A 57,671-nucleotide genomic window follows, 5' to 3' on the forward strand; every position below is an offset into this window, starting at 1 on the left:
AAAAAAGAATTGGGAGAATTAGTGAAAGGTGCTAGGAAGATAAAGTCTGAAAAGATAGGTAAACTATATACTCAGAAAATGTTAGCAAGTGACTTAAATAAATCACAAAGCTATATTGGGGATATAGAGTCCGGCAGAACATATCCTAGTTTTGTACTTTTAACTCAAATTGCTGATGCATGTGGAGTTTCAATAAGTTTCTTCCAAGATGAAAATTTAAAATATAAATATAGAAAAATTTATTAAATCCAGATTGAATAAGGAAAAGGATGAAGATGTATCCCATATAGTGGACCACATGAAAAGTGATCCTGAGTTAGATATGGATTATATTCATGATTACTTAAAAAATAATTCAGAGGGTAGGAGTAATTTTCAAGGTAATTTATTTAAGACTCCAGAAGAAGTAAGTTTTTTGAATCAACCTGTAATAGCAAGCTTTTTAGGAGTGAATATAACTAAACTTAGTGATAAGGATATGTCTGAGTTTATAGATGATTGTCTAAAACAAATAAAGCTTATTAGCTACAAATATAGAAAATAGTAGTTTTTCTAAAGTTAAAAATCAGTTAATTATAACTGTTTTTATAAAATCATAAAGGAGAGGTTTCTCATGACAGGAGGAGTAAGAAAAAGGGGCAGTGTCTGGTATTATTATTTTGAAGTTGGAGCAATTGGCGGTAAGAGAAAGAGAATAGAAAGGAGGGGAGGAAAAACAAAAAAGGAAGCACAAACAGCTCTAGCAGAAGCTATTGTTAAATTCAATACGGGGTATGTAGAACCTAAGAAAGAAACCGTAGGGGATTACTTAAATAATTGGCTAGAAAATCATATCAAGGAGAATAGAAAAATAAGTACCTACCACCGTTATCGTGAATTTATAAGAAATAATATCAATCCTAATATCGGAAACATAATGTTAAAAGATATAAAGCCTATTCATATTGAAAATATGATTTTAACTGCAAAAAGAAAAAAACTCAGCGGTACTACATTACAGTCCTTATACGGAGTAATTAATTCTGCTTTTAATAAAGCGGTAAAACTGCAGGTAATTAATAATAACCCTTGTAAATACATAGATAGACCTAAAAGAGATAAGTTTGTTGCAAGTGTTTTAACTGTTGAGGAATTTAACACTATAATAGACTCCTTAGACGAAACTATTTACTATGACTATGCATTTAAATTAGGTCTAAATATTGTAATAGAACTTGGCTTAAGACGTGGAGAACTTGGAGGTCTAGAGTGGGAGAACGTAGATTTTAACAATCACTGCATTAACATAAAGAATAATTTAACTTATTCTAATGGAAGAGTAATGATAGGAACCACTAAAACAGATGAAAGTGAAAGAACCTTATATATTTCGGATAATCTAATTAGGATATTAAAAGAACATAAAAAGATTCAAAACAAAAACAAGGTCAAATATGGACCAGACTATATTGATAATGTGTTTAACGGTAAAAAGTTTGATTTTATCATGACATGGGAAAATGGTCACTATGTTCATCCAAATTATTATACTTCAAAATTTAGAAAGATACTAAATAGTATGGAATTTGAAAAGAGTATAAGATTTCATGACTTGAGGCACACAAATGCAAGTCTTTTATTAGAACAGGGAGTAGATTTTAAAGTTATTCAGACACGATTAGGACACTCTGATATAAACACAACTCTTAACATTTACTCCCACATAAATTTAAAAATGCAGCAGAATGCTACTGAGAAATTAGCTGCTGTTTTGAGCGGTGGCAAACCGGTGGCAAAAAATAAAAATAGCCACTGAAAAGTCAGTGGATATCTCATGCGACTAAGTCTATAAGCCGAGTTTTGTATTTGACAATCATCTATCTAGGCCTACTGTTACCAGTAGGCTCAAGCGACACTAACGGGAAGTGGAACGGGCCGCCCCTTGATACTTCCCAATCTTGCTCCAGGTGGGGTTTACATAGCCGCAAAGTCGCCAATGCGCTGGTGAGCTCTTACCTCGCCTTTCCACCCTTACCGAAACTAGCCGGCGGTATATCTCTGTTGCACTTTCCTTCAGGTTACCCTGACTGGGTATTACCCAGCACCCTGCCCTATGGAGCTCGGACTTTCCTCTCCTGTGTTTCCACAGCAGCGATTGTCTGGCTTACTCGCGAATATTATAATACCACGTCTTATATCGAATTACAAACAGTATTTAATTCTAGGCATACATGATTATGGTATTATTTCTATTTCACATTTATCCGATGACTACCCGCTCTAGTACTCCCATCTTCTTCAAAGTGTACGTTGCGAGCGGCTACATCCCTGGATTCGTTCAACTAAGAATCAGGTGGAGTTGGAACTCCATCTGATTCAAGTTTCACTTCATAAAAAGTAATAGGAGGCTGGGTTCTGTGGAGAAAGATTGGTATGGTATTAATAGTAGAGAAACATTATGATATGCTAATATACAAGGAAGGTTAGAGATTTTTGCAATTGACCTATGTGGAGGTTGTAAGACATTTTTATTAAAATATTAATTATTATTAAATTAAGAAGGTGGATTTTATGTTATTGATCGATGGAATTACCGGGTTTTCAAATGATAAAGTGATATCTACAGCAGTAAATAAATATGAATTTAAAAAAATTTGCTTTCAAATCAGCAATATTTCTAAAGTTTAAGATCGAAGATTTGACTTTAAACTAGATGGAAAGAGTTTTTATTTTGCTAAAATTAAATTCAGTAGTGATACTATATTTATTTTGATTAATGCCTACTATCCTATTATTGCTTTTGCTTCACAAATTAATCTATTTAATAACTGGGATTAATTAAAGGCTTTAGGGGTAGTGATTACTACTGAGCCAATGAAAACTAAGTCAGGTGTACCACTATATGAATTATTGAGTATGTAGAAGAATAACAGAGCATTAATAGTATATTCTATTATAAAGAGTGATACTATTAGTTTATCATATACACACACATGATAAGATACTACTTGTCGCTTTGAGAGGCGGTAAAGACGAACAGAGATAGCTGTTCAGTCAGTTGCACTCAGCGATTAAGTACGTTAGTTAAGTTGGTAACAAATTACTGATTGACGAATTGATACAAGAATGATAAGATGTAAATCCGGCCGCAATTACCGATTAGGTACATCAGTTAACTGGTAACAAATTACTAGTTGACGGGCTGAGGTAAGCGTGGTAAGATATAAATCCATCGCAAATCAGCGATAACTTAGTGAGAATAAACTGGTAGTAAATTACTAGTTGACAAACTAATATGAAGATGATAGGATATAAATCCAGTCGTAAATAAGCGACATGATCCTTGAAAATTAAACAGAGGTTAAAAGTCAAAATGACTTTTATTAAATAAACTAAACCAGCAATTCTTTAACTACTATAATATAGTAGTGAGTAAAAACAGTAATGAGCATTCAAACTTTTAAATTGAGAGTTTGATCCTGGCTCAGGACGAACGCTGGCGGCGTGCCTAACACATGCAAGTTGAGCGATGAAGCCCTTCGGGGTGGATTAGCGGCGGACGGGTGAGTAACACGTGGGTAACCTGCCTCAAAGAGGGGGATAGCCTCCCGAAAGGGAGATTAATACCGCATAACATTAGTTTTTCGCATGAAGAACTAATTAAAGGAGTAATCCGCTTTGAGATGGACCCGCGGCGCATTAGCTAGTTGGTGAGGTAAAGGCTCACCAAGGCGACGATGCGTAGCCGACCTGAGAGGGTGATCGGCCACATTGGAACTGAGACACGGTCCAGACTCCTACGGGAGGCAGCAGTGGGGAATATTGCACAATGGGCGAAAGCCTGATGCAGCAACGCCGCGTGAGTGATGAAGGCCTTCGGGTTGTAAAGCTCTGTCTTTTGGGACGATAATGACGGTACCAAAGGAGGAAGCCACGGCTAACTACGTGCCAGCAGCCGCGGTAATACGTAGGTGGCGAGCGTTGTCCGGATTTACTGGGCGTAAAGGATGCGTAGGCGGATATTTAAGTGAGATGTGAAATACCCGAGCTTAACTTGGGTGCTGCATTTCAAACTGGATATCTAGAGTGCGGGAGAGGAGAATGGAATTCCTAGTGTAGCGGTGAAATGCGTAGAGATTAGGAAGAACACCAGTGGCGAAGGCGATTCTCTGGACCGTAACTGACGCTGAGGCATGAAAGCGTGGGTAGCAAACAGGATTAGATACCCTGGTAGTCCACGCCGTAAACGATGAGTACTAGGTGTAGGAGGGTCCAACCTTCTGTGCCGCAGTTAACACAATAAGTACTCCGCCTGGGAAGTACGATCGCAAGATTAAAACTCAAAGGAATTGACGGGGGCCCGCACAAGCAGCGGAGCATGTGGTTTAATTCGAAGCAACGCGAAGAACCTTACCTGGACTTGACATCCCCTGAATAGTGCAGAGATGCATGAAGCCCTTCGGGGCAGGGAGACAGGTGGTGCATGGTTGTCGTCAGCTCGTGTCGTGAGATGTTAGGTTAAGTCCTGCAACGAGCGCAACCCCTATCATTAGTTGCTACCATTAAGTTGAGCACTCTAGTGAGACTGCCCGGGTTAACCGGGAGGAAGGTGGGGATGACGTCAAATCATCATGCCCCTTATGTCCAGGGCTACACACGTGCTACAATGGTAGGTACAGAGAGATGCAAGACCGCGAGGTGGAGCAAAACTCAAAAACCTATCCCAGTTCGGATTGTAGGCTGCAACTCGCCTACATGAAGCCGGAGTTGCTAGTAATCGCGAATCAGAATGTCGCGGTGAATACGTTCCCGGGCCTTGTACACACCGCCCGTCACACCATGAGAGCTGGCAACACCCGAAGTCCGTGAGGTAACCTGTAAAGGGGCCAGCGGCCGAAGGTGGGGTTAGTGATTGGGGTGAAGTCGTAACAAGGTAGCCGTAGGAGAACCTGCGGCTGGATCACCTCCTTTCTAAGGATAATACAGACAGGTAATGCTGTCTGAAAGACTGGTTTAGCCTCTGTTTAATCTTGAGGGATTATTTACTAGTTGATTTTAACTAATCAATGTAGTATGATGTATCTCCAATTGTTCTTTGAAAATTGCACAGTGAAGAAACGTTAAACAACGCAATTGTTTAACAAAATAAAAGTAAAGCTAAAGGTAAATTACTTATACGAAAGTATATTTAACACCTTTGTAGATTTTATTGAACTAAAACCAGAAAATTGATAGAAGCGAGCAGTTCAAGGAAGGACACGAGTGAAGAGCGGAGTTTACTTATGGTAAATGAGTATCTGAACGAGAGGCCTGACGCAGAAATGTGTTGTAAATATTGATTTTAAGGTGAAAGTAGAAAATTGATAGTAACGAGCAATTCGAGGAGAGGCTTGAATGAGGAGCAGAGTTTACTGACTGGTAAATGAGCACCGCAATGAAAGACTTGACGAAGAAGTGCGAAGTTAATAGCAATTTTCGGTATAGGTCAAGCTACAAAGGGCGCATGGTGAATGCCTTGGCACCAGAAGCCGAAGAAGGACGCGATAAGCTGCGATAAGCTTTGGGTAGGCGCAAATAGCCAGTGATCCAGAGATTTCCGAATGGGGCAACCCACATTACTAACGTAATGTACTATAAACTGAATTCATAGGTTTATAGAGGTATACCCGGGGAACTGAAACATCTAAGTACCCGGAGGAAGAGAAAGAAAAATCGATTTTCTAAGTAGCGGCGAGCGAAAGGGAAAGAGCCCAAACCAGGAACTTGTTCCTGGGGTTGCGGATAGACCATAAATACTGCGATTTTTTAACTGAAGAGAGCTGGAAGGCTCCGCCGTAGAAGGTAAAAGCCCTGTAAGTGAAAAGGAAGAGCAGTCAGGTCTAATCCAGAGTACCACGAGACACGTGAAACCTTGTGGGAAGCAGGGAGGACCACCTCCCAAGGCTAAATACTAACTGGTGACCGATAGTGAAGCAGTACCGTGAGGGAAAGGTGAAAAGAACCCCGGAAGGGGAGTGAAATAGAACCTGAAACCGTGTGTCCACAATCAGTCGAAGCACTTTTATGTGCGACGGCGTGCTTTTTGTAGAACGAGCCAGCGAGTTACGATGTGTAGCAAGGTTAAATACTTAAGGTATGGAGCCGAAGGGAAACCGAGTCTGAATAGGGCGAAAAGTTGCATGTCGTAGACCCGAAACCGGGTGACCTATCCATGGACAGGTTGAAGCGGAAGTAAAATTCCGTGGAGGACCGAACCACGTTGGTGTTGAAAAACCATGGGATGAGCTGTGGATAGCGGAGAAATTCCAATCGAACTCGGAGATAGCTGGTTCTCCTCGAAATAGCTTTAGGGCTAGCGTTTTGAATGAGTAATGGAGGTAGAGCACTGAATGGGCTAGGGGCTGACAACAGTTACTGAACCCTATCAAACTCCGAATGCCATATACTTGAATCAAAGCAGTCAGACTACGAATGATAAGATCCGTGGTCAAAAGGGAAACAGCCCAGACCATCAGCTAAGGTCCCAAAGTGTAAGTTAAGTGGAAAAGGATGTGGGATTTCTAAGACAACTAGGATGTTGGCTTAGAAGCAGCCACTCATTTAAAGAGTGCGTAATAGCTCACTAGTCGAGAGATCCTGCGCCGAAGATGTTCGGGGCTAAAACTTACCACCGAAGCTATGGATTGATACGTAAGTATCAGTGGTAGAGGAGCTTCCTGTATGGATTGAAGTCGTACCGAAAGGAGCGGTGGACTGTACAGGAGTGAGTATGCTGGCATAAGTAGCGAGAAATAAGTGAGAATCTTATTGGTCGAAAACCTAAGGTTTCCTGAGGAAGGCTCGTCCGCTCAGGGTTAGTCGGGGCCTAAGCCGAGGCCGAAAGGCGTAGGTGATGGACAATCGGTTGATATTCCGATACCGCCAACTGACGTTATTACAAATGGGATGACGCAGGAGGATAAGATGTGCGCACTATTGGATGTGCGTCTAAGCATCTAGACAGACTAGACAGGCAAATCCGTTTAGTCAATGTTGAGGTGTGATGGGGAGCCCTTATGGGCGAAGTATCTGATTCCACGCTGCCAAGAAAAGTCTCTATGGAGGATGTTGGCGCCCGTACCGCAAACCGACACAGGTAGGTGAGGAGAGAATCCTAAGACCAGCGGAAGAATTGTTGTCAAGGAACTCGGCAAATTGACCCCGTAACTTCGGGAGAAGGGGTGCCTACGCAAGTAGGTCGCAGAGAATAGGCCCAAGCAACTGTTTAGCAAAAACACAGGTCTCTGCTAAAGCGAAAGCTGAAGTATAGGGGCTGACGCCTGCCCGGTGCTGGAAGGTTAAGGGGAATACTTAGCGCAAGCGAAGGTATGAACTTAAGCCCCAGTAAACGGCGGCCGTAACTATAACGGTCCTAAGGTAGCGAAATTCCTTGTCGGGTAAGTTCCGACCCGCACGAATGGCGTAATGATTTGGGCACTGTCTCGACAACAAATCCGGCGAAATTGTATTGCGAGTGAAGATGCTCGCTACCCGCGATTGGACGGAAAGACCCCGTAGAGCTTTACTGTAGCTTAGCATTGAATTTCGGTATTGTCTGTACAGGATAGGTGGGAGACTGAGAAACAAGGGCGTCAGCCTTTGTGGAGTCAACCTTGGGATACCACCCTGACAGTACTGGGATTCTAACCGGCGGCCATGAAACTGGTCACGGGACACAGCTCGGTGGGCAGTTTGACTGGGGCGGTCGCCTCCAAAAAAGTAACGGAGGCGCCCAAAGGTTCCCTCAGAACGGTTGGAAATCGTTCGAAGAGTGCAAAGGCAGAAGGGAGCCTGACTGCGACACAAACAAGTGGAGCAGGGACGAAAGTCGGGCTTAGTGATCCGGTGGTTCCTCGTGGGAGGGCCATCGCTCAACGGATAAAAGCTACCTCGGGGATAACAGGCTGATCTCCCCCAAGAGTCCACATCGACGGGGAGGTTTGGCACCTCGATGTCGGCTCGTCGCATCCTGGGGCTGAAGTAGGTCCCAAGGGTTGGGCTGTTCGCCCATTAAAGCGGCACGCGAGCTGGGTTCAGAACGTCGTGAGACAGTTCGGTCCCTATCCGTCGCGGGCGTAGGAAATTTGAGAGGAGCTGTCCTTAGTACGAGAGGACCGGGATGGACTGACCTCTGGTGCACCAGTTGTTCCGCCAGGAGCACAGCTGGGTAGCTATGTCAGGACGGGATAAACGCTGAAAGCATCTAAGCGTGAAGCCCACCTCAAGATAAGATTTCCCATAGCATAAGCTAGTAAGACCCCTTGAAGAACACAAGGTTGATAGGTTAGAGGTGTAAGCATGGTAACATGTTCAGCTGACTAATACTAATAGGTCGAGGGCTTGACCAAAAAATAGTTAACAGTGTAGAGTTGAGAATTAAGAGTTAATGATGATTTTCACTAGCGTGAAAATCTAAAATTTAAATTAATTAAGCTCCACATAAAAAAGCTATACTTATCACTGTGCAATTTTCAGAGAATAATATTCTCATAAGAGTTAATAATTTATTGTGTATAAAGTTATTAGTTAGTATAATTATCGTTTTTTCGACGATAGGAGAAAAAATAACCATAACTATTAATTCTTAACTCTCAACTAAATAAATCTGGTGATTATGACGTAAAGGTAACACCCGTTCCCATTCCGAACACGAAGGTTAAGCTTTACAGTGCTGATGGTACTGCACGGGAGACTGTGTGGAAGAGTAGGTCGTCGCCAGGTAATTAGCAGAAGAGCACTAGGTATAATATCTAGTGTTTTTTTATTTGTTCAAATAAATAGGTAACATACCCATTCCCAACAGGTCGGTTAAGCTTTACAGTGCTGATGGTACTGCACGGGAGACTGTGTGGAAGAGTAAGTCGTCGACAGGTAATTGAAAATCGCTAAGTTACTTAGCGATTTTTGTTTTTTGTATTTCATTAAAAGGCTTATATTTTACTTATTCCTTTAGGAATAGAACAACGTAACTATTATAAACACAAGAGGATATTTTTTATAGGATTAGGAAAACTAATTTTATAAAAGAATTAGAGGGAGGTGATAGCGTGAAACATATCACAGCTTTACTTATAAAATTTGTTATGACAGCAATTGTTTTAGAGATTGTTCTTTATATGTTAACTGAATTAAGGTTTACCTCTATACTATACATAGCTGCTGCTGTTACGATACTTGCATATATTATAGGTGACCTATTAATACTCCGTGCAACTAATAATACCGTGGCTACTATTGCGGATGTTGGATTGGCACTAGCCACCATATATATGTTCAATTTTCTATGGAATGCTACAACAATATCTTTTACAAATGCGCTAATATGCGCTGTTGTTATAGGTGTAGGAGAATTGTTCTTCCATAAATACGTATCTAATAATGTTTTAGAGAAAAGTAAAGAATAATAGATTAAAAAGGTGATATCAAAGAAAGGCTTATAAGATTTACTTAAAAGCCTCTCTCGCTTTAATATAAGAACATAAAGTTATTAATTTAAACTGGTCCACAAAAAAGGTACTTACTCATAAAAACATCTTATTATAGAGTAAATCAAATAAGTTATGTATATTAGACACTTCTAAGCTGATTCCAAATTACTCTCTTTTTTAGGATTGATGAAAAATACAAATACAATATTATTACTTTAGGTCTGTTTTTTCACTTGAAAAAGTTATAGAAGTAATGTGAACTAAAGTAATCCCTAGTAGGAAATTGAGTCATAATATAACTTGTAGTATGCTTATTAAAGTTAATCTAATTCATTTTAAGTATTGTATTTGTATTAAAAAACATTATACATTTAAATAGGCCATTTAATTTATAATGCTAAATCATTATTAAAAATAAAATTATTTTCCTAAACTCAGTGCCATATCTGTTGCTTTCATATCAACCTTAAACTGCTCTTGCGGATTGTAAGCATGATAATATCCATTATCCATCATATAGTTTGTTATTCTTTCATGCATACTTATAGCATCATTTAATTGTCTTGTTAAAGTATTTCTAACTTCTGGAGAAGCTGTTTCAGAAAGTGCTGCTGCATAATTTTTTATGCCGGATTTTGCTGCAATTAAAAAATCAGTAGCGATAACTTGGTCATTCATTTTATCCATTCCAGTGATTCCTTCTAATATAGCATTCATCATTACGCCTTCCTTCTTAAATTTGATATGTTACATTGTGCTACCTGCCATACTTGATTGCTCCATGAGACTTCTTAATTCTTTAATATGACTTTGAGTTGTAGTAATGTCCTGTTGTAGAATTGACTTCAATCTTTCATCAGAGACTAATGCTGACATTGTAGTTGATTTTGTTAAGCATACATTTTTAAATGTTAATAATTCGTGAAGTTCAAAAGATTCATGTGGGGCAATTCCTTGTTGTGCCAAAATATCACCTCCTTTTAGATACAAATATATTGTTCTCAAAAAGAAATAAAAAATACCATGTTAAAAATATTAGAATTTTAGGATAATACTCTCATAGATAAAGAAGGTATAAAGAAAAGTTAACTTGGCTATAATTATACAAGAGTACACACTCATTCCCCCAAATAAAATATGAAAAGGATACGGAGGTCATTATAAACTTACTATCGTATTCTTTTTTTATTTTGCGAAGATATTCTAGAGTATTTAATATTAAAAATCTACTTGTTGAGTTAGATAAGGAAAAACTTAGGAGGTAGTAATTACTACTGAGACACTGAAAACTAAGTCAGGCGTGTCGTTATGTGAATTGTTGAGTATATATAAGAATAATAGAGTATTAATAGTATATTCCATTATAAGGAGGGACAATGTTGATTTATCACATCCACATACATGATAAGATACTACTTGTCGCTTCGAGAGGCGGCAAAGACGAGTAGAAATAGCTGCTCGATCAGTTGCACTCAGCGATAACTTAGTAGAAACAAACTGGTGATAAGTTACCGGTTGACAAGCTAAGATAAAGATGATAAGATATAAATCCAGTCGCAAATAAGCGACATGATCCTTGAAAATTAAACAGAGGTTAAAAGTCAAATGACTTTTATTAAATAAACTAAACCAGCAATTCTTTAACTACTATATATTAGTAGTGAGTAAAACAGTAATGAGCATTCAAACTTTTAAATTGAGAGTTTGATCCTGGCTCAGGACGAACGCTGGCGGCGTGCCTAACACATGCAAGTCGAGCGATGAAGCCCTTCGGGGTGGATTAGCGGCGGACGGGTGAGTAACACGTGGGTAACCTGCCTCAAAGAGGGGGATAGCCTCCCGAAAGGGAGATTAATACCGCATAACATTAGTTTTTCGCATGAAGAACTAATTAAAGGAGTAATCCGCTTTGAGATGGACCCGCGGCGCATTAGCTAGTTGGTGAGGTAAAGGCTCACCAAGGCGACGATGCGTAGCCGACCTGAGAGGGTGATCGGCCACATTGGAACTGAGACACGGTCCAGACTCCTACGGGAGGCAGCAGTGGGGAATATTGCACAATGGGCGAAAGCCTGATGCAGCAACGCCGCGTGAGTGATGAAGGCCTTCGGGTTGTAAAGCTCTGTCTTTTGGGACGATAATGACGGTACCAAAGGAGGAAGCCACGGCTAACTACGTGCCAGCAGCCGCGGTAATACGTAGGTGGCGAGCGTTGTCCGGATTTACTGGGCGTAAAGGATGCGTAGGCGGATATTTAAGTGAGATGTGAAATACCCGAGCTTAACTTGGGTGCTGCATTTCAAACTGGATATCTAGAGTGCGGGAGAGGAGAATGGAATTCCTAGTGTAGCGGTGAAATGCGTAGAGATTAGGAAGAACACCAGTGGCGAAGGCGATTCTCTGGACCGTAACTGACGCTGAGGCATGAAAGCGTGGGTAGCAAACAGGATTAGATACCCTGGTAGTCCACGCCGTAAACGATGAGTACTAGGTGTAGGAGGGTCCAACCTTCTGTGCCGCAGTTAACACAATAAGTACTCCGCCTGGGAAGTACGATCGCAAGATTAAAACTCAAAGGAATTGACGGGGGCCCGCACAAGCAGCGGAGCATGTGGTTTAATTCGAAGCAACGCGAAGAACCTTACCTGGACTTGACATCCCCTGAATAGTGCAGAGATGCATGAAGCCCTTCGGGGCAGGGAGACAGGTGGTGCATGGTTGTCGTCAGCTCGTGTCGTGAGATGTTAGGTTAAGTCCTGCAACGAGCGCAACCCCTATCATTAGTTGCTACCATTAAGTTGAGCACTCTAGTGAGACTGCCCGGGTTAACCGGGAGGAAGGTGGGGATGACGTCAAATCATCATGCCCCTTATGTCCAGGGCTACACACGTGCTACAATGGTAGGTACAGAGAGATGCAAGACCGCGAGGTGGAGCAAAACTCAAAAACCTATCCCAGTTCGGATTGTAGGCTGCAACTCGCCTACATGAAGCCGGAGTTGCTAGTAATCGCGAATCAGAATGTCGCGGTGAATACGTTCCCGGGCCTTGTACACACCGCCCGTCACACCATGAGAGCTGGCAACACCCGAAGTCCGTGAGGTAACCTGTAAAGGGGCCAGCGGCCGAAGGTGGGGTTAGTGATTGGGGTGAAGTCGTAACAAGGTAGCCGTAGGAGAACCTGCGGCTGGATCACCTCCTTTCTAAGGATAATACAGACAGGTAATGCTGTCTGAAAGACTGGTTTAGCCTCTGTTTAATTTTGAAGGATTAAAACCTTCAAATTGTTCTTTGAAAATTGCACAGTGAATTAGTTAAACAACGCAATTGTTTAACATAAAAAAGTAAAGCTAAAGGTAAAACTACTTATATAATAATAAGTAATAAACTTTTGTAACTTTAATCAAACTCATAGAAATATGAGCAATAAATTGGTCAAGCTACAAAGGGCGCATGGTGAATGCCTTGGCACCAGAAGCCGAAGAAGGACGCGATAAGCTGCGATAAGCTTTGGGTAGGCGCAAATAGCCAGTGATCCAGAGATTTCCGAATGGGGCAACCCACATTACTAACGTAATGTACTATAAACTGAATTCATAGGTTTATAGAGGTATACCCGGGGAACTGAAACATCTAAGTACCCGGAGGAAGAGAAAGAAAAATCGATTTTCTGAGTAGCGGCGAGCGAAAGGGAAAGAGCCCAAACCAGGAACTTGTTCCTGGGGTTGCGGATAGACCATAAATACTGCAATTTTTTAACTGAAGAGAGCTGGAAGGCTCCGCCGTAGAAGGTAAAAGCCCTGTAAGTGAAAAGGAAGAGCAGTCAGGTCTAATCCAGAGTACCACGAGACACGTGAAACCTTGTGGGAAGCAGGGAGGACCACCTCCCAAGGCTAAATACTAACTGGTGACCGATAGTGAAGCAGTACCGTGAGGGAAAGGTGAAAAGAACCCCGGAAGGGGAGTGAAATAGAACCTGAAACCGTGTGTCCACAATCAGTCGAAGCACTTTTATGTGCGACGGCGTGCTTTTTGTAGAACGAGCCAGCGAGTTACGATGTGTAGCAAGGTTAAATACTTAAGGTATGGAGCCGAAGGGAAACCGAGTCTGAATAGGGCGAAAAGTTGCATGTCGTAGACCCGAAACCGGGTGACCTATCCATGGACAGGTTGAAGCGGAAGTAAAATTCCGTGGAGGACCGAACCACGTTGGTGTTGAAAAACCATGGGATGAGCTGTGGATAGCGGAGAAATTCCAATCGAACTCGGAGATAGCTGGTTCTCCTCGAAATAGCTTTAGGGCTAGCGTTTTGAATGAGTAATGGAGGTAGAGCACTGAATGGGCTAGGGGCTGACAACAGTTACTGAACCCTATCAAACTCCGAATGCCATATACTTGAATCAAAGCAGTCAGACTACGAATGATAAGATCCGTGGTCAAAAGGGAAACAGCCCAGACCATCAGCTAAGGTCCCAAAGTGTAAGTTAAGTGGAAAAGGATGTGGGATTTCTAAGACAACTAGGATGTTGGCTTAGAAGCAGCCACTCATTTAAAGAGTGCGTAATAGCTCACTAGTCGAGAGATCCTGCGCCGAAGATGTTCGGGGCTAAAACTTACCACCGAAGCTATGGATTGATACGTAAGTATCAGTGGTAGAGGAGCTTCCTGTATGGATTGAAGTCGTACCGAAAGGAGCGGTGGACTGTACAGGAGTGAGTATGCTGGCATAAGTAGCGAGAAATAAGTGAGAATCTTATTGGTCGAAAACCTAAGGTTTCCTGAGGAAGGCTCGTCCGCTCAGGGTTAGTCGGGGCCTAAGCCGAGGCCGAAAGGCGTAGGTGATGGACAATCGGTTGATATTCCGATACCGCCAACTGACGTTATTACAAATGGGATGACGCAGGAGGATAAGATGTGCGCACTATTGGATGTGCGTCTAAGCATCTAGACAGACTAGACAGGCAAATCCGTTTAGTCAATGTTGAGGTGTGATGGGGAGCCCTTATGGGCGAAGTATCTGATTCCACGCTGCCAAGAAAAGTCTCTATGGAGGATGTTGGCGCCCGTACCGCAAACCGACACAGGTAGGTGAGGAGAGAATCCTAAGACCAGCGGAAGAATTGTTGTCAAGGAACTCGGCAAATTGACCCCGTAACTTCGGGAGAAGGGGTGCCTACGCAAGTAGGTCGCAGAGAATAGGCCCAAGCAACTGTTTAGCAAAAACACAGGTCTCTGCTAAAGCGAAAGCTGAAGTATAGGGGCTGACGCCTGCCCGGTGCTGGAAGGTTAAGGGGAATACTTAGCGCAAGCGAAGGTATGAACTTAAGCCCCAGTAAACGGCGGCCGTAACTATAACGGTCCTAAGGTAGCGAAATTCCTTGTCGGGTAAGTTCCGACCCGCACGAATGGCGTAATGATTTGGGCACTGTCTCGACAACAAATCCGGCGAAATTGTATTGCGAGTGAAGATGCTCGCTACCCGCGATTGGACGGAAAGACCCCGTAGAGCTTTACTGTAGCTTAGCATTGAATTTCGGTATTGTCTGTACAGGATAGGTGGGAGACTGAGAAACAAGGGCGTCAGCCTTTGTGGAGTCAACCTTGGGATACCACCCTGACAGTACTGGGATTCTAACCGGCGGCCATGAAACTGGTCACGGGACATTGTTAGGTGGGCAGTTTGACTGGGGCGGTCGCCTCCAAAAAAGTAACGGAGGCGCCCAAAGGTTCCCTCAGAACGGTTGGAAATCGTTCGAAGAGTGCAAAGGCAGAAGGGAGCCTGACTGCGACACAAACAAGTGGAGCAGGGACGAAAGTCGGGCTTAGTGATCCGGTGGTTCCTCGTGGGAGGGCCATCGCTCAACGGATAAAAGCTACCTCGGGGATAACAGGCTGATCTCCCCCAAGAGTCCACATCGACGGGGAGGTTTGGCACCTCGATGTCGGCTCGTCGCATCCTGGGGCTGAAGTAGGTCCCAAGGGTTGGGCTGTTCGCCCATTAAAGCGGCACGCGAGCTGGGTTCAGAACGTCGTGAGACAGTTCGGTCCCTATCCGTCGCGGGCGTAGGAAATTTGAGAGGAGCTGTCCTTAGTACGAGAGGACCGGGATGGACTGACCTCTGGTGCACCAGTTGTTCCGCCAGGAGCACAGCTGGGTAGCTATGTCAGGACGGGATAAACGCTGAAAGCATCTAAGCGTGAAGCCCACCTCAAGATAAGATTTCCCATAGCATAAGCTAGTAAGACCCCTTGAAGAACACAAGGTTGATAGGTTAGAGGTGTAAGCATGGTAACATGTTCAGCTGACTAATACTAATAGGTCGAGGGCTTGACCAAAAAATAGTTAACAGTGTAGAGTTGAGAATTAAGAGTTAATGATGATTTTCACTAGCGTGAAAATCTAAAATTTAAATTAATTAAGCTCCACATAAAAAAGCTATACTTATCACTGTGCAATTTTCAGAGAATAATATTCTCATAAGAGTTAATAATTTATTGTGTATAAAGTTATTAGTTAGTATAATTATCGTTTTTTCGACGATAGGAGAAAAAATAACCATAACTATTAATTCTTAACTCTCAACTAAATAAATCTGGTGATTATGACGTAAAGGTAACACCCGTTCCCATTCCGAACACGAAGGTTAAGCTTTACAGTGCTGATGGTACTGCACGGGAGACTGTGTGGAAGAGTAGGTCGTCGCCAGGTCTATATGGCCCATTGGTCAAGCGGTCAAGACACCACCCTTTCACGGTGGTAACAGGAGTTCGATTCTCCTATGGGTCACCATAAAAACCTCGTAAGCATTATATGTTTACGAGGTTTTTTTACAATATAAGAATACTACGAACTATTTTATTTTAGTGAGTTTTCCGTCTTTGAATGACTCATGATACTCCAATTAATATAGATGCTTTTAAATACTTTATTTTTCAGATATTAGTTTTCCGCCTACACCAATGTTTTCTTTTTCATTTTCTTTTAATAAAACTACAAAGGCTTGTTCTGGTGCATTCATAATTTTAGCAGCAGCAGCTGTTAACTCTTTTACTAATTGGCTCTTTTGTTCTTTACTTAATTTTGATCCTTCTAATGTTATTACTGGCATAATATTCTCTCCTTTAAATTTATGAATTTTTATACTCTTTTCCAGCGCTCCAGCACTTTCCAGCTACATCACCTGTTCTTAGATAGGTTCTTGTGGGCATTTCAAATAATAATGGTCTTACCTTTTCATAATTTATATTTTCATTTTCATCTAGCTTATCTTCTTCCACATGTGTATGAACAACTTTTAGGATAAAATTTTCATAATCTTTGGTATCATAAATATCTACTAATTCACACTCCATGGAAAGTGGTGATTTATCGATTATTGGAACATTTTTTGTTCTCCCATATGGTATTCAAAGACTTGTGATTTATCAACTGTTTTACCTGATACAATCCCTACATAATCGGCTTCTACCAACATATCTTCATTTACTATATTTACAGAGACTGTTTTATTTTCTTTTATACCAAGATTTGTATAACGTCCTTTTCTTATACTAAGTATTATAGAATCTAATCCTATGATTCCTATATGGGCAACATTACTCCAATTAACTTTATCTCATACAATCGTTCCTATTATCGTTGAAGGCGTTGGATAAAGACCTACAACTGATCCAATATTTTTCTTCATTATTTTAACCCTCCTAATTATAATCATGACTACTCTTGCTTATTGAATTAATTCATGTTATCATTTTATCATTAATTATCATTTAATTAAGAATGTACTTTTTTGTAATATACTACCCAAAAAGAAAGTGAGAGTGAACAATGACCAATTTAAAAACATTTAACTGTCCGGTTGAAGCTACCATAAGCTTAATTGGTGGAAAATACAAAGCAATCATTTTGTTTCATTTGATAGAGAAAATTTTTCGCTTTAATGAATTACAGAAGCTTATTCCTCAAGCTACCCCAAAAATGCTTACGCAACAATTACGGGAATTAGAAGCTGATGGACTGATTATCAGAACTGTTTATCCAGTAGTTCCGCCTAAAACAGAGTACTCCCTCTCAGAGTTTGGAAAAAGTATAATCCATATAATAAATGCAATGTGTGATTGGGGTACTAATTATTTAGATAGCCTTGATACTCAGAATGACTTGCTTTAGCATAATTTAATTCTCTGCGAGATAGGCAAATGAAAAAGACTTGTGGTTAGTTTTCACCACAAGTCTTTATATTATTAACGAATGTATATCTTCACTATCAGTTGGATCTAATAAAATATCTTTTAATATAGATAACCCTTTTTCTAACTCGCTAGAATTAGCAGTTGATGAAAGTGATACACGTAGAAACTGCTTTTCATCGTGGTTTCCCACTAAAAAGCGATTTGAATGATAAATGCGGATGCCATGTGATAAAGCTTTTTTTTCAAATTGGTCTGCATCAAACCTTTGCTTTAATGAAATCAAACGAAAAAAGCTGTCCTGATTTTCATTTGGATTTTCTATTTGAAAATATTTTTTATAGATTTCGTTTCGTTCTTTTGAAATTAATAGTTTTTCTTCAATTATTCTGTCTGCCATTCCAGTATTGATTAGCTCAGCGATAATCTCTGTATTTAATGCAGGGGTTTTTATGTTTATGTTATAAACTCCACGAATTATTTCTGAAGAATATTTTTCGGGATAGACCATAAAGGCTACTCGTAGCCCTGAACATAACGATTTTGAGGTGCTGTTAATATAAATAGACTGTTCAGGTATAAAACTAGTAATAGGCAGATAGTTTTGTGGGGCAAGAAAAGAATAAATAGCATCTTCAATTAAGAGAAGATTATTCTTTTTTATAATTTTTGCAATTTCACGTCTCCGTTCCATGTTCATTAAAATCGCTGTAGGATTATTACAAGAAGGTACCAGATATATACCTTGTATGTTATTCAATTTACATTGAGCATCCAATTCCTCTGGCTTCATTCAAAAAGCATCTCCTTCTATTGGAATCAGTTGAATATTTAACATATTGGCTAATTGAATAAAATTAGGATAAGTGTATTTATCAACTGCAATTTTGTCTCCTGAGTGAAAAAGAGAAATTAGGATTAGCGTGAGAGAATTTTGGGCACCGGATGTAATAGCGATGTTTTCAATGTTTGCATTCATATTATATTTATGCAGCCATTTTCGAGCAGACATTTTATGGTATGGGATACCTAATGGAGAATTATAGTCTAACAGCTTTTCTAAATACCCTTTTGATAAAACACTCTTTGTTGTTTCTGCCACAAGAGAATTGAATTGGTCAACAGGTTTAATAATTGCCATTTCTATATAGTTTTTTTGTATTTCATTATCTGCTATTGAGATCGTTGCTCCTGCATTTGGTGCAACGAAAGTTCCTCTTCCGGTTGTAGCATAAATCAATCCCTTTAATTCACATATTTTAAATGCTCTTGTTATAGTACTAAGGTTAATATCTAGATAATCCGCCAGCTCTCTTTGAGGGGGTAGCTTTGTGTTTGGAGCAAGATAACCATTTACAATATCATATTCCAGCAAGTTTGCAATAGAAAGGTATAGTGGTGATGTAAGATGATCTCTATTAGGTTTCCAAGTCATTGGGTAGTTTTTAAAAGAATTTACGGGAATACAGACCTCCTAGTATTTCTCTAGGCTACATAAAGATTATTAGTCTTCACATATCCTAAAATTGTGTTGCATACAATTATAACATTGAAACCATACAATAGCAATGATACAATCTGTTTATGATATAAATTGTATGAGGGGGATTGTTTTTAAATTGAAAGTAGAAAGAAAAATTAAAGAATTAGTTAAAGGCTTCATTGATACTATTCCAATAGGGATAAGTGTTTCAATATATGGAGTTGTTTACGGGGTTATGGCATGTAAAGCAGGACTCTCAATATTTGAGACTATAGCCATGTCTGCGTTTATTTTTGCGGGGGCTTCGCAAATGACTGCGGTTCAGATGATAGCAATCGGAAGCAGTCCAGTGTCAATAATAATAACTGTTTTGATTATTAATCTAAGACATTTTTTACTGGCAGCGTCTATGTCACCTCATTTAAAACATGAATCGAAGAAAATGAAAATGCTTAGTTCTTTTTTTATGACAGACGAAAGTTATGCTGTAACATACAGCCATTTCCAGAGTAGCAAGCCTACTGGTTTTTATTTTCTTGGAAGTGGTTTGAATATTTATGTGTTATGGGGTGCGTCGGGGATTATCGGATACTTTTTCGGTAATATTATATCCAGCCAGCTGAATTACATTTTTGATTTTGCCTTTGTAGCTGCATTCATAGGTATGATTGTACCTATGGTAAAAGACTTTCCTACTGTTGTTACAGTGATAGCCTCAGGAGTTATTTCAATAGTAGGAAGCAAATTACTTCCTGGGAAATGGTATATAATCATTGCAGGAATATTAGCAAGTCTAGCGGGGTACCTAGTATCAGGGCTCATGGCTAAAGAAGGTATTGAAGAAGACGTGGTTAAGGGGGAAGCGGATTATGAGCATTAAAATGATATTGATAATACTGGGTGCGGGGCTTGCCACATATTGTACTCGTTTCCCGCTTATGATAATTTCAAGTAAAGGGGAATTACCTCCAAGATTGACCAAGTTCATGAGCTTTATTGCTCCTGCAGTATTAACCTCGCTGATAGTTCCTACTATTTTTATGAAACAGGGCAATATTGATATATCTATTAATAATAATTATATAATTGCCTCAGTTATTACAGCCCTGTCAGCATATTTTTCAAAAAACATGCTGGTAACTGTATTAATTGGTATATGTACTGTGGGGATACTTATGTATCTATTTTAGGGAAAAACTATAACAGTATTGACCTTGGATAAAGTCAAGACATTATTAATAAATTTTATTAATAATGTCTTTTTATTTTGGTAAATTGTTCAATTTAGTAATTAGGATTGCTTTTTATAAATAGTACCTTAACATCTTTATCAGTGGTATTTTTAAATTTATGTTTTTTATTAGGAAGTATTCTCGCAGTATCCCCCTACCTCATATAGAAGAAATTCCTCGTCTTCAAATACTATATATGTTTCTTCATCTAAAACAAATGCTATTTCTTCACCTTCATGTTTCTTTTCGTAATATTAAGGAATCAGTGTCAAGTTCCTCTGTAAACAGTGAAAATAAAAGGATTTTCTAAAAATATATGGGTGGATCAGATAGAATTACTAGATAAAAAAGATACCAAGCTTTTATGGAGGTTGGTTCTTTTTTATAGTGACAGTTTAGTGAGACGTATTATTTATATAACGAATAGTAGTTTTTTTTGAATATGATGGGAATTTGGAGTATAATGACAGTTAAAAATAGCTTCTAGAAAAATTATAAAATAAGGAGAAAGATCGTATGAGTGAAAAGTTGATACAGGGAAAAACAATATATGAATGGAAGAAAGAATATTCTTTGATGAACAAAATTATTTCAACAGAAGAAGTGTTATGGACTAACTCCAGATATGGGAAGTTTGAAGACGCTATAAAAAAGATTTCTTTATCAGAAGAAGATGTAAAAGATGCTGAAGAAAGACTAAAGAGATTTGCTCCATATATAGCTAAAGTTTTTCCAGAAACAGAAAAAACAAATGGAATTATTGAATCTCCTATTGTTAAAATTCCTAATATGCAAAGAAAAATAGAGGAAATATATAATAAAGAAATGTTAGGTCAATTATTACTTAAATGTGATAGTCATCTTGCTATTTCAGGATCAATTAAAGCAAGAGGTGGTATTTATGAAGTTTTAAAACATGCAGAAGATTTAGCTATCGAGAATAATATGATAGCCCTAGAAGATGACTATTCAATTATTGATAGTGATAAGTTTAGAGAGTTTTTTTCTAAGTATTCTATTGCAGTAGGATCAACTGGAAACCTAGGGCTTAGCATTGGAATAATGAGTGCTCAACTAGGATTTAAGGTATACGTTCATATGTCAGCCGATGCAAAGCAATGGAAGAAAGACCTTCTTAGAAGCAAAGGTGTTACAGTAATTGAGTATCAATCAGATTATAGCAAAGCAGTAGAAGAAGGTAGAAAACAAGCACAATCAGACCTAAACATGTATTTTATTGATGATGAAAATTCAACTAACTTATTTTTAGGATATGCAGTTGCGGCTTATAGATTAAAAAAGCAATTGGAAGAAATCAATGTAGTTGTAGATCAGGAACATCCATTATTTGTTTATCTTCCATGTGGAGTTGGCGGTGGCCCTGGTGGGGTAACCTTTGGTTTAAAGCTAGTATTCAAGGACAATGTACATTGCTTCTTTGCTGAACCAACACATTCTCCATGCATGGTCATAGGATTAATGACAGGTATGCATGATAAAGTATCAGTTCAAGATTTTGGAATTGATAACATTACAGATGCAGATGGACTCGCTGTTGGTAGACCTTCAGGTTTCGTAGGGAAAACATTAGAAAACTTAATAAGTGGATCTTATACTGTAAAAGATGAACAATTATATGTACTTTTAAGTGTGCTGTCAGATTCAGAAGATATTCAGTTAGAACCTTCTGCATTAGCTGGAATACATGGTTCAATACAACTATTTAAAGATGATGCTGGACAAAGATATATAGAAAATAACAACTTAAAAGATAAAATGAAAAATGCTTCCCATATTGTTTGGGCTACAGGAGGAAGCATGGTTCCGAAGGATGTAATGGAAGTTTACTACAAAAAGGGAAAAGAGTTATCTAGTACTTCCCTATAACAAATCAACTAAAGGCTTAAAAAAGTACATGTAGGATTTTGGTCTTACATGTACTTTTCTATAGCCAACTTGATAGAAACTTAATTTGATATCTCAGCAAACTTTAATATTTTATATGAAAGATAAAGACTTAAAGTAATATCCGGATTACTTAAATTTAAATTCATAATTTCTTCAATTTTACTAATGCGATAGTCCATAGTATTGCGGTGAATGTTTAATGCATTTGCAGCAGCAGCTATGCTATTTCCATTTGAAAGATAAGCATACAAGCTTTCCGAATAGCTTGTATTATTTCTTCGATCATAATCTATGAGAGTAATTAATGAAGGATTATAAAAACTCTTTAAATCTTTATGCTCTGAGGCTATATCTATAAGGTAATATATTGAATAGTCATCATATGCATAAATAGATTTTCTACCATCCACTCGAATTCCTAAATCAATTGACTTAACAGATTGCAGATAATACTCACGTATATCTGCTATGTCATGGAAACACTGACTTAGTCCTCCAACCAGTTGATGTTTTTCTAGAAATCTAGAAATGTTGTTAAAATAGCCTTTATCTAGAATTTTGGTTTTGCAGCTAAAAATAATAACAAAATTATTGCGGTAAATTAGTGACTTGCCGCCACAAACTAGGCTATTTAAGATCTCTAGCATGTAAGGATGAGTTTTATATTCATTATTGTTCTGAGCAGGACTAATTGTAAGGACATATAGGTTTTCTTCGAAATTCAGATCTATATATTTCAATCTCTGTTTTATATCCTCATGGCTTTGTTTTTTCTCTTCCAATAAATCTATAATAAAATATTCATACTTCTTTCCCTTGCTAGAGGAGAATAAAGAATTTCTTCGCAGCACAGAAGAAATTACATCAGATATAAGATTAAAAAGTTTATTATAACTTTGCTCAAACTGCCTTTCATATTCTATTGTAGAAAGATTTCCTAATACATTACCATCTACTACAATTTTATTTACCAGCCATCTGTGTGGAGATGCTTCGGTTTTAACAAGTATTGGACAACTGCTTTTGTATAATTCATCTATTTTTCCTTGCTCAAGTATTACTGTTATCTCAGTATCTGTAAAGTAATCAACGTTTGTGATTTTACGCCAAAATGGATCATCAACGGATACACCTTGCGTATATCCAAATACCTTAAAATTAATATCATGTAAAAACAGAGGATTTCCAAGAATTTTATGACCTATATTCAGAATGTCTTGAATACTTCCACCAGATAGAAGAGTATTCATTAATTTTAATGAACTTTGAATATAATTACGATGCACCTTTAAGAGGCATCTTATTTCGTTTAAAATTTGAATTGTATCAATATTTTTATTGAGTATTATTATATTTGAATCTAGACGATGTATATATTCAGTAGGAAAAGGTTTATCAGTAATGCACAATATATTCATCGGAATGGCTTTAAAAGGAATTTTCAGTAAATCAGAAGACTTTGCTACATATATAGAATCTGGTTGGAACAGCTTCTGATTCTTATTAAACAATTCAACGGCATGAATAGAAGAATTATCTTTGTTAAAAATATGGAATTCAGGGCTGAATTCCGTAATAGAATCCACAATATCACTAAGAGGTATACACATATAAATCACCTATCATTCTACTTAATTGTAAAAAGTTCTGAATATTTAATTGAATTTTCTGAAATTATCACGATGATATAGGGAAAAATTTATGTTAAATTAATTATATAATATGAAAAAACAAAATACAATGGTTTACAATAATGGATTTTTCTTAAATGTGACGATTGCTTTATACTTTATAGTAGGGGAATTTTACAACTGTATTGAAAATATATAAAGTGTGTAGGAATGGATATTTAAGAGTAAGTTGTTGTAAAAATGTTTTAGAATACTTAAAGGGGGAAAAAATAAATGCTAATTATTGGAGAACTAATAAATACAAGTAGAAAAGCAATACGTGAAGCCGTTGAGAAAAAAGATGGACAATATATTCAGCAGATTGCAAAGGCACAGGAAGAAGCTGGAGCTACATACATTGACGTAAACTGTGGTACATTTATGGAGACTGAGGTTGAAACTATGGAGTGGTTAGTTGAAAACGTTCTGCAGGCAACTACTCTACCATTATGTATAGATAGTCCTAATCCACTAGCTTTGGAGGCAGGATTAAAGAAAGCTGTTAACGGTAAATCAATGATTAATTCAATAACTGATGAAACACCTAGATGGAATGCTGTGCTACCTTTAGTAAAGGAATACAATACAAAAATTGTTGCATTATGCATTGATGATGGTGGAATGCCTAAGGTAAATGAGGACAGAATTAGAATTGCTGACTCAATAATTACCAAGTTAACTGCAGAAGGAGTTAACGTAGATGATATATATATAGACCCTCTTATAAAACCAATAAGTGCAGGAGAAAAGAATGGAATAGAGGTACTGCAAGCAATACAACACATAATGGAAAGTCATCCAGGAGTACATACTACTTGCGGATTAAGTAATATATCTTATGCCTTACCTGCAAGAAAGGTATTAAACAGATTATTTATGGTACAAACTATGGCTCGTGGAATGGATTCATATATAATGGACCCTACAAACAAAGAAATGAGGGCTGCTTTACTTGCATCTCAAACATTACTTGGACAAGATAGATTCTCAAGAAAGTTCATTAAAGGATTCCGTCAAGGATTATATGAGTAATAAGAGTAATTCATTATAGCCCATCTCTTTACTAAGGATAAACTATGCTATTAATGTATATTTTATCCTTAGTAAATTAATTATATTTTATTTATGATTACAAGAGAAGTTATATAATTTAAAAATTCAAGCTATTATATAAAAAAATATTAAACTAGGAGGAATAAATATTATGAGTAAAAAATTAGTAGAAGCAATGGCAGACCTTGATGAAGACGTTCTATTAGAAGAGGTGAAAGCATTAAAAGATCAAGGCGTACCAGAATTAGAAATCATATCCAGTCTTCAAGAGGGTATGGGAATTGTAGGAAAGAGGTTTGAAGAAAAAGAGTACTTCCTATCTGAACTTATTATGTCTGCAGAAGTATTTAATGAAGCTACAAAATTACTAGGCGCAATGGAGGAGTCTGGTTCGTCTAAATATGGAGTTTTTGTTTTAGGAACTATATATGACGATATCCATGACATTGGAAAAAACATTGTAACTACAGTAATGAGAAGCAATGGATTTGAAGTTATTGATTTAGGTGTTGATGTACCTACAGCAAAATTTATTGAAGCAATTAAACAGCACAAGCCTAAAGTAGTTGGTATATCATGTCTTTTAACTACATGTTTTGATAATGTAAAAGAATGTATACAAGCCATAGAAGATGCAGGATTAAAAAATGATACAAAAATATTAGTTGGTGGAGGACCAGTTGATGATGCGGCTGGTAAATATATGGGAGCAGATATTGTAGCTAAGAATGCACAAAACACTGTAGATTATTGTAAAAAATTTGTGGAGGTATAATATTATGAAGACTAATGAAGAATTATATAATCAACGTATTGATAGATTCAGAAAAACATTGGCATTAGAGAAAACTGATAGAACACCTGTTATATTGATGATGGATGCTTTTGCTGCTAAGCACATGGGATTAAAATTGGCAGATATTTGTGGAAAGGATAGTATAAAAACATCAAATAAAGTTATATTAGATTCATTAAAAACCTTTGAAGATGCGGATGGTGTTAATTCATCATATGCTGTAGGACCTGTATTTCCATTAATATTTATGTCTAGGGTTAAGCTTCCAGGACGTGAATTATCAGATGATATGCTTTGGCAAATGGATGAAGCAGAAATGATGAAGCCAGAAGACTATGATACAATTATAAATAAAGGCTGGAATAACTTTATGCCAGGTTATTTAAAAGATAGATTGGGAGTCAATGTTCCTGAGATTATGGAAGACTTGGCCTATGCTCCACAAGCGGATAAGAATATTAGAGATGCTGGCTATGTAGTACATAGTCCTGCTGTAGCTATAACTGTAAATGAGTATTTAAGCGGTGGACGTTCTATGGCAAAATTTATGAGAGACTTATATAAGATGCCAGATAAGGTTGAAGCAACCTTGGAAGTTATTCAGAAAGAAGTAGTTGAAGGTATAAGGCAACAAATTAGAGCAACAAAACCAGATGTTCTTTTCCTTTCTCCAGCACGTGGAGCTAGTGAATTTTTTTCTCCTAAGTTATGGGAGAGATTTGTATGGAAATATATTAAGGAAACAGCAGATGCTATTATAGAAGAAGGTGTTGTATGCGACATACATATTGATGGAAACTGGGAACGTGATTTAGACTACTTTAAGGATTTCCCAAAAGGAAAGATTGTATTTGAAACAGATTCTACAACAGATATTTACAAGATAAAAGAAAAGCTTGGAGGTCATGTATGTATTAAAGGGGATGTACCTGCTGCAAAACTTTGTATTGCTACTGCTGATGAAGTTTATGATTATTCTTCAAAACTTATTAAGGATATGGGAACAGGTTTTATTTTATCCAGCGGATGTTCAATACCTCCAAATGCTAAGGTTGAAAATGTAAAAGCTATGATTTCAGCTGCTACTGGTAGATAGAAAACTCCTAAATTTATATAGGGCGTAGTTCAAATTGAGGTATTAATGTGAACTACGCTTTTTTTGTTTCCACTTTCTATATTCTTGGATAGATAATATAGAAATAGCAACTACAGACGGATTGATAAAATTCTTCATTCGTTTGATATTCTATTGATTTTAGTGTATATTTTTACTTAGAGTTATATTCCTTCAGAATGGAGCAGTAAACGATAAACAATCATTTGAAAATAGATTATACTAAAACATGACATATGAAACGAATGCAACGAAAGGATAACGCAATGAATACCACCGGAAAATTTCGATTTTTGAACCAGACATCTAGGGTTGTTCAACAAAATGAAGATGGTTTTTATACTCTATATAAGATGGACTGCCCGGATGGCAAAGGAGATATGACAATTTATCAGGTTTTTCCTGGCATTGAACTTTTTTTAGCTAATTTTGATTCTACAAGGTGTACTTTTGAACATGAGCCTTATGTTAATACAATGCAAATCAATTATTGTCAGGAAGGACGTGTTGGTTGGCAGCTAAATAGTGGTGCCTGCATGTATCTTGGAGCTGGAGATCTTTCTATTCACATGATGGACAACTGCACTTCATCTACTATGAGTTTTCCATTAAAGCGTTATAGCGGCGTTGGAGTTGTCATTGATTTGGATAAAGTAGCTGCTGATCCCCCAGAAATTCTGCGAGATACAGACATTGATGTCAATGAATTTAAAAGAAAGTTCTGCGAAGATGACCGTTACTTGGTTATGCCTGCCCGTGATGAAATTGAACATATTTTTTCTAAACTTTATTCTTTACCCAATTGTATGCAGAAGCCTTGTTTCAAGCTTAAGGTACAGGAACTGCTGTTATTTCTATGGATGATTGATGTGAACAAGGAAAAGCAACGGGAGCAATATCTATCTCCACAGGTTGAGGTTATCAAAGAAATTCACAAACTACTTGTATCCGATCTGCGTCAAAGACCAACAATTGAAGAGCTGTCTAAAGAATACTTAATTAATACAGCAACATTAAAATCAACCTTCAAAGGTGTTTACGGACAACCTATTGCCACCTACATGAAAGAATACCGCATACGTCAGGCTGCTATTTTACTGCGCCGAAATAATGATACGATATCTGGTATCGCTAAGCAGGTAGGCTATGAAAATCAGAGCAAATTTGCCACAGCTTTCAAGAAAATCATGAATGTTTCTCCAACAGAATATCGATTGCAGCACCAAATAGAGTCTCAGGATATTATTAATTCTTTATAGCCTTAAATCCTAGCATCTGCGACTAACAATCATTTTACAAAAGCTGAATAAATAGCAAAACCATCATAACAAGTCAACTCTTGTTATGATGGTTTTACTGTAGGTTTTTACCACTTTGCTTTTATCTTGTGAAAATGTCCCATCAACTTTCATTAGTTAATCCAAAATTAATTTAATCTTCTAAAATAGCATATCATAATATCGATTGATACTTTTTTCTAATTCTAAGAAATCAATATTCCTTCCAACTCTTATTGTTTCATTCCCATTAATATAAAGTATCAATAATGGGAATGAGAAAACATCATTCATTGCAGCGAACTCTATCTGCTTTTCACCATTAATCTCAATGCTCTTTATGTTAGGATAGAATTCTAGTATTCTTTGGAACTTATCCTTAATCACTTCACAAGCGCCACAAACCTTATTACTAAAATATAAAATAACCATCTTATTTTTACTAATCATATTTGTAATTTCTTCATTATTATTTAGTTCTAACAACAGATCTTCACCTCTATCTGGATTTATTATTTTAAGTTTTTTATAGTATTTGCAATTCCATTATACCAAAATAAAGGCTTTTGAGTAGATTTCTATTATAGCTTGGTTGTTTTTTCATACTCATCTTTATATAACTAATTTTTTTATGATATCTTCAAGAGCGTTTCTTGCAGGAGAATTTTCAGGTAATTTCACCATCGGATTTCCAGAACAATCATATTGATAAACCATATCATCCTGAGGAACAATACCGAGAAGTTCAAGACTTTGTTTCGCGATCTCTTCTAGCGTTCCTTCATTTAATTTGCCTTCTGGTGCTCTGTTTACAATCAAGCCCATATGCTTTGGGTTCATATTAGACTCATTTACCAACTCTGCAATTCTTCCTGCTGCCTGAACTCCTCTTTTGGAACAATCACTGACTAAAATCATGGTATCTACCTTAGGAAGAATTCCCCTGCTGATATGCTCCATTCCAGCTTCATTATCTACCACAATGTACGGGTAATTCCCCTGAAGTTTCTGAATCTGCCTCTCTAGCAGACCATTTACAAAGCAATAGCAACCTTGACCCTGGGAACGTCCCATAATCATTAAATCAAAATCATCCTCTTCCGTTATTGCATCATTCATGCGCATTTCTAGATAATCTGCCTTAGTCATTCCGGCCGGAATCTTACTTTGTAAATCCATTCCTGCTTGTTCTAATTCTTCCCTAACCTGCCCAAGTGTCATGTTCATCTCAACACCCAATACTTCATTTAGATTAGAGTTTGCATCTGCATCCACCGCTAAGATTGGGTTCTTTCTAGCTTGTACTAAATATTGAATCAATAAACCTGTCAGTGTCGTTTTACCAACACCGCCTTTTCCTGCAACTGCAATTACATGTGCCATCGTATTTCTGTATTCTCTCTTTAATTTTTTTATTATTTAATTATTTACAGGTTCAGTATATAAATAACAAGTTCGAGGGTCAATGGTGTTGACTAAGTTCATCCCACTTGGAGTGAAAATCCTCCAAAATGGAGCGAACAGAATAAATTAAAACTGGCCTTCTCATATATCCACTCCATTTCGGAGGATTTATGCTCCAAATAGAAGAACCCTTGGTAAGTCTATTGACCAGTGGTCTTGTTGTACATATACTTAATGTATAAATATATGAGTTGTTGTTCATAAGTTGCTGTGCTAAATTTTATGCGAGAAATAAAAGAGGTGACAACATGATTAAGTTTTATAATAGAAAAACTAAGAAATATGAAATTGAGCAAGTAGCAGGGGGTACATATCTTAAATGTACTTACTCTTCACCTGTTGGTATGAAGCTATTAGAATTAATAGTTAAGAAAAAGCTTTTTTCTAAGATATATGGTTCTTTCTGTGATAGTAAAAGAAGTAAAAACAAGATTATGCCTTTCGTTAGAGAATTTGGTATAGATATGACTATCTTCGAAAAAGAACTAGATCAATTTGAATCATTTAATGATTTTTTCACTAGAAAGTTTGCTAATGAGGCAAGACCTATAGATAACTTATCAAGTACACTGATATCTCCTGGTGATGGCAAACTTTTTGCCTATAATAATATTGACTTGAATAAACTAGCACAAATTAAAGGTTATACCTATAGGCTTGACAAACTTATCGATGCCCCCAATATAATATCAAAGTTTTCGGAAGGTACATGCCTAATCCTTCGTCTTGCGCCAACAGATTACCATAGGTTTCACTTTATAGATAATGGTATATGCGAAGAAACAAAAAAGATAAAGGGTGATTATTACTCTGTGAATCCAATTGCATTAAAGGCAGTACCTGAGCTTTTCTGTAAGAATAAAAGAGAATGGAGTATTTTTCATTCAGATAATTTTGGTGAGGTATTATGTATAGAAGTAGGTGCAACCTTTGTGGGTTCAATAATACAAACCTATGCTCCAGGAAAAAGAGTCAAAATAGGTGATGAAAAAGGATACTTTAAATTTGGAGGCTCTACTACTATATTATTTTTTCAAAAAGGTAAAGTAAAAATTGATGAAGATATAATTGAACAGACTAATAAAGGATATGAAACAAGTGTAGTTTTGGGCGAAAAAATAGGAGAAAGGTCAGTTAGATAACAATGAAACTTTAAAGTAAAGGTATCCGGTTGAATGTATAAAAAAGTAGAGAACATCAGTTATGCTAAGTTTTAGGAGGTGTAGATTATAATGATTGATTTAGAAAAAATGAGTACTGAGGAATTGGAAAAAAGACTTATAAGACTTAAGGAAAACCTTGAGGATATAGAAGAGGAGAGATCCTTTGTATTAGGGCAAAGAGGCATTCATCTTTCCAGTTCCTTAGTAGAAAAATATCAGATTGAAATAAATGATATAAATGAATCTATCAATGAGGTAGAGGAAGTGTTACGAAGAAAACGTGCCAATTAATAAAAATTACAATTACTTATACAATACTTTTATAACAAAAACTAAATGTATATTTATACCCGATGATGGTAAAATATATAAATTTTAAAATAGCAAAACTATAGGAATAAACAAAAAATCAGACAATGTCATGCTATGTGTGTTGTTTGATTTTTTTGTTCTTTTTATACAGGTAAAAGGAGTTATTATATGAATTTTAATACTGAGGGGTGGAAGATATGGAGAAAGAAAATAACTATGAAATTTGTTATGAGAACATGTGCAGGGAATTTGTTAAATATGATCCAGACGAAGTGGCAAGAAAAAGTGGGGCTTATTATGATTCAGAAAAAAAGCAATTTATGTTAACTTGCTTTAATAAAGAATACTTAATTTCTTATCCAGAGGGAAGTATTGTATTAAAAGATGGTAAAGAGAAGGATCTATCTATGGATGTAAATGCAATGTTTTTACTTAAAATGCTCATGCTTAGTTACTTATATCGAGCTACGAACAGCGGTCTAACAGGTAAGCGGGTGCCCCTTAGAGAATTAGAGGGTATTGGTCATGCATATGAGGGCTTTGCAAAGCTCGGTGTAGACAAATTAGCTAAGTTTTTTGGCAGTAAGGAAGAACTTTTTTTGAAGGCTGGACTTAAATTAGGTGGAAAAAAAGTTAGGGTCGGAGATGTGGGAGTAAAGATTAACATATTACCCAATGTGCCTATGATATTTGGTCTGTGGACAACAGATGATGAATTTCCAGCAGATGCTTCTATTCTTTACGATTGCTCTGCAGTTAAAGAACTACATGTAGAAGACTTGGCTGGATTATGCTCTGTAGCTGCTGATGAAATAATTAGAACTGCTAAATCCATTGAGATGAATAGTTAATAATAAGAAAATATTTTATTTGCTTATTGCAGTAAGGAGGTACTTATGATAACTAAAAAAGATAACTATGGGATTCAGGCTGATCGCGCCAGAACCATATTCCTGAAGGAGGATTAGGAAAAACTGATTCAGAAGTTTAATCTTAAAGCAGATCAGTCCTATCTTTATGTGCGATTTATGGACATAACTTACTTGATTGACAGGAATAGTGGCTGTATAAAGAAGACTGCAGACAACGTGACCTTTGTTGAAGACAACAGCTACGATACTACTCTGTCTGTTTTTGATTATTTGTGTTTATCCCAGGAAGAGCGCCAACTGTCCGGTCAGTGGATAAATATGCAGGAGATGGCTCATATGATTCACGCAAGATTGCTAGAAGGGAACGGTGACATGTTTGCAAAGGAGGCAAAACTATTTGCAGCTCACAAAGAAGAACTGGAAAAAGCCTGCAAATATTTCAATGGTAAAAAGATGTCGACGGGTGATGAGAGTTATATACTGGATCTATTTGATTGGGTACCCATATGTTTCTAGTTTTGGGATGGCGATGAGGAGTTTCCACCACAGTTCCGTTTTTTGTGGGATACCAATACGGAGCAGTATCTGCATTATGATGCTCTGTTTAATATTGTGAATATGTTTTTGAAACGTTTGAAGGAAATTGCTAACATTAATGATTAGTTTAAAGCTCGTTAGGGAAATACTCTAGCGAGCTTTTTTATTGCAATAGACGGAAATTACTTAAAAGTTTCAATATAGTATGCTGCTTAATAAGAATCTTTGAAAAAGAAAACCAGAATGACGTACTTCTGTTGAATTAGATCACTGTAGCAAAAATATTATAAATATAATATTTAATTGGAGGTATAAGCTATGAGAAAAGCTATAAAGATTGTAACAATTGGTGGGGGCAGCAGCTATACACCAGAATTGATGGAAGGTTTTATTAAGCGATATGATGAACTTCCAATAAGGGAAATATGGTTAGTTGATATAGAAGAAGGAAAAGAAAAGTTAGAGATTGTTGGAAAATTAGCACAGCGTATGTGGGATGCGACGCCCTATAATGTAAAAGTAGTGACAACTTTGAATAGAAAAGAGGCATTGGCTGGGACTGATTTTGTAACAACACAGTTTAGAGTGGGCTTATTAGATGCAAGAATTAAAGATGAAAGAATACCTTTGTCCCATGGAATGTTGGGGCAAGAAACTAATGGCGCCGGTGGAATGTTTAAGGCATTTAGAACAATTCCAGTAATAAAAGAAATTGTTGATGATATGAAGTTACTATGTCCTGATGCTTGGCTTATTAATTTTACTAATCCTAGTGGAATTATTACAGAGACAATTATTAAGCATTTTGGATGGAAAAAGTGTATTGGATTGTGTAATGTGCCAGTGAATGCAATGATGAATGAACCAAAAGTTATTGGAATGGAGCTTTCTGAGTTAAATTATAAGTTTGCTGGATTAAACCATTTTCATTGGCATAAAGTTTTTAATGAAGATGGAAAAGAAATCACAGCGCAGTTAATAGAGCATATTAACTTACTAAGGAAAAATACGCATTAGCAGAATAATCTATTCTTAATATTATAATTACTAGGATAAAATTTGTTAATTGAAATTCATTAATAATATATTATTTTTACAATGTCATGTTTTTCCTTAGTAAAGAGATGGGCATTAATAAGTAAACTATCTACAGCTACCTAATTGGATATCACTAGTCTTGCTTAAGTTAACTTCCTTAGTTTCTGGTGCCCAAGCAATTGATAGGATTAAACCCAATACTAGTACACCAGTCAACCCAAGCATCGTAGGTACCAGACCTAAATAACAAATACCAACTGGTAGAAGATATGTTCCAACTGCAGACCCCAATCGGCTGATTGCAGTACACATACCGACTCCTTCTGAACGAAGTTCCGTTCCAAAAAGTTCAGGTGGGTATACCCCTGTCAAATTACAAATTGCTGTCATTACAAAGGTGAAAATCAAAAAGCATGTAACAGCAATTACTGAATTGTGTGCAAAGGTAAGAATAAATAATGCCACTGCCATTATTGCATAAGAGTAAATTGTAAATCCTCTGCGGGTAAGTTTAACTGTTAACCAAAGACCAGCTACTCCGCCTATTATAAGAACGAAATTTAACGCTAAGTCTACAGCATGGCTCTCAGCTAAACCCATCTTACCCAATATCAGCGGAAGGAAGGTATAAATTGCAAAGTACGGAATAACCAGTGTACAAAAGAAGAGTCCACCAAAGGCTGTACGCTTCCAATTTTTTTTATTGAAAAGATCTAGGTAATTAGCTTTAGTTGTAACAACTTCTTCATCAATTACAACGTTAGGACCAAAGTATTTCGCTATAATTTGACTGGCTTCTTCCACACGTCCCTTACTAATAAGCCATCTTGGAGATTCAGGTGTTCCCGCTCTTAGTAATAACACTAGTCCTGCAGGTATTGCAGTACTAGCAAGCATCCATCTCCATACATCTAGAGAAGAAATTGACATGCAAAGGATTCCAATTATATTTGCAGCAACATATCCAACTGTCCATACTACACTTAGAGCTCCAAGCAAAACCCCTCTATGCTTTTTAGGAGAAAATTCAGCAAGCAGAGCTACTCCAACTGCGTAGTCTCCACCCAATCCAAAGCCTATAACAATTCGTAAAAAAAACAACTGAGCAGGATCAGTGACAAAGAGCTGAAGAGCAGAAGCAAGTGTTATTATAATAAAGTTAAAAAGAAATATTTTTTGTCTACCTATGCGTCCTGACAAACCTCCCAGTATTATACTGCCCAAAAAAAGTCCCATTAAAGCAGAAGCTCCTAATAATCCCATCCACTCAGGGCTGAGGTAAATTTGTTTGCCCATGAGAACAATAGCAAAACCAATAGTTCCAAGAGCGTAACCATCAGTAAAGTGTGCACCAAAAGTCAGTGCAGTGATTTTTATGTGAAACCTATTAAGTGGAAGATCATCTAAGTTAATTGATTCAGTACTCATAAACTAGTCCCCCCATTTTTCAATATTTAACTTCGCACAGGATTTTTTGAAGAACACGGTACATTACACATACATTTACCGCATGCATCTCCTAAACCTATGGAGTACTCTGGTATATTATCATTATAAATTTGGTCGTTACATCTTTTTTTATTTACAAAAGGATACCCATTTTCGGTAGAAATTGCACTGACTACACAATTTCATTATTCATTGCCATCATCCTCAATTCTATCATCATTCAGTAGCTCCTTTTTTTAAAACTATTTTAAAAGTTTTATATGATTTATTTAAAGCAAAGTTCATTCCAAAGTTATTTATCAATACTTAGTGTAAAAAAGCAAAGAATAATAACTTAACAGTTACCAATCTTTGCTTTAATATTAAAGCATAATGTATAATAGAAATAAAACTGAACAAATTACAAACTTATAGCAAATCACTGTATATAGCATTTGTTTCAAAAAATAATATCTTAGGATTTGTGTGAAATTCACCGTGATAATGTAATTAGTGTAAATAAATGGTTAATAAGTAAAATATGACTTAAAATTGTACGTATGTCTAGTTTTATTACGTCCATAAACAGTACACTTATTCTTTAGTAGGGGAAGGGGAATACATTTATGATAGGGGAAAATCAAAAATTAATTGACTTAGAAGAAGAATTATTAAAATTAAAGCTTAAGATTTCTGAATATGAGAAGAAAAATATTTTGCTTGAGAATATATTAGAACAAATTGATGAAGCAATATATGCTTATGATAAGGCTGGTAGATTAATTTATATGAATAGTGTAAGTGAAAAAATTGAAGGTCAAAAAAGAGATATGTTAATAGGAAAAAAAGAAACAGAAATTTGGGGCACAAATTTAGCACTGACACTACTTCAAGATAAAAATACTATAGAAAATGAAAGAATGTATTACACAATCTCAAATGGTAAACGAGTTCATATTATGCATAGTATGTATCCGTATTTTGATAATAATGAAATTAAGGGATGTTTTTCTATTACTAAAGATGTAACACAAATAGATGATATGTTATTGAATATATATGAGTTGCAGCAACAATTACGAACTAGTAAAAAAACAGATATTCCGATTAATGGGACAAGATTTAGCTTAAATGATATTATAGGTGAGAGTCAAATAATGAAAAAATGTGTTGAAAGCGCATATAAAGTTTCTAAGCATAAATCTAATATTTTAATATATGGAGAGACAGGTACAGGAAAAGAATTATTCGCTCAAGGAATTCATAATGCTGCAAGTAATCATAAGGAACCGTTTATAGCGATAAATTGTTCAGCTATTCCTAGTAACTTATTGGAAAGTCTATTATTTGGAACAATAAAGGGATCGTTTACAGGGGCTTTAGAAACTAAGGGACTATTTGAACAAGCTGGAGAAGGAACTCTATTTTTAGATGAAGTAAATTCTATGCCTATAGATATGCAGCCCAAATTATTGCGAGTATTGCAGGAGAAAAGATACAGGAGGATAGGAGATACCAAAGACAAAAATGTAAGGTGTAGAGTTATAAGCTCTACTAATATAGATCCTGCTGAAGCAATAAGTTTAGGTCAAATAAGGCAAGATTTATATTATAGAATTGCCACTGTAACTATTACAATACCACCATTAAGAGAACGGAAATCAGATATTTATTTACTAATATATCATTTTGTGGACAAGTACAACAAGATTTTTAATACAAAGTTTGAATCAATAGACAATAGATTAATAGAGTCTTGTAATAATTATAATTGGCCTGGTAATGTTAGAGAATTAGAACATATGATAGAAAGTGCATTGAATCTTTCTGAAAGCTATGAAGAAACATTATCTTTAGATTTATTTCCAGTTTTAATTAATAATGAAGATATACATAATCAACACCAGGTTTCTAAAGTAGATTGCTTTAGAGGTATAAAGAAAATAGATTTAAATAAGGAACTAAATAATTATGAAATGGAATTGATTAAAAATGCTTTAGTGGATAATAAGGGAAACATGGCAGCAACAGCTCGGCAGTTATCAATTCACAGAAGTGTTTTATATAATAAACTGAAAAAATTAGATATGAATTTAAATAAGCTAACAGAATATGTATTAAAATAATACTATGTGACTATAAATTAGACACGATTATATAACGTTTCGGTTTACAGTTATACATGCAATTGAGTCTAGTAAATTAAAACAATTTTTCAGAGGTTGATTTGTATAAGAAAACAAAATATTGTAGTTTAAATGACTTTCAGTGATTGAAAGTTATTTTTTTTTTCTGGCACAAACTTTGCTTTATAGTAAAGTGTCAACAAAAATTAATATAAGGGGGATGTAATTATGGATCATCAAAAAGAATTATTAGCTGTAGAGCAAATTCACCAAGCTAGTTTAAAAATACTTGATGAAATTGGGATTAAGTTTGGGAGTGAAAAAGTAAATGAAATCTTTAGAGCAAATGGATTTAGACAAGAAAATGGAAGGACATATTTTACCGAGGAGCAAGTTAACAAATATTTAAACATGGCAACCAAAGAATTCACTGTTTATGGAAGAGATGAAGATTATTTCATAAACGTAAATACAGAGGAGGTAAATTATTGTCCAGGCTATGGATCACCGATGATAACTAATGTAGATGGAAGTGTTAGACCAGCTTTATTTGATGACTATCTAAAAATGGCTAATTTATTTCATATGGAAAAATCATTTAAAGTAAACGGGGGTATTCTTGTTCAACCATCAGATATAGCTCCAGAAATAAGTATACCGGCAATGGTATATGCTGCAATAAAACGTTCCTCAAAAGTAATCTTTGGTATTCAAGGAGTTAAAAAGGATCAAGTAGATATATTTAATATGTTGGAAATTGTATTTGGAGGTAAAGAGGAATTAAGAAAAAAGGCCAGATATATAGTATTACCAACGCCTACTAGTCCCCTTAGAGTAGAGTCAAGTGCAATAGAGACATTACTTCTAGGTTGTGAATATAATCAACCTATTGCTGTTTGTTCAGCTTGTATGCCAGGTGCAACATCACCTGTTACTCTAGCAGGTTCAATTGCAATGTGTAATGCTGAGATGCTAAGTTGTATAGTATTAACCCAGCTTGTAAATCCAGGGAATCCTGTAATGGAGTTGTTTGCTTGTTATGGTTCAAATGTTCAATCAGGAAATGCATCGATAGGTTCACCAGAGCTTATTAAAGCTGCTAGATACGGATCATTACTTGCTAAAAAGTATGGATTAGCTTGTAGAAGTGGCGGTGCTTTAAGTGATGCAAAAGGTGTCACTGCTCAGGCTGGAGTTGAAACAGCTATGTGTTTATTCCACACTAATTTATATAAAGGAAATATTGCCATGCATTCAGCTGGTATTTTAGACTCCTTTGCAACAATGAGCTATGAAAAATTAATGCTAGATTTTGAAGTAATAGATAGATGTGCTAATTATTTTGAAGATATCGAAGTAAATGAAAATACTTTGGCTTTTGATACTATAAAAGATGTAGCAGTAAATGGTGGTGTTTTCTTAAATAAAAAGCATACAGTTAAAAACTGTAGAAAAGCTTATATTCCTCAAGTAAGTTTAAGATCTAGTTTGCCAGCAGGAAAAGATCCTAATGAAGCACTTTATGAATCTATGCATAAAAGAATGGAGAAACAGTTAGCATCTTATGTTAAACCAAAATTAGATCCTGCAATTGAAAAACAACTAGATGAATATATGTTAACCATTGGAATGAAGCCAGAAGATATTGAAAAAGTTTAATATGATAATAATTTAAGATTAATTTAATTAAGGGAGGAATAATTATGAGTATAAAAAATGTATTTGATGCTGTATTAGATCTTGACGAGGAGGTTGTAGTAGAAGCAGTAAAAGCTGAAATAGAAACAGGAACGAATGTAAACGATGTATTGGAACAAGGTCTAATTGCTGCAATGGATGAAGTAGGTAAAAGGTTTTCAGAAGGAGATTTGTTTGTACCTGAAATGTTAATGGCAGCAGAAGCTATGAAGGCTGGATTAGAGCAAGTAAAACCATTATTAAAAGGTGAAGCTGCACAAAGTAAAGGAATATTTATTATTGGAACTGTAAAAGGAGATTTACATGATATAGGTAAAAATCTTTGCGCTATGATGGTTGAAGGTGCTGGATATGATGTAATAGATCTAGGTATAGATGTAGAGCCTGAAGTTTTTGTAGAGAGAATAAAAGAAACAGGAGCACCTGTTATAGCTCTTTCAGCTCTTTTAACAACTACTATGCCGGCTATGGCAGAAACAATAGAAAAAGTAAGAGCAGCAGGCTTAGATACAAAAGTATTAGTAGGTGGAGCACCTGTATCTCAACAATATGCAGACAAGATTGGTGCTAATGGATATAGTGATGATGCCCCTGGATGTGTTGAATTAGTGAAGAAATTTATGACATTAGCGAATTCTTAAGTTTTATAAATTTATCACTTATTACAGAGCTGACTGTTGTAAAAAATGGGTTCACCAGTCAGCTTTAACTTAATTATTTAATAGGAGTTGATTAGATATGTATATAGTTGGAGAATTAATAAATGCAAGTCGTAAGCTAGTTGGGCAAGCGATAAGAGAGCAAAATAGTGAATATATAAAACAAATAGCTAAAGAACAAGAAGAAGCAGGTGCAAATTATATAGATGTAAATGCAGGTATTTTTGTTGAAGAAGAGCCGGAATATCTTGAGTGGCTAGTAAAAAATGTTCAAGAGGCTGTAAACATACCTTGCTGCATAGATAGTCCAAGTTCAGTGGCACTAGAAAGAGGACTTGCTGCACATACAAAAGGATTTCCCATGATAAATTCAATATCTTTAGAAAAAGATAGATACGATCAAGTTTTGTCTATAGTAAGAAACACAGATTTAAAGGTTGTTGCTTTATGTATGAGTGATAAAGGAATGCCTCAAACAAGAAATGAAAGAGTACTAATTGCAGATCAATTGGTAAATAGTTTGGTGAAAAATGGTGTAAAAGCCGAAAATATTTTTCTTGACCCGCTAGTGCAGCCTATTGGAACTAATGATACTTTTGGAATTGAATTTATTGATGCTGTTGAAGATATAAGAAAGGCGTTTCCAGAAGTACATTTTATGTGTGGATTATCAAATATTTCCTTTGGGTTGCCTGAGAGAAAATATATGAATAGTATATTTGCAACAATGGCAATAGCTAAAGGACTTGATGGACTGATGGTAAATCCATTAGATAAAAAAATGATGGCCAATATTATTGTTGCTGAGACATTAGCTGGAAAAGATAAGTCCTGTATGAAATATTTAAAAGCATTTAGGAAGAAGAAATTTGAATTTTGAAATAATTTATAGTGGCATGTGATTTGCTTAGTATATTAATACAAGGAAAGGGGGAATAGAATTGGATAGTAAAAAACATTCTTTTAAAAGATGGATTATGCTAAGCATATTATGCTTAGGCGGTGGTATTATATATCAATTGCCATTTTTAAGATTTGCTTACTATATTCCAATGCAAAAAGCTTTAGGCCTAACAAACATGCAAATAGGAAACCTATCAAGTGTCTATGGAATTGTCGCAATGATTTGTTATTTTCCTGGGGGATGGCTTGCTGACCGTTTTTCGTGCAGAAAAATGCTAGCATTTTCCTTTGTGGCTACTGGTTTAGGAGGTTTTTATTTTTCTACATTTCCATCATACAGAATGTGTATAATACTACACGCGTTCTGGGGATGTGTTACTATTTTTACCTATTGGGCTGCACTAATAAAAGCAGTCAGAATGTTGGGGGATAGTTCAGAACAGGGAAGATTATACGGTCTTCTTGAAGGCGGTAGAGGATTAGTATCAACACTAGCTGGTCTAGCTATTCTAAACGTATTTGCCAAAATGGGCCAAGATACTTATGGATTAGCATGGGTTATTAATTTGTATGCTGGTCTTTCAATAATAGTAGGTATACTTACCTGGTTCGTATTGGAAGATTCCGAGAAAGAAGAAAATCCAAGTTCAGTACTGAAGGATACAATTTTAGTAGTAAAGGATCCTAGGGTTTGGCTAATCGCATTAATAATATTTACAACTTATTCTGTATACTGTGGGCAAACTTATTTGACTCCTTACGTAACTACGGTTTATGGTGCTTCGGTAGCAATTGGAGCTTTACTTGGAATAATTCGTTCGTACGTGCTTCAAATGGCTGGCGGAGCTACTTCTGGATTCATAGCTGATAAAATAGGATCTTCTGCTAAGGTACTATTTGTAGGGTATATTATGCTAATTATTTGTTTAGCAATATTTATAATACTTCCTGGTAATAAAGCTCTTCTTCCAATTGTAATAGTGAACATGTTAGTTTTAGGATTTGTAGACTATGGAATGAGAGGAATTTATTTTGCCACAGTAGATGAGGTGAAAATTTCTATTTCTGTTGCTGGGGCAGCAGTTGGTTTTGCATCATTTATTGGATATATTCCAGATGCATTTATATATACCCTTATGGGTAACTGGTTGGACAAATACCCAGGGCAATTAGGATATAAGTATATTTTTATATTTCTTTTTGTGATGGAAGTAATAGGTCTAATAGTCTCAATGCTGTTGCTTAGGCTCATAAAGAAAAATTCATATCATACCTCTGGAGAAGATTTCTCTATAGATAAATAAATCCACAGAGTAGAACTATTAAAATAGCAATTTCAAAAGTATGTTGAAGTTTTAGATAAAAGAGAAATTTCAACATACTTTTATATTTTGCTATATTTATTTTTTATAGTGACAGCCTAATGAGATTTGTAGAAATATGATTCCATTTGACCCAGAAAAAGCACAACTGTAATGGCAATAAAACTGCAATAATATACTATATGTCATTTGATTTTAAGAGGAAAAGATGAAGCATTGTGTAATGAATTACTTTTATCTCTTGCAGATAGCTATACTCAAACTAATCTTTATATAAGTTGCAAGAAAGATAGTACTATAATTAGAAAAGCAAAAGATATGATTTATTGTAGCTTAGAAAATGTATTAAGACTTGATGACATTTGTAAAGAGCTTGATATGTCAAAATTTCAGTTTATCAGATTATTTAAAGCTAATACTGGAATTTCACCATACCAATATTTTCTTAACTGTAAGTTAGAACTTGCAAAGCAGTTAATAGAAAAAAGCAAGGATATTTATTCGGCAGTAGCAGAATGTGGTTTTGTTGATTTAACACATTTAAATAAGCATTTTAAAAGCATATATGGAATAACAGCATTTGAATATATGCCACACCTAAATTGAGGACGAGTTTTTAAAGTGAAATTTGATATAAGCAGAAATATCTTTATAATTAGTATCCAAGCAGTCTGTGTTAACTCTCGACACAGACTTTTTTTATTGATATTTATTCGATGACTACTCGATCTAAAACTCCAAACTTATTAAAGTTTTAACTTTATATTCCAATAAATGTATAGTATATCTATATTGCTATTCTGAGAAAATTGATATATAATAATCACGTTAGTTTATTGAGAATGAGTTTCAAGTTCAAGTAATAAATAATATCATTATTGTTTAGTTTGAAATTTATATAGTGAGCTTGGAAACTAGTTCCCAATAGGTTCAAAAAAGACTTTAAGGCATTAGTCCGATGACTACCCGCTCTAATACTTCTAGCTTATATGAAACTCCTCTTCCTAATGTCAGAGGAGTAAGCGATTCGCACCAAATCATAGATTTGGGCTCTCTGCTTAACTGGGAGTAAAGAGCGGCTATGTCCCTGGATTCGTTCAACTAAGAATCAGGTGGGGGTTGAAACCCCATCTGATTCAAGTTTACACTTCATAGAAAGGGTGATAAAAACAAGTTGGTAAAGTACATAATAAAAAGGTTAATCTATTTAATACCTGTTTTACTTGGAATTACATTTTTAACTTTTGCGCTTACATATCTTTCACCGGGGGATCCGGCAGAACTAATGCTTAGCGCCACTGGAGTTACTCCTTCGCCAGAACTTATACAACAAGTTAGAGAAGGACTAGGATTAAATAAACCCTTTCTTACTCAGTATTTACATTGGTTGACAGATGTGTTTAAGGGGGATTTTGGTACTTCCTATAAATATAACAAGCCTGTATTAGATTTGATATTAAGAGCTTTGCCTGCTACTTTTAAGCTTGCAGGGATGACCATACTAATGACGACGATTATAGCACTGCCATTAGGGATAATATCAGCATTACATAGGAATAAGGCACTAGATAACATAATAAGAGCAGTGTCATTTCTTGGAATATCACTGCCAGCACCTTGGATAGCACTAATACTGATGTACATATTTGCACTGAAACTTAAAGTTTTGCCTGTGATGGGCAGCTCAAACTGGACAAGTATCATATTGCCTTCCGCTTCTATGACTATTTTATTGGCATCTAGATATACAAGACAGGTAAGGGTATCCATATTGGAAGAGATATCTCAGGAGTATGTAATAGGTGCAAAAGCTAGAGGAATTAAAGGTAGAGTAATATTATTAAGACACGTTCTAAGAAGTTCAGTAGTTCCTATAATAACCTTACTAGGATTATCTTTTGGAGTACTGCTTGGAGGAGCAGTGATTATAGAAACTATTTTTTCTTGGCCGGGAGTGGGCAAGCTGGCTATAGAGGCCATATTTACAAGAGATTATCCATTGATACAAGGCTATGTTGTATGGATGACAGTTATTTACATGTTGATTAATATGTTGGTGGATATTTCCTATTATATTTTAGATCCACGTATCCGTTTAGAAAAGAGGGCTTAACTTGGAAGACATTATCTTAGTTTTAAGAAAAAATAAATCCTTTATGGTTTATTGTATATTAGCACTTGTTTTAGTTTTAATAAGCATACTTGCGCCATTTATAGCGCCTCATGATCCACTGAAAGCAGATATGGCAAATTCACTAAAGGGATCAAGTGATATTTTCCTTATAGGTACAGATCAATTAGGAAGAGATCTGTTTTCTAGAATTCTATATGGTGCACTAAATTCCTTAAAGATGACTTTTATTCTAGTAATAATAGTATTTATAGTTGGGACAACTTTAGGTACACTAGCAGGTTATTTTGGTGGGATAGTAGATGTAATAATAATGCGATTTTGTGATGTTTTTCTTGCTTTCCCTGGAATTATTTTTGCTATCGCTATTGCGGGAGTCCTTGGACCTAGTTCAATAAATACAATCATAGCTTTAGCTGTGGTGAATTGGGCTAAATATGCAAGAGTAAGCCGAGGGCTAGCAATGTCTATAAGAAAGAAAGATTACATTAAAGCTGCAAAAATGGGCGGCGCAAGACAATACCAAATAATTTTAAAATATGTATTACCTAATATAATTCCATCCCTTATTGTAATGGCTGCTATGGATATAGGAAGTATGCTGCTTGAAATATCATCCCTTTCCTTTTTAGGTCTTGGCGCACAGCCGCCTACGCCTGAATGGGGGTATATGATAAATGAAGGCAGAGCATACATACAAACTGCACCATGGCTTATGATATACCCAGGCATTGCAATGTTTATAACTGTAACAGTATTCAATCTACTGGGAGAAGGTATTAGAGATATATTAGATCCAAATGAAGAATATTAAGGAGAGATTTAAAAATGAAGAAAAAATTAGCAATTATAGGCTTAATAGCCATGTTATGTACAAGCTTTGCGGGATGCAAGAGTAATAATTCTGCGGATAAAACTACGAGTAACGAAACAAAAAATATTACAGTGGGATTGAATCTGTATCAAACAAATTTAGATCCTGCTCTTGAATGGAACGGCTGGTATGTTTCCATGTATGGTATAGGAGAAACTTTGGTTAAGTTTAACAAAAATATGGAGATAGAGCCTTCACTTGCTGACACATGGAAGAAGGTAGACGACTTAACTTGGCAGTTTCATATTAGAGACGGAGTTAAATTCCATAACGGTAATCCTCTTACTGCAAATGCTGTAAAGGCATCTATGGAAAGAGCACTGAAAGCAAACCCAAGAACACAGGAAATGCTAGTAGTTAACTCAATAGTAGCAGATGGACAAAATCTTACTATAACTACAAAAACACCACATACAACACTTTTAGGGAATCTTGCTGATCCTATTAACTCAATTATTGATGCTAGTGCTGCTGCAGATACAGTTGCTAAAGCTCCAATAGGTACAGGTCCCTTTAAAATTAAATCCTATACTGATGGTTCACAGGTAGTAGTAGAAAGATATAACGATTATTGGGGCGGAAAAGCACTTATAAACGAGGCTACTTTTAAGTATATTAAAGACGATAATACCCGTTCAATGGCTCTACAATCAGGAGAAATTGACGTAGCAAACAATGTTTCAATCAATAATTTGTCGTTATTTGAAGATAAGTCAAAATATACTATAAGCACAACTACTAGTCTTAGAATAGTAATGTCATATTTTAATTTTAATAATGAGTTCTTAAAAGATCCAGCAGTTCGTAAGGCTATAGCCCTAGGGGTTGATAGAGAATCTTACAGCAAATCACTACTTAAGGGCACTGCTGTAGCTGCAGTAGGACCTTTCCCAGGATCACTTCCTTTTGGAAATAAGAACCTTATGGGATATACATATAACAAAGCAGAAGCAACTAAGACATTAAATGATGCAGGTTATAAAGATACGGATGGCGATGGAATATTAGAGAAGAATGGCAAAAAATTAGCGTTAAATATTGCGGTATTCCCAACCCGTGCGGAAATTCCGGTAATTGGTGAAGCAATGCAAGCTCAACTTAAAGAAATTGGTATAGCTGCCAATTTAAAATCTTATGAAACAGTTAATCCGATACTAAAGAGTGGGGATTTTGATCTTTCCTTATACAATGTAAATACAGCGACTACAGGAGATCCTCAATCCTTCTTAGAGTTATATTATAGAACTGGTGGAAGCACAAACTTTGGAAAATATAGTAACCCAACTGTAGATGCCCTAATCGATAAATTTAAAACTGAATATGATATTGAAAAAAGAAATGAGATTGCTACAAAAGTACAACAAACTTTATTAGAGGATAATGCAGGATTATTCCTTGTAAATCCAATGAGTAATAGAGTAAGCAAAAGTACAGTTACAGGAATGGAAGTTTATCCAATAGATTTCTATATGTTGGATAACAAAGTAGATAAAAAATGATAGAAAAGAACTTTTTAAATATAAATAATGTTTCTATAAAGTATGGTAGGCAAGAGCCTGTAGTGAAAAATGTAAGTATGTCCATCGGACATAATGAGATAGTTGGTATAGTAGGTGAAAGTGGCAGCGGAAAGTCCACACTTTTACGCTCTATATTAGGAATATTGCCTACGGGAAGCAGCATCTCTTCTGGGAATATTATTTTTAAAGACAGAAATCTTCTTGAATTCTCTAAGAAAGAATGGAGAGAAATTCGAGGAAATAGGATAGCCATCATATTTCAGGACGCAGGAAGATCCTTAACTCCTATCTTAAAAATTGGAGATCAATTTATTGAAACCATAAGGAGTCATTTTGATATTTCAAAAGCTGACGCACATGATAAAGCTATAGATATGCTTGGAAAAATGCAGCTGCCTGATGCAAGCCGTGTAATGAATTCATATCCACTTGAATTAAGCGGCGGTATGAAGCAGAGAGTAGCTATAGCCATGGCAATGATTATGGAACCAGAACTTCTTCTAGCTGATGAGCCAACTAGTTCTCTTGATGTAACTGTCCAAGCACAGGTGGTAAGAGAAATGATGGAGCTGAGGAAAAATTTTAACACAACCATAATAATGGTTACACATAATATGGGGGTAGCATCTTATATGTGTGATAAAATTGCAGTAATGCGTCAGGGTGAATTAGTGGAATGGGGACTTAAAGATCAGGTTATAAATAATCCAAAGAGTGAATATACAAGAAGCCTGCTGTCAGCAGTACCTGAACTGGGAGGATACAACATTGAGGGAAAAGAAAGAACCGGTACTTAAAGTAAGAAATCTTACAAAGAAGTTTAATTTACAAGATGGCAAGAAATTAACTGCAGTTAACAATGTAAGTTTTGAATTATATCCAGGTGAATGCTTAGGCATCGTTGGTGAAAGCGGATGTGGTAAAAGCACCATAGCAAAAGTTCTTACTCAATTGGAGAGTGTAACCTCAGGGAATATTACCTATAATAACAGAGATATTACCCATTTAAAGGGCGAAGAAGTTAGACAAAACCGAAGGAAAATCCAGATGATATTTCAGGATGCTGCTGAATCCTTCAATCCCCGTATGAAAATTGGACATATTGTAAGTGAGCCATTGTTAAACTTTAAGCTTATGAATAAAGGTGAGGCTGAAAGTGAAGCAAAAAAACTGCTAGCAATGGTTGGACTCACTGAGGATTTTATGGGGAGATATCCACATCAGTTAAGCGGGGGACAAAAGCAAAGGGTCGCAATAGCAAGAGCAATATCTCTAGAGCCAGAAATCGTAATATGTGACGAAGCCACATCAGCCTTAGATGTTTCTATACAGGAGCAGGTAATTAAACTTCTTATGGATTTGCAGAAAAAGAAGGGATTGTCATATGTTTTTATCGGCCATGATCTAGCAGTAGTTAGAAATATAAGTCATAGAATCATAGTGATGTATCTTGGACGAATTGTTGAAGTAATTGATAGCAATAAGCTTACTACAGACGCTGCTCATCCATATACGAAAGCGCTATTAGCATCAGTATTCTCCGTTAATAGGAAGAATAGCACTGAAATTGGAATAATAAAAGGGGAGCCGCCAAGTCCATCTGATATACAGCCTGGATGCGGATTTAGTTCAAGATGTACAAAATGTATAGATAAATGCTTGAAGGAAAAGCCAGAGCTAAAAGAAATAGCAAAAGATCACTTCGCAGCTTGTCATCAGATAGGAGATGAGCAAATTAAAGATGTTAAAGTTTAACGTACAAAAAATATTTACTACCAAGAAATATATAGTTTTATTAGCTATTTTATGTACCTTTCTATGGGGGAGCGCATATCCGGTGATTAAACTAGGCTATGATATTTTTGATATACAATCAAATGATAGTTTCTTAAAATTAATATTTGCTGGATATAGATTTTTAGTAGCCGGAATAATTCTAATGATTATACAGAAATTAATGGGAAAAAGTATAATGCCCAAATCTGTATCAGATTTTAAGAGCTTTGTATTTTTAGGAATTGTGTATACACTAATGCAATATGTTTTTCTTTATATAGGTATGGCAAATACCACAGGGGTAAAGAGTTCTATACTTGGTTCCTTAAGTTCTTTCATAAATATAGTCCTTGTTCACTTTGTTTATAAGGATGACAAGCTGTCTACAAAGAAGATTATAGGTTGTGCTATAGGTTTCTTATCAATTATAGTGCTTAACTTTCAAGGTGGAGGCATAGGTGGATCCTTCAAATTAATGGGTGATGGATTTTTAATTTTCTCAGCATTAATGGGTTCAATTGGAAGTATATACAATAAAAATCTTGTAAAGACCAATGATGTATTTGTTACAACGGCGTGGCAGCTTATATTTGGAAGCTTAATGCTTATAGCAATAGGAAAATCAGCTGGTGGAACGCTGCACATTGCATCGGCAGAATCTGGAATACTATTATTGTATATGGCTCTTTTATCCTCTGTGGCACTAGTAGTATGGTCAACCCTATATAAATATAATAAAGTTGGAAAGATAACTATGTACAACTTTTTAACACCTATATTCGGTGCAATACTATCTGCTTTTCTACTAGGAGAGACAATATTTGAGGTAAAGAACTTGGTAGCCTTAGTTTTAGCTTGCACAGGTATATGGATTGTTAACAAATAACCAGTGCTTTCGTTTTGTGTCTTATGCAAAATAGGAATCAGTGAGAATGTACTCACTGATTCCTATTTTTATACCATATACTTGTTGATATATTGTATTGGGAATAGTTGATTGCATGATTTCCACTTCTGATAATGCCATATTAATTTATAAATCTAAATATATGAATATCCTTTGAAAATTGAATAATGTAGTGTTTGATGATGATTTTATTTTGATTGTTATTATAAATTATTTTCAAAAACGTGGTATAATTGCCAGTAGATAACTCACAATCGTGAATAAGGGTGAAACAAAGATTGTTAATATTTGGGTGGTGGTCAGATGAAAGCAATACCAAATTGTATATCGTTTAGTAGAATATTTTTTTCTTTAATTTTGATTTTTGTTAAGCCATTAAGTGTAGCCTTTTACGCAATATATATTATTTGTGGATTCAGCGATATTATGGATGGGTTTATTGCGAGAAAGACAGGGACAACAAGCGGATTTGGCGCAAAGCTTGATTCCATGGCTGACATGATAACGGACTGTGTATTATTATTTGTGTTTTATCCAATTGTAAATCCTGCAACCGAAATCGTCATTTGGATTATTTCAATTGCTATTATCAGATTAGCATCGATGGTTGTGGCTTTGAAAAAATATAAAACCTTTGTAAGTATTCACACTTACGGAAATAAAATCACCGGTATAGTTTTATTCATATTTCCAATATTGCTTCCCTATATCAATACAAATGTGTTGATGTATATAATTTGTGTTGTGGCAAGCATATCAGGAATTGAGGAATTGATTATTCAGCTGACATCAAGTGAACTGCAAGTAAACAGGCAAAGTATATTCACAAAATGAGAATAATCTTTGGGTTTATTTAATACGCAATGTTCTTTTCTTGTGTCACAAGTGTAAATTATGAAGAATTATTAACTGAGGTCAGAATGCTATTGCAGGTTACAGCAAAGGGAAAAAACTTTGATTGTGTATCACGTTCATTCGCGCCTAAACTTAATGTTACGGAGGACTCGGTTTGCGGCTCAGGCCACTGCCGTATAGTTCCATTTTGGACAAACAAGATAGGAAAGAACAACATTATTGCATACCAGGCTTCAAGAAGAGATGGAACCTTGTATTGCAAAGTTGAGGGCAACCGCATTAAAATGAGCGGAAAAGCAGCACTGTATTCTATTGCAGACATCAATTTATTTTAAGGGAAGTTTGGACTTCCCCTAATAATCCTTCGTTATTTTCCTGTTGCTGCCGAAACCATAGCTTTTACATTTTCAACTTTGGCATTTGGAGGTACTCCGCATCCAGAACCAAGGATAAAGCCTGTTCCCATGTCCTTTATCAGTTGAGTACTGTAATTGTATACTTCATCAGGAGCTCCAAGAGTAAGTTTTGCAGCTTGCACATCTCTTTTAATACACATACGGTCTCCCAGCTTTTCTTTTATTTTATGAAGTGAAAACTTGAATCAGATGGAGTTTCAAACTCCACCTGATTCTTAGTTGAACGAATCCAGGAACGTAACCGTTCTTTACTCCCACTTTGAAGAAGATGGGAGTATTAGATCGGGTAGTAATCGGATAAATATCTGTTGTGCCGTCTGTTTCAAAAACACAGGTGCCTTTTGGAAAATTCTTATTTATCTTTGTAGCATAAAAATTGTTTTGAAATTCCGTAAAACCTTTATTTATTATGGTATCATAGTCATCGACAGTCATAAATTCACGCTCATCAATCTGCCAAAGCATATTGTCAGGCAGCTCACGGCCGGGAAGTTTTAAATTGGAAAAAAATATCATGCCCATCAAATACAAAATATTTCACTCCATCAATTTGAACATTATTTGAGATTTCTGAATTTGATACATAATCAGATAATTTAATTGAATATGATCATAATAACCATACAGATAATATGAAAACACTATATACCTATCTAAAAAACGAAAGAAGGGTAGCAGCAACAGCCAATGATTTGCAGATTCACCGGAATACTTTGATATCACGTATTAAGATGATAGAAGAAATCATGGATATTAACCTAGATGATGTTGATATAATATTTCATCTCTATTTAACTTTTAAAATTCTAATATTTACTAAATCATTAAATTTTAAGTTCTAAGAATGGGAAGTGTAAAACCATATAGAAAATTACAAAGATTAAAGTCCTCATTGTGAATATGATGGTGAAGTATAAAAATATAAAATATTGTCATAGTACTGTAACAAAACTGTAATAATACGTCTTTATACTAGAGGAAGAATACTTAAATAAAAAGTTTTAAATGAAGTGGAAACTTGAATAAGATGGAGTTTCATATAAGATGTTCTCATTAGAGCGGGTAAGCCATCGGATAAATAAAAGTAACTAGTATAAGGGAGTGATTTAAATGAAAAAAATAAGCAAGTTTTTAATAGTAACTATTTGGATAGCTTTGATATATATACTATTCAAATTAAATTTACTGACTGGAAATATGGATAATTTAAATGACTTCTTTAGCAACTGTGGCAATTATAAGGCATTAATATTTATTGCTTTATCTTCATTAAGAATAGTAGCATTAATTCCTAGTGCAGTATTCATGATTTTAGGAGGAATGATATTTACTCCTATAGAGGGGTTTGCTCTTACTTTTATTTCAGTTATACTAAGTGAAACTATTGTTTATATAACCTCAAAGGTTTTAGTTAGTTCTGATATTCAGGGTTGTTTTGTAAATAAATATCCTAAGCTTTATGAATTATTGCTTGGAAATAACACAAAAGTATTAGCTATAGGTATTTTATGCCCAATAGCTCCTTCAGATGCAGTTTGTTTCTTGGCTAGCTCTACTGGATTAAATTATAGAAAATTTATTTTAACAGTAATAGCTTCTAATATGCCAATGATGGTACTTTATAGCTTTCTTGGAGGTAGTGTTATATCTTCAGCTAATAATACAACAATAATTATAGCTATTATATTTGTGATAAGTATGTACTCTATATACTTATGGAACAAAGAGCAAAGAAATGAAAGATTAGCTTAGAAAAGAAGGTTTATTGATTTCACTAATTATAGTAATAAGTATCACAGAACTTTATAACGTTGATACTGTATTTAAATAAAAACTCACTTTGTAGCAATAAGGTAATAATATTAAACATGGAGCTAATGCACAATTTTCTGCATTAACTTCATGTTTTTTTATTTTAGAAGGAATATTAATTTATATGAAGAATACCTTAAAGTAAAAGGTAGGGTGGAGAAACTTCTATTAATGTCTATAATCGGAAGTACACAATAAAGTAAAAAATATTTAATAAAAGATTCAAAAACTATGTACGAAGGAAGGGAATGATAATGAAATACGAAGATTTCTTTTATGATAATAAATATAAAAATTCTAATGATAATATTAAGATACTAATTAATAGTCTAATTAAAATTTTTGAAGAAAAGTGTATTAAAAAATTTTACCCAGTATGGCGTGGTAATGGAGGAGAGACAAAAGTTTTTGCCCTTAAATTAGAGGAACGACTTATAAGTAAATATGGTAAAAAGAGAGAAAATATTATAACTGTTAGACTAAGAATGGAACATTTGGATATTGAAGGTTTTAAAGGCATATACGCTAATGGTAAGGAATTACCATATTCCTTAGATATAACGGAGAATAGACTTATAAGATTATATAGGGACATTAATAATTTATTTATATCAAAAATTATTAATGAATAATATTTATATAAGTATAATAGTGATTAAAGTGGTATACGTTATGTATAAAATTGGACATGGTATATCTATACCAATTGGGCTAATAACAAGAAGTTAAAGTGTATAAAGATTTTATTTAAGGAAGGTAACAAAATGATAATACAAACTGAACGCTTGGAGCTTATTCCGTTAACTCCTAGTCAATTAAAACTATGGATTGAAGATTTCCTACACTCGAAAAGACCCTAACAATTATTTATGGCATAGCTTTTTTTTCTTAATTCGTAGGGATGATAGGATTGTAGTAGGTTCAGCGGATTCTAAGGACATTCCTAATGGAAATGGTGAAGTTGAGATTGGCTATGGTTTAGGTAAAGAGTTTGAGCACAACGGATATATGACAGAAGCTGTAAAAGCAATGTGTGAGTGACATTAAAACAAAATGGTGTTACAAGTGTAATTTCTGAAACTGAGTTAGAAGGTTTGGCTTCTCAAAAGATTTTAGAGCGTTGTGGATTCAAAAAGGATAAAAGTGGAGAAAATTTTTGGTGGAGATTATAAGCATAATTTTTTGCCGACAGATTCTAATTTGAGATTGAATGTTATAAATTTTAGTTAATACGAGAAAAATTTTTATCGGATGGGGGAAAAGATGGACAAAATTTTATTTATTAACGCATGTGTACGTGGCATATCAATCTCTCGTACATATAAAATTGCAAATCGCTTTTTACAAGAATGTAAGAAACTTAATCCTAATTGCAGTATTACAGAACTTACATTGACTGATTTGCCGATAACTTGTTTTTCTAATGATAACTTAAAAAATAAAGAAAAATTACTTGAACAAGGCGACTATCAGAACCCTATGTTTAATCTGGCAAGACAGTTTGCTTCTGCAAGTAAAATAGTTATTGCTGCTCCATTTTGGGAATTTAGTTTCCCTGCTATTCTAAAAGTATATATAGAAAATATTGCTGTATTAGGAATTACATTCACTTATAATTCAGATGGAATGGTTGGTATGTGTAAGGCTGAAAAGATGTTGTTTATTACAACCAGAGGTGGAGTTTTTACAGAGGCTGATACCTGTGAATTAGAAATGGGGTCTAGATATCTAGAAGCTTTATGTAAAATGTTTGGCATTGACCAATATGAATGTTTATATGCAGAAGGACTTGATATTATTGGTAATAATGTAGATGACATCATATCTGAGGCAATAAAAAAGGCTATTAACTTAGCTGCGGAATTTTAATATTTTTTTAGAGTTTCAATCTTCCTATGGGATGACATAAACTATATTGTAGGAAGTTGTTAAAGCTTATAATTAGGCTAATAATTGGTGTGCGACAAGAAGCGGCTTCTTCTTGAAATGTTAGGGCAGACTTTAGTCTGATATCCTAGTAGTAGGGATATTCTCATCTGAAACTGCATTAAAAGCAAACAGAAAATGGCTAAAATACAGAATTGTAAATGTTCCGTATGCAACATGAGTATTGCAGATTTCAGAGAAAGATTGGAAGTACAGGATAAAGTACCGGTTATACATGGCGGAACAAGAAAATATAATAACTTACAATTACTACATAAATATTGTAATAGAGAATATTATAAAATGTTTCCGTTAAACTGACTTAGCCGACAGTCAAAACATATAAAATTTTATTAAGAAGTGTCGTCAATTGTAAATAACTATAAAGTAAAGACTATTTATATAATCTTTAGGCAAATAGTAATTTGAGAGGAGAATTTTAAATGGATATTGCCATTTGTATTATAATAGGTGCTGCTATTTTATGTGCTTTATTTGCTATCAATAAAAAAGGTAAGAAGAAGTAAATTCCAATTTAAGGTTGAGTAATATAAATAGTAAATTTATCTGTTAGCTAATTGTAATAGAAAAAGGAGGGCAAATGATGATTCAATCAGTTGTGCATATTGCTTTAGTTGTAAAAGATTATGATGAAGCAATCGAGTTTTATACAAAAAAACTTAAATTTGAATTAGTAGAAGATATATATCAATCAGAGCAAGATAAAAGGTGGGTGGTAGTATCTCCACCTGGTTCAAATGGAACAACAATATTACTTGCAAAAGCATCTAAGTTAGTGCAAGAGCCTTTTATAGGAAATCAAGCAGGAGGGAGAGTATTTCTTTTCTTAGGAACTGACGATTTTTGGCGTGATTATAATGAAATGATTAAAGTGGGAATAGAATTTGTTAGAGAACCTAAAGCACAAGATTATGGAACTGTGGCGGTATTTAAAGATTTATATGGCAACTTATGGGATTTGGTTGAGTTTAATAAAGAACATCCAATGTCTAAAAGAGTGAAGTAAATTAAGAATTTAAAATTGTATGGGGGAAAAGAAAATGTTTATAATCAATTTAACTTACATTAAGCCACTAGACGAGGTTGAAAAGCACTTGACAGAGCACATTGCATTCTTAAATAAATATTATGCCAACAACAATTTTGTTTGTTCTGGGCGAAAAAATCCTCGAACTGGTGGAATTATTTTATGCAATGCAAAAAATATGAAAGAGGTTGAAGAAATTATTAATGAAGATCCTTTTAAGAAAAATACAATTGCAAATTATGATATAGTAGAATTTGAACCAACAAAATATACTGAAGACTTCAAGGTATTTGTTGAGTAAATTCCAATTTGTCTGATTGAATAAAACTAGCATAATATATGTTTTAGTTAACGACATTTTTCTAAATTTGTTACATTACTTCTATTGGGGATGTATATAATGTCTATTGTTGTTAACTTCCAATTCATATAATAGGCAGTTGGTATAGCTACTATAATTATAAACATCTTTATAATTAGTATCCAAGCATTCTGTATTAACTGTTGACATACTAGATATAAGTGAAAGGGGAAATATAAATGGATATTTTAGAATGTATTAATAGTAAAAGAAGTATACGAGCTTATACAGATGAAATAATATCTGAAGAAACTCTAACTAATCTTATTGAATTAGGTACAAAATCATCAACAGGTTCAGGCCTTGAACCATGGGGCTTTGTAATAATTCGTGATAAAGATGAAATAAATTCTTTATCAGAAATGTCAAAAAAGTACTTATTGGACAACTTGGAAAGATATCCTTATTTACATCAATATGAGGATTGGTTGAAAAATCCTAAGTATAGCATTTTTAATCATGCAAATACGTTATTAATTATTTATGGAAATACAGAATCCCATTGGTATGTTTACGATTGTACTCTTGCAGCAGGAAACATAATGTTGGCCGCGCATAGTATGGGAATCGGAACTTGTTGGATTGGATTTGCAGAACATACTTTGAATACAAAAGAATTTAAAGAAAAGTATGGTGTTCCAGAAAAATATCAGTTAGTTTGCCCTATGAGTATGGGGTATATGAAAACTAAACTGACAGCGCCAGAAAGAAAGAAACCTATAATATTTCACCCATAAAGTGTATTAACTGTAGGCTGAGTTTTGTAAATGATATCGCCACAGCCTACAGTTTACAATTGTTTAATTTCTATTGAAGCAAGATCTTAATTCAGATGGGGATTGTTTTACTAAGCTTCCGCCATATTCATCAGTTCTTTTTCAAATAAAGTTTTCATCTATTTGTCCTTTCTTGCTGTTATAAATCAAGATTTACTATAGTTCTACCTATTAGTTTTCCTTCAAGAATCCCCTGAATTTTTGCATCTAAATCCTTTAGAGATACTTCCTGAACGTTTAAAGTTAAGTTATCAGGTTTCCATTCATTTGAAAGCAAATTCCATAGCTTTAATCTTAAGTCCCTAGGACATTGAACAGAATCTACTCCAAGGAGAGATATACCTCTAAGTATAAATGGATATACAGTTGTTGAAAGCTCAGGAGAAGCGACATTTCCACAGGAAGTTACACTTCCACCATATTTAGTGGATTTAAGTGCTGTTGCTAGAATATTTCCACCAACTGTATCTATTACTCCAGCCCATCTTCCTTTTAGAAGAGTTCTTCCGGACCTATCATCTAGTTCTTCTCTGAGAATTATATCTTTTGCTCCCGTTTCTAATAATATATTTTTTGTCTCAGGTTTGCCTGTAGCAGCAATAACACTGTACCCAAGCTTGCTTAGGATGCTTACTGCAATGCTTCCTACTCCACCGGTTGCACCAGTTACCAATATATCTCCATCAGATGGAGTAATGCCTGATGCTACTAGTTTATATACAGATAAAGCAGCTGTAAAACCTGCAGTGCCATATATCATGCTTTCTATCGGTGAAAGACTTTCAGGTAATTTAACTACCCAGTCAGCAGGAACTCTAATATACTGTCCGTAGCCTCCTGAGGTGTTCATGCCTAGGTCGTACCCTGTAACTAATACAGGATCTCCAACCTTAAAATTTTCATTGATACTATGAGCCACAATTCCAGCAGCATCTATTCCTGGTGTATGAGGATAGTTTCGTGTTACTCCTTTATTGCCCGTTGCTGAAAGGGCATCTTTATAATTTAAAGATGAATACTTTACATTAATTAATACATCTCCCTCAGGAAGACTAGAAATCTCTTTATCTACAATTTCTCTTGAATAGGTATTATTTTCATGTTCACTTACTACCATGGCTTTAAATTTTTCCGTTGTCATGATTTTAAATTCTCCTCTCTAAGGTAATAGTTTGATGTAAAACTAATTATATATAAAAAATAGTTTTGTGTCAAACTATTTTCTTGAGTGATATATATTGACTTATACTTTTCCATAGGATTATAATTTACATAATTAGTTAAGTTATGCAATTAAGTCTAAAGTTGAGGTTTTTATATGAATGATAAATATATAGTATATTTTATAAGCAGAACCAGAAAGAAAATGATAAGCTTTATCGAGAAGCAATTGCTTGAAAACGGTCTAGATGGGCTGATTCCTTCACATGGGAACATTCTTACCGCTCTATACGAAAATAATGGAAAGTTAACAATGAAGAGAATTGCTGAAATAACTGGAAAAGATAAATCAACAATAACACCATTGGTAAATAAGTTATTGGAACTTGGATATATAACAAAGATAAAAGATCAAAC

Annotated in this window: 51 protein-coding genes, 1 tRNA gene, 6 rRNA genes, 1 other RNA gene and 3 pseudogenes (1 of these 62 running past the window's edge); 49 read left to right on the forward strand and 13 right to left on the reverse strand. The window is 35.3% G+C overall.

Translation table 11 applies throughout. From position 1 onward, the window contains the following. From CLMAG_RS33520 to CLMAG_RS07580, 3 genes are all read left to right on the forward strand, one after another. A partial coding sequence (locus CLMAG_RS33520; protein WP_242872964.1) for a helix-turn-helix domain-containing protein occupies window positions 1–246 on the forward strand: 246 nt, incomplete at its 5' end. Between the two features lie 7 nt (window positions 247–253). Then, window positions 254–544, forward strand: a complete 291-nt coding sequence (locus CLMAG_RS33525; RefSeq protein WP_242872965.1) for a hypothetical protein — start codon at window positions 254–256, stop codon at window positions 542–544. Between the two features lie 69 nt (window positions 545–613). Then, window positions 614–1,795, forward strand: a complete 1,182-nt coding sequence (locus tag CLMAG_RS07580) for a site-specific integrase (protein WP_066620494.1) — start codon at window positions 614–616, stop codon at window positions 1,793–1,795. Window positions 1,796–1,812: 17 nt separating this feature from the next. On the opposite strand, the gene rnpB is transcribed toward CLMAG_RS07580, so the two are convergent. After that, an RNA gene (gene rnpB, locus CLMAG_RS07585) (RNase P RNA component class A) lies at window positions 1,813–2,150 on the reverse strand. Window positions 2,151–3,440: 1,290 nt separating this feature from the next. Between rnpB and CLMAG_RS07590 the strand changes: the two genes are divergently transcribed. The 4 genes from CLMAG_RS07590 to CLMAG_RS07605 all read left to right on the forward strand — a co-directional run bounded on the left by CLMAG_RS07590 (window position 3,441) and on the right by CLMAG_RS07605 (window position 9,422). Further along, window positions 3,441–4,950 (forward strand): 16S ribosomal RNA (locus CLMAG_RS07590). Window positions 4,951–5,462: 512 nt separating this feature from the next. Continuing rightward, window positions 5,463–8,366 (forward strand): 23S ribosomal RNA (locus CLMAG_RS07595). Between the two features lie 256 nt (window positions 8,367–8,622). Next, window positions 8,623–8,739: ribosomal RNA gene (gene rrf / locus CLMAG_RS07600) — 5S ribosomal RNA — on the forward strand. Together the 16S, 23S and 5S rRNA genes form the textbook arrangement of a ribosomal RNA operon. A gap of 326 nt (window positions 8,740–9,065) precedes the next feature. After that, window positions 9,066–9,422 carry a DUF2512 family protein gene (locus CLMAG_RS07605; protein WP_066620500.1) on the forward strand — a complete coding sequence of 119 codons (357 nt, stop codon included), beginning with the start codon at window positions 9,066–9,068 and terminating at the stop codon, window positions 9,420–9,422. Window positions 9,423–9,866: 444 nt separating this feature from the next. On the opposite strand, the gene CLMAG_RS07610 is transcribed toward CLMAG_RS07605, so the two are convergent. Together CLMAG_RS07610 and CLMAG_RS07615 are read right to left on the reverse strand one after the other, a co-directional pair. Next, window positions 9,867–10,163: a spore coat protein gene (locus tag CLMAG_RS07610; RefSeq protein WP_066620502.1), complete on the reverse strand. Its 297-nt coding sequence runs from the start codon at window positions 10,161–10,163 to the stop codon at window positions 9,867–9,869. A 30-nt stretch (window positions 10,164–10,193) separates the two neighbouring features. After that, window positions 10,194–10,412: a spore coat protein gene (locus tag CLMAG_RS07615; RefSeq protein WP_066620504.1), complete on the reverse strand. Its 219-nt coding sequence runs from the start codon at window positions 10,410–10,412 to the stop codon at window positions 10,194–10,196. A 726-nt stretch (window positions 10,413–11,138) separates the two neighbouring features. Here CLMAG_RS07615 and CLMAG_RS07620 point away from each other — a divergent pair. The 4 genes from CLMAG_RS07620 to CLMAG_RS07635 all read left to right on the forward strand — a co-directional run bounded on the left by CLMAG_RS07620 (window position 11,139) and on the right by CLMAG_RS07635 (window position 16,236). Then, a 16S ribosomal RNA gene (locus CLMAG_RS07620) occupies window positions 11,139–12,648 on the forward strand. Between the two features lie 230 nt (window positions 12,649–12,878). Beyond that, window positions 12,879–15,782, forward strand: a 23S ribosomal RNA gene (locus CLMAG_RS07625). A gap of 256 nt (window positions 15,783–16,038) precedes the next feature. Next, window positions 16,039–16,155 (forward strand): 5S ribosomal RNA (rrf, locus tag CLMAG_RS07630). A gap of 6 nt (window positions 16,156–16,161) precedes the next feature. After that, a tRNA-Glu gene (locus tag CLMAG_RS07635) sits at window positions 16,162–16,236 on the forward strand. A gap of 136 nt (window positions 16,237–16,372) precedes the next feature. On the opposite strand, the gene dmpI is transcribed toward CLMAG_RS07635, so the two are convergent. Beyond that, entirely contained in the window at window positions 16,373–16,555 is a 183-nt protein-coding gene (gene dmpI / locus CLMAG_RS07640) for a 4-oxalocrotonate tautomerase DmpI (RefSeq protein WP_066620514.1), read from the reverse strand. A gap of 19 nt (window positions 16,556–16,574) precedes the next feature. Then, entirely contained in the window at window positions 16,575–16,799 is a 225-nt protein-coding gene (locus CLMAG_RS33530; RefSeq protein WP_242872966.1) for a flavin reductase, read from the reverse strand. Between the two features lie 475 nt (window positions 16,800–17,274). Here CLMAG_RS33530 and CLMAG_RS07650 point away from each other — a divergent pair, with 475 nt between their 5' ends. Next, window positions 17,275–17,616, forward strand: coding sequence for a winged helix-turn-helix transcriptional regulator (locus tag CLMAG_RS07650; protein ID WP_066620517.1), 342 nt, complete (start codon window positions 17,275–17,277; stop codon window positions 17,614–17,616). A gap of 66 nt (window positions 17,617–17,682) precedes the next feature. Here CLMAG_RS07650 and CLMAG_RS34650 read toward each other — a convergent pair. After that, window positions 17,683–19,071, reverse strand: a pseudogene (locus CLMAG_RS34650) (aminotransferase-like domain-containing protein). A 184-nt stretch (window positions 19,072–19,255) separates the two neighbouring features. Between CLMAG_RS34650 and CLMAG_RS07660 the strand changes: the two are divergent. From CLMAG_RS07660 to CLMAG_RS07670, 3 genes are all read left to right on the forward strand, one after another. Continuing rightward, entirely contained in the window at window positions 19,256–19,999 is a 744-nt protein-coding gene (locus tag CLMAG_RS07660; RefSeq protein WP_066620520.1) for an AzlC family ABC transporter permease, read from the forward strand. Further along, a complete protein-coding gene (locus CLMAG_RS07665; protein ID WP_066620522.1) occupies window positions 19,989–20,309 on the forward strand; it encodes an AzlD domain-containing protein in 321 nt (106 codons plus the stop codon). The genes CLMAG_RS07660 and CLMAG_RS07665 overlap by 11 nt, the downstream gene beginning before the upstream one ends. A 558-nt stretch (window positions 20,310–20,867) precedes the next feature. Beyond that, complete coding sequence (locus CLMAG_RS07670) at window positions 20,868–22,238, forward strand: D-serine ammonia-lyase (protein ID WP_066620524.1); 1,371 nt, start codon at window positions 20,868–20,870, stop codon at window positions 22,236–22,238. An 80-nt stretch (window positions 22,239–22,318) separates the two neighbouring features. Here the strand turns inward: CLMAG_RS07670 and CLMAG_RS07675 are convergent, their stop codons facing one another. Further along, window positions 22,319–23,869, reverse strand: a complete 1,551-nt coding sequence (locus tag CLMAG_RS07675; RefSeq protein WP_066620531.1) for a PucR family transcriptional regulator — start codon at window positions 23,867–23,869, stop codon at window positions 22,319–22,321. Between the two features lie 294 nt (window positions 23,870–24,163). Here CLMAG_RS07675 and CLMAG_RS07680 point away from each other — a divergent pair, with 294 nt between their 5' ends. From CLMAG_RS07680 to CLMAG_RS07695, 4 genes are all read left to right on the forward strand, one after another. Continuing rightward, window positions 24,164–24,961: a methyltetrahydrofolate cobalamin methyltransferase gene (locus CLMAG_RS07680; RefSeq protein ID WP_066620533.1), complete on the forward strand. Its 798-nt coding sequence runs from the start codon at window positions 24,164–24,166 to the stop codon at window positions 24,959–24,961. A gap of 172 nt (window positions 24,962–25,133) precedes the next feature. Continuing rightward, window positions 25,134–25,757 (forward strand): cobalamin B12-binding domain-containing protein, encoded by a 624-nt coding sequence (locus tag CLMAG_RS07685; protein ID WP_066620535.1) that lies wholly within the window; start codon window positions 25,134–25,136, stop codon window positions 25,755–25,757. Between the two features lie 4 nt (window positions 25,758–25,761). Beyond that, window positions 25,762–26,874 carry a uroporphyrinogen decarboxylase family protein gene (locus tag CLMAG_RS07690; protein WP_066620537.1) on the forward strand — a complete coding sequence of 371 codons (1,113 nt, stop codon included), beginning with the start codon at window positions 25,762–25,764 and terminating at the stop codon, window positions 26,872–26,874. A 263-nt stretch (window positions 26,875–27,137) separates the two neighbouring features. After that, window positions 27,138–28,151, forward strand: coding sequence for a helix-turn-helix domain-containing protein (locus tag CLMAG_RS07695; protein WP_066620540.1), 1,014 nt, complete (start codon window positions 27,138–27,140; stop codon window positions 28,149–28,151). 180 nt (window positions 28,152–28,331) lie between these two features. On the opposite strand, the gene CLMAG_RS07700 is transcribed toward CLMAG_RS07695, so the two are convergent. Both CLMAG_RS07700 and CLMAG_RS07705 read right to left on the reverse strand, forming a co-directional pair. Continuing rightward, the gene (locus tag CLMAG_RS07700) at window positions 28,332–28,655 is read right to left on the reverse strand and encodes a thioredoxin family protein (protein WP_066620544.1); all 324 of its coding nucleotides are present in this window, start codon (window positions 28,653–28,655) and stop codon (window positions 28,332–28,334) included. A gap of 126 nt (window positions 28,656–28,781) precedes the next feature. Beyond that, a complete protein-coding gene (locus CLMAG_RS07705; RefSeq protein WP_066620546.1) occupies window positions 28,782–29,552 on the reverse strand; it encodes an ATP-binding protein in 771 nt (256 codons plus the stop codon). 329 nt (window positions 29,553–29,881) lie between these two features. Between CLMAG_RS07705 and CLMAG_RS07710 the strand changes: the two genes are divergently transcribed. The 5 genes and pseudogenes from CLMAG_RS07710 to CLMAG_RS07730 form a co-directional block, all read left to right on the forward strand. After that, entirely contained in the window at window positions 29,882–30,775 is an 894-nt protein-coding gene (locus CLMAG_RS07710; RefSeq protein WP_066620548.1) for a phosphatidylserine decarboxylase, read from the forward strand. Window positions 30,776–30,865: 90 nt separating this feature from the next. Beyond that, the gene (locus CLMAG_RS07715) at window positions 30,866–31,087 is read left to right on the forward strand and encodes a hypothetical protein (protein WP_066620551.1); all 222 of its coding nucleotides are present in this window, start codon (window positions 30,866–30,868) and stop codon (window positions 31,085–31,087) included. 218 nt (window positions 31,088–31,305) lie between these two features. Further along, a complete protein-coding gene (locus tag CLMAG_RS07720; protein ID WP_066620554.1) occupies window positions 31,306–31,959 on the forward strand; it encodes a DUF3786 domain-containing protein in 654 nt (217 codons plus the stop codon). Between the two features lie 126 nt (window positions 31,960–32,085). Next, window positions 32,086–32,643, forward strand: a pseudogene (locus CLMAG_RS30615) (DUF3786 domain-containing protein). 192 nt (window positions 32,644–32,835) lie between these two features. Next, window positions 32,836–33,510: pseudogene (locus CLMAG_RS07730) on the forward strand (family 4 glycosyl hydrolase); the annotation flags it as partial. A 150-nt stretch (window positions 33,511–33,660) separates the two neighbouring features. Here the strand turns inward: CLMAG_RS07730 and CLMAG_RS07735 are convergent. Further along, a complete protein-coding gene (locus CLMAG_RS07735) occupies window positions 33,661–34,983 on the reverse strand; it encodes an MFS transporter (protein WP_066620560.1) in 1,323 nt (440 codons plus the stop codon). A 626-nt stretch (window positions 34,984–35,609) separates the two neighbouring features. Here CLMAG_RS07735 and CLMAG_RS07740 point away from each other — a divergent pair. The 14 genes from CLMAG_RS07740 to CLMAG_RS07805 all read left to right on the forward strand — a co-directional run bounded on the left by CLMAG_RS07740 (window position 35,610) and on the right by CLMAG_RS07805 (window position 50,089). Continuing rightward, a complete protein-coding gene (locus tag CLMAG_RS07740) occupies window positions 35,610–37,109 on the forward strand; it encodes a sigma-54 interaction domain-containing protein (protein ID WP_066620563.1) in 1,500 nt (499 codons plus the stop codon). Between the two features lie 228 nt (window positions 37,110–37,337). Further along, window positions 37,338–38,768, forward strand: a complete 1,431-nt coding sequence (locus tag CLMAG_RS07745) for a trimethylamine methyltransferase family protein (RefSeq protein ID WP_066620573.1) — start codon at window positions 37,338–37,340, stop codon at window positions 38,766–38,768. Window positions 38,769–38,812: 44 nt separating this feature from the next. Beyond that, on the forward strand, window positions 38,813–39,448 hold the full coding sequence (locus CLMAG_RS07750; protein WP_066620576.1) for a cobalamin B12-binding domain-containing protein: 636 nt from the start codon (window positions 38,813–38,815) through the stop codon (window positions 39,446–39,448). 97 nt (window positions 39,449–39,545) lie between these two features. Next, window positions 39,546–40,346 (forward strand): methyltetrahydrofolate cobalamin methyltransferase, encoded by an 801-nt coding sequence (locus CLMAG_RS07755; RefSeq protein WP_066620578.1) that lies wholly within the window; start codon window positions 39,546–39,548, stop codon window positions 40,344–40,346. Window positions 40,347–40,407: 61 nt separating this feature from the next. Next, window positions 40,408–41,673: an MFS transporter gene (locus tag CLMAG_RS07760; RefSeq protein WP_082831841.1), complete on the forward strand. Its 1,266-nt coding sequence runs from the start codon at window positions 40,408–40,410 to the stop codon at window positions 41,671–41,673. A 207-nt stretch (window positions 41,674–41,880) separates the two neighbouring features. Continuing rightward, window positions 41,881–42,297 carry a helix-turn-helix transcriptional regulator gene (locus CLMAG_RS07765; RefSeq protein WP_242872969.1) on the forward strand — a complete coding sequence of 139 codons (417 nt, stop codon included), beginning with the start codon at window positions 41,881–41,883 and terminating at the stop codon, window positions 42,295–42,297. Window positions 42,298–42,865: 568 nt separating this feature from the next. Then, entirely contained in the window at window positions 42,866–43,804 is a 939-nt protein-coding gene (gene nikB / locus CLMAG_RS07770) for a nickel ABC transporter permease (RefSeq protein WP_066620581.1), read from the forward strand. Window position 43,805: 1 nt separating this feature from the next. Then, on the forward strand, window positions 43,806–44,636 hold the full coding sequence (gene nikC, locus CLMAG_RS07775; RefSeq protein ID WP_066620584.1) for a nickel transporter permease: 831 nt from the start codon (window positions 43,806–43,808) through the stop codon (window positions 44,634–44,636). 14 nt (window positions 44,637–44,650) lie between these two features. Further along, window positions 44,651–46,195: an ABC transporter substrate-binding protein gene (locus tag CLMAG_RS07780; RefSeq protein WP_066620586.1), complete on the forward strand. Its 1,545-nt coding sequence runs from the start codon at window positions 44,651–44,653 to the stop codon at window positions 46,193–46,195. After that, window positions 46,192–47,013, forward strand: a complete 822-nt coding sequence (locus tag CLMAG_RS07785) for an ABC transporter ATP-binding protein (RefSeq protein WP_066620588.1) — start codon at window positions 46,192–46,194, stop codon at window positions 47,011–47,013. Before CLMAG_RS07780 ends, CLMAG_RS07785 begins: the two co-directional genes overlap by 4 nt. Further along, window positions 46,985–47,971, forward strand: coding sequence for an ABC transporter ATP-binding protein (locus CLMAG_RS07790; protein ID WP_066620591.1), 987 nt, complete (start codon window positions 46,985–46,987; stop codon window positions 47,969–47,971). Before CLMAG_RS07785 ends, CLMAG_RS07790 begins: the two co-directional genes overlap by 29 nt. After that, a complete protein-coding gene (locus CLMAG_RS07795; RefSeq protein ID WP_066620594.1) occupies window positions 47,958–48,878 on the forward strand; it encodes a DMT family transporter in 921 nt (306 codons plus the stop codon). Before CLMAG_RS07790 ends, CLMAG_RS07795 begins: the two co-directional genes overlap by 14 nt. A 324-nt stretch (window positions 48,879–49,202) precedes the next feature. Next, on the forward strand, window positions 49,203–49,733 hold the full coding sequence (locus CLMAG_RS07800; protein WP_066620597.1) for a CDP-alcohol phosphatidyltransferase family protein: 531 nt from the start codon (window positions 49,203–49,205) through the stop codon (window positions 49,731–49,733). Between the two features lie 29 nt (window positions 49,734–49,762). Beyond that, the gene (locus CLMAG_RS07805; protein WP_082831842.1) at window positions 49,763–50,089 is read left to right on the forward strand and encodes a PhzF family phenazine biosynthesis protein; all 327 of its coding nucleotides are present in this window, start codon (window positions 49,763–49,765) and stop codon (window positions 50,087–50,089) included. 32 nt (window positions 50,090–50,121) lie between these two features. Here CLMAG_RS07805 and CLMAG_RS07810 read toward each other — a convergent pair whose 3' ends face one another. After that, window positions 50,122–50,310, reverse strand: coding sequence for a uroporphyrinogen decarboxylase family protein (locus CLMAG_RS07810; RefSeq protein WP_066620602.1), 189 nt, complete (start codon window positions 50,308–50,310; stop codon window positions 50,122–50,124). A gap of 25 nt (window positions 50,311–50,335) precedes the next feature. Continuing rightward, the gene (locus tag CLMAG_RS33175) at window positions 50,336–50,692 is read right to left on the reverse strand and encodes a hypothetical protein (RefSeq protein WP_207647051.1); all 357 of its coding nucleotides are present in this window, start codon (window positions 50,690–50,692) and stop codon (window positions 50,336–50,338) included. Window positions 50,693–50,802: 110 nt separating this feature from the next. On the opposite strand from CLMAG_RS33175, the gene CLMAG_RS34880 reads away from it, so the two are divergent. The 10 genes from CLMAG_RS34880 (at window position 50,803) to CLMAG_RS07850 (ending at window position 56,054) form a co-directional block, all read left to right on the forward strand. Next, window positions 50,803–51,012, forward strand: coding sequence for a helix-turn-helix domain-containing protein (locus tag CLMAG_RS34880; protein ID WP_073393272.1), 210 nt, complete (start codon window positions 50,803–50,805; stop codon window positions 51,010–51,012). A 268-nt stretch (window positions 51,013–51,280) separates the two neighbouring features. Next, a complete protein-coding gene (locus CLMAG_RS07820; RefSeq protein ID WP_066620616.1) occupies window positions 51,281–51,922 on the forward strand; it encodes a TVP38/TMEM64 family protein in 642 nt (213 codons plus the stop codon). Window positions 51,923–52,236: 314 nt separating this feature from the next. Next, window positions 52,237–52,614, forward strand: a complete 378-nt coding sequence (locus CLMAG_RS07825) for a hypothetical protein (RefSeq protein WP_066620621.1) — start codon at window positions 52,237–52,239, stop codon at window positions 52,612–52,614. A gap of 196 nt (window positions 52,615–52,810) precedes the next feature. Further along, window positions 52,811–53,023 carry a GNAT family N-acetyltransferase gene (locus CLMAG_RS34885; RefSeq protein WP_423231066.1) on the forward strand — a complete coding sequence of 71 codons (213 nt, stop codon included), beginning with the start codon at window positions 52,811–52,813 and terminating at the stop codon, window positions 53,021–53,023. Beyond that, on the forward strand, window positions 53,020–53,154 hold the full coding sequence (locus tag CLMAG_RS34890) for a hypothetical protein (protein ID WP_423231067.1): 135 nt from the start codon (window positions 53,020–53,022) through the stop codon (window positions 53,152–53,154). The genes CLMAG_RS34885 and CLMAG_RS34890 overlap by 4 nt, the downstream gene beginning before the upstream one ends. Before the next feature lie 91 nt (window positions 53,155–53,245). Then, on the forward strand, window positions 53,246–53,851 hold the full coding sequence (locus tag CLMAG_RS07835; protein WP_066620624.1) for an FMN-dependent NADH-azoreductase: 606 nt from the start codon (window positions 53,246–53,248) through the stop codon (window positions 53,849–53,851). A gap of 195 nt (window positions 53,852–54,046) precedes the next feature. Continuing rightward, a complete protein-coding gene (locus CLMAG_RS30630; RefSeq protein WP_278329986.1) occupies window positions 54,047–54,229 on the forward strand; it encodes an HNH endonuclease signature motif containing protein in 183 nt (60 codons plus the stop codon). 283 nt (window positions 54,230–54,512) lie between these two features. Further along, window positions 54,513–54,935 (forward strand): VOC family protein, encoded by a 423-nt coding sequence (locus CLMAG_RS07840; protein ID WP_066620626.1) that lies wholly within the window; start codon window positions 54,513–54,515, stop codon window positions 54,933–54,935. A gap of 34 nt (window positions 54,936–54,969) precedes the next feature. Then, entirely contained in the window at window positions 54,970–55,257 is a 288-nt protein-coding gene (locus CLMAG_RS07845) for a YciI family protein (protein ID WP_066620632.1), read from the forward strand. Window positions 55,258–55,496: 239 nt separating this feature from the next. Beyond that, on the forward strand, window positions 55,497–56,054 hold the full coding sequence (locus tag CLMAG_RS07850; RefSeq protein WP_066620635.1) for a nitroreductase family protein: 558 nt from the start codon (window positions 55,497–55,499) through the stop codon (window positions 56,052–56,054). A 178-nt stretch (window positions 56,055–56,232) separates the two neighbouring features. On the opposite strand, the gene CLMAG_RS07855 is transcribed toward CLMAG_RS07850, so the two are convergent. Further along, entirely contained in the window at window positions 56,233–57,234 is a 1,002-nt protein-coding gene (locus tag CLMAG_RS07855) for a YhdH/YhfP family quinone oxidoreductase (protein ID WP_066620638.1), read from the reverse strand. Between the two features lie 177 nt (window positions 57,235–57,411). Between CLMAG_RS07855 and CLMAG_RS07860 the strand changes: the two genes are divergently transcribed. Beyond that, window positions 57,412–57,671, forward strand: the 5' portion of a protein-coding gene (locus CLMAG_RS07860; protein WP_066620641.1) for a MarR family winged helix-turn-helix transcriptional regulator. The gene runs 178 nt beyond the window's last position; only the first 260 of its 438 coding nucleotides appear in the window; the start codon lies at window positions 57,412–57,414; the stop codon falls past the right edge of the window.

Origin of the sequence: Clostridium magnum DSM 2767, from assembly GCF_001623875.1 — a bacterium.
In the GTDB taxonomy this organism is placed as follows: Bacteria; Bacillota; Clostridia; order Clostridiales; family Clostridiaceae; genus Clostridium_AM; species Clostridium_AM magnum.

What these genes read in the sequence shown, in the direction of transcription:
- CLMAG_RS07580 (WP_066620494.1), top strand. Translation starts at nt 614, where the DNA reads ATGACAGGAGGAGTAAGAAAAAGGGGCAGTGTCTGGTATTATTATTTT.
- CLMAG_RS07610 (WP_066620502.1), bottom strand. Translation starts at nt 10,163, where the DNA reads ATGAATGCTATATTAGAAGGAATCACTGGAATGGATAAAATGAATGAC.
- dmpI (WP_066620514.1), bottom strand. Translation starts at nt 16,555, where the DNA reads ATGCCAGTAATAACATTAGAAGGATCAAAATTAAGTAAAGAACAAAAG.
- CLMAG_RS33530 (WP_242872966.1), bottom strand. Translation starts at nt 16,799, where the DNA reads ATGGAGTGTGAATTAGTAGATATTTATGATACCAAAGATTATGAAAAT.
- CLMAG_RS07650 (WP_066620517.1), top strand. Translation starts at nt 17,275, where the DNA reads ATGACCAATTTAAAAACATTTAACTGTCCGGTTGAAGCTACCATAAGC.
- CLMAG_RS07665 (WP_066620522.1), top strand. Translation starts at nt 19,989, where the DNA reads ATGAGCATTAAAATGATATTGATAATACTGGGTGCGGGGCTTGCCACA.
- CLMAG_RS07670 (WP_066620524.1), top strand. Translation starts at nt 20,868, where the DNA reads ATGAGTGAAAAGTTGATACAGGGAAAAACAATATATGAATGGAAGAAA.
- CLMAG_RS07675 (WP_066620531.1), bottom strand. Translation starts at nt 23,869, where the DNA reads ATGTGTATACCTCTTAGTGATATTGTGGATTCTATTACGGAATTCAGC.
- CLMAG_RS07680 (WP_066620533.1), top strand. Translation starts at nt 24,164, where the DNA reads ATGCTAATTATTGGAGAACTAATAAATACAAGTAGAAAAGCAATACGT.
- CLMAG_RS07685 (WP_066620535.1), top strand. Translation starts at nt 25,134, where the DNA reads ATGAGTAAAAAATTAGTAGAAGCAATGGCAGACCTTGATGAAGACGTT.
- CLMAG_RS07690 (WP_066620537.1), top strand. Translation starts at nt 25,762, where the DNA reads ATGAAGACTAATGAAGAATTATATAATCAACGTATTGATAGATTCAGA.
- CLMAG_RS07695 (WP_066620540.1), top strand. Translation starts at nt 27,138, where the DNA reads ATGCAACGAAAGGATAACGCAATGAATACCACCGGAAAATTTCGATTT.
- CLMAG_RS07705 (WP_066620546.1), bottom strand. Translation starts at nt 29,552, where the DNA reads ATGGCACATGTAATTGCAGTTGCAGGAAAAGGCGGTGTTGGTAAAACG.
- CLMAG_RS07710 (WP_066620548.1), top strand. Translation starts at nt 29,882, where the DNA reads ATGATTAAGTTTTATAATAGAAAAACTAAGAAATATGAAATTGAGCAA.
- CLMAG_RS07715 (WP_066620551.1), top strand. Translation starts at nt 30,866, where the DNA reads ATGATTGATTTAGAAAAAATGAGTACTGAGGAATTGGAAAAAAGACTT.
- CLMAG_RS07720 (WP_066620554.1), top strand. Translation starts at nt 31,306, where the DNA reads ATGGAGAAAGAAAATAACTATGAAATTTGTTATGAGAACATGTGCAGG.
- CLMAG_RS07735 (WP_066620560.1), bottom strand. Translation starts at nt 34,983, where the DNA reads ATGAGTACTGAATCAATTAACTTAGATGATCTTCCACTTAATAGGTTT.
- CLMAG_RS07740 (WP_066620563.1), top strand. Translation starts at nt 35,610, where the DNA reads ATGATAGGGGAAAATCAAAAATTAATTGACTTAGAAGAAGAATTATTA.
- CLMAG_RS07745 (WP_066620573.1), top strand. Translation starts at nt 37,338, where the DNA reads ATGGATCATCAAAAAGAATTATTAGCTGTAGAGCAAATTCACCAAGCT.
- CLMAG_RS07750 (WP_066620576.1), top strand. Translation starts at nt 38,813, where the DNA reads ATGAGTATAAAAAATGTATTTGATGCTGTATTAGATCTTGACGAGGAG.
- CLMAG_RS07755 (WP_066620578.1), top strand. Translation starts at nt 39,546, where the DNA reads ATGTATATAGTTGGAGAATTAATAAATGCAAGTCGTAAGCTAGTTGGG.
- CLMAG_RS07780 (WP_066620586.1), top strand. Translation starts at nt 44,651, where the DNA reads ATGAAGAAAAAATTAGCAATTATAGGCTTAATAGCCATGTTATGTACA.
- CLMAG_RS07785 (WP_066620588.1), top strand. Translation starts at nt 46,192, where the DNA reads ATGATAGAAAAGAACTTTTTAAATATAAATAATGTTTCTATAAAGTAT.
- CLMAG_RS07795 (WP_066620594.1), top strand. Translation starts at nt 47,958, where the DNA reads ATGTTAAAGTTTAACGTACAAAAAATATTTACTACCAAGAAATATATA.
- CLMAG_RS07800 (WP_066620597.1), top strand. Translation starts at nt 49,203, where the DNA reads ATGAAAGCAATACCAAATTGTATATCGTTTAGTAGAATATTTTTTTCT.
- CLMAG_RS07805 (WP_082831842.1), top strand. Translation starts at nt 49,763, where the DNA reads ATGTTCTTTTCTTGTGTCACAAGTGTAAATTATGAAGAATTATTAACT.
- CLMAG_RS07810 (WP_066620602.1), bottom strand. Translation starts at nt 50,310, where the DNA reads ATGTGTATTAAAAGAGATGTGCAAGCTGCAAAACTTACTCTTGGAGCT.
- CLMAG_RS33175 (WP_207647051.1), bottom strand. Translation starts at nt 50,692, where the DNA reads ATGGGCATGATATTTTTTTCCAATTTAAAACTTCCCGGCCGTGAGCTG.
- CLMAG_RS34880 (WP_073393272.1), top strand. Translation starts at nt 50,803, where the DNA reads ATGAAAACACTATATACCTATCTAAAAAACGAAAGAAGGGTAGCAGCA.
- CLMAG_RS07820 (WP_066620616.1), top strand. Translation starts at nt 51,281, where the DNA reads ATGAAAAAAATAAGCAAGTTTTTAATAGTAACTATTTGGATAGCTTTG.
- CLMAG_RS07825 (WP_066620621.1), top strand. Translation starts at nt 52,237, where the DNA reads ATGAAATACGAAGATTTCTTTTATGATAATAAATATAAAAATTCTAAT.
- CLMAG_RS07835 (WP_066620624.1), top strand. Translation starts at nt 53,246, where the DNA reads ATGGACAAAATTTTATTTATTAACGCATGTGTACGTGGCATATCAATC.
- CLMAG_RS30630 (WP_278329986.1), top strand. Translation starts at nt 54,047, where the DNA reads ATGGCTAAAATACAGAATTGTAAATGTTCCGTATGCAACATGAGTATT.
- CLMAG_RS07840 (WP_066620626.1), top strand. Translation starts at nt 54,513, where the DNA reads ATGATTCAATCAGTTGTGCATATTGCTTTAGTTGTAAAAGATTATGAT.
- CLMAG_RS07845 (WP_066620632.1), top strand. Translation starts at nt 54,970, where the DNA reads ATGTTTATAATCAATTTAACTTACATTAAGCCACTAGACGAGGTTGAA.
- CLMAG_RS07850 (WP_066620635.1), top strand. Translation starts at nt 55,497, where the DNA reads ATGGATATTTTAGAATGTATTAATAGTAAAAGAAGTATACGAGCTTAT.
- CLMAG_RS07855 (WP_066620638.1), bottom strand. Translation starts at nt 57,234, where the DNA reads ATGACAACGGAAAAATTTAAAGCCATGGTAGTAAGTGAACATGAAAAT.